The following is a 50,248-nucleotide window of genomic DNA, read 5'->3' on the forward strand; positions in this document are numbered from 1 at the left end:
CCCGCGGAGCGGGTAACCAGGCGCTGGCGCGCCTGGAAGTGAGGGAATTCGCTTCGCGAATTCTAAAGGCGCTTCGCGCCTTTGATAAACCGCTTCGCGGTTTATGGGTATTCACGCTTCGCGTGAATTGAATTCCCGCAAGCGGGAATTCTGTGCGCCTCTCCGCTGCGCTCCGTGGCGGGGCGTCCGCTGCGCTCCCGCCCTCCGGCTCCGCCGGGCTGGCTAGGGGTCAGGGTGGCGGTGTATCACAGGCCTGGCCTGTGTGGATGCTGGGGTTCGGGCTCACCCCCCTCCCCCGGCCGGGGGGTGACGGGCTGTCGGCCTGACCGGGTGTCGGCTCGTACTGCGGTAACGAGCCCTGGGGGCGCCACGGCCGACTGCATTCGTCTGATGCACATGTGCTGTTGGCGGAACTGGGTGACACCCTCTGGGGGGTCGTGTATCAACGTGATGCGCGGGTGGGATCACGAGCGGACGGCTACCCCCTCCCGGGCCCGGTGCATCAACTGATGCACGGGTAGCATCCCGAACGAACAGGCACCCCATCCCGAAGGTGCGGGGTGCCTGTCGCCGGTTCTTCGAATTCCAGGGTCGGGAATTCTTTCAGTAACCGAGATCGAGATAGTCAATCTCGCTAATGGCGACGTCTGAAATTCCCGTGGCGCGGCTTCCGCCGTCTTGGAAATAGACGTCCTTGAACCCTTCGGCAATGATGTTTTTCATTTGCTGCTCGCCTGCTCCGGCGTCGTGGGCGTCGAATAGCCGTCGCGCGTACGGGGCTGGGAGATTGACGGTGAGGCGGCGGAACCGTCCGTCGTCGGTGGTTCCCACGGGCGCGGTATATCCGAATCGGGCGCGGGTCTCGACGGTGATTCCGCCGGTGGTGGCGGCCTGGCGCTGCCGGCGCTTTCGTACCTGGGGCTGCCAGCGCTGCCGTACGGCGGCGTCGATCCGGGCGGCGACGTCGGGCCGGGGGTGCTTGCGGGCGCCGCGCCGGTAGCGGTTGACGGAGTCCGCGGTGACGCCGATTTCCGCCGCGACGGCTCGCGCGCTGCCGAGCTGGCGGATCAGGTAGTTGATGCGGCCCTGGAGGGTCTTGGGCGGCGGCCGGGTGAACGCCTCCTGGCCGGCGCGCTCGATGGCGTCCTCGATCTCTCCCACGACGGGGTCCTCTCAGGTGGTGATCGTCTGTACGGGCTGCTGAGAGCCGATCTCCGCCCCGGACCGGACCTGGGGGTCCGGGGCGGGAGATCGCGGCTTAGAACGGCGCGGAGGCGTGCTGCTGGGTTTCCTGGGCTTCCTGGGTGGATGCGGATACGGCTGCGAGGTCCGGGTACTGCGCGGCCAGCTCGGCGCGGATGCGGGCTGTTTCCTCGTCGGCGGCCTGCTTGCGGGCGGCACGGTCGAGATCCTGCCTGTGCTGCTCGGCGCGGTCGGCTGCCTCCTGGTAGGCGGCTTCCTCGTCCAGCTTGAGCGCGAGTGCCGCCGCCCTGTGCCGCTCGGTGAGGTCCTGGCCCTCCTGGTCCTCCTGCTCCTGGTGCTCCTGCTCCTGGTGCTCCTGGTGGACGGTGTGTCCCTCGTGTGCTGCGACGGCGGCGACGGCGGCGGTACGGGCGGCGTGCCACTCCGCCTCGATGCGGTCGCGGTCGGCCTGGGAGGCGACGCGGCAGCGGCGGCAGAGGCCGGACGCCACGACGGGTCGGCCGCAGGGTCCGGTGTGGCCGGGGCAGGTGCCGTCGTCGGTCTCGGTGACGGGCAGCTCGGCGTCGATGCGGGCGTAGAGGGAGTCGTGGGCGCAGATGGCGCACTGGTCGCCGGTGCGGGTGCGGGTGGTGCAGGTCTGCCCGTCGTGGCCAGGGCACAACGGCCAGTCGAGGTGGGCGGCGCACAGGGTCTCACCGACGACGGCCAGCTTGGGGCACAAGCCGTCGTCGCCCGCGCAGTCCGTCTGCGGTGCTGTCTGGGCCTGGCGGTCGGACCACTCCGGCGGGGTCGGGGTGGGGGCGTCCTCCCAGCGCGGCCGGGGCAAGGGCGCCTGCTGAGCGGGCATCGTCTGCTGAGGAGCACCCGGGCTCATCAGGGGCATGACGGCCGGGGGCATTCCGGCGAGCCTGCGCAGACGGCCGGAGATCACGGCGCTGCGGGAGGTGGTGATCGGGTCGGGCATCGGCAGGGCGATCACCTCATGGACCGTCCAGACGCTGTGCCCGGCCTCCAGCAGCCCGTCGACCATCAGGCCCTGGTCGCGCAGCGCGGTCCCCCGCACCCGCAAATCGTTCAGGGTCTCCCGGTCGGCCGCCTCCATCAGCAGCCGCACACCCCGGGAGTCGACCCGCACCACACCACCGGCCGGACCACCCCCCGCCCTTGCTGCGCCTTTTGCCTCCGGCCCGACGTCCGGAACGGGGGCACCGGCCGTGCCGTGGTCCGCCGTGCCGCCCACGGCCGGTACGGGCCCGTCCTCCTGGTCCTCCTCGATGCCGCCGCCCCGTCCGTCCGTCCGCGCATCGCGCGGGCTCTCTACCTGCACGGATGGACGGACGGAGGCAGGTGTCACGTCTGAGCGGAAGGACTGAGCGGGAGGACTGAGCGGGAGGACGCGATCTTCGAGGTCAGCGCCCAAGTGCGGGTCAGAAATCTGACCAGACGGGTTAGAAATCTGACCCAGCGGGTCAGAAATCTGACCCGCCCCCCCCGGGTTAGAAATCTGACCCGCACTTCGAGCCGCCTTCTCCGCCCGCTTTGCAGCGGCCAGCTCCAGCTCCCGGGCGCGTGCCCGCCGGGCTGAGGACTCGGCCGCTTCCCGGATCTCGTCGAGGACGTCGAACACGTTGCGCGGGCCCTGGTAGCTCTTGACCGGCATCAGGTTGATGCGGATGCGCAGACCGCGTCCGGCCGCCAGAGCGCGGGACGACGTGGTCAGACGGTGGCCCTCCGGGGTCGTCACCAGCCCGATCTTCGTGAGCTCGCGCAGCAGATTCCTGATGCGGGACACGCTCGACGGCTCGGGCCTCTCCCCCGGCCCGACTGGCTTCTTGGGCAAGAGGTGGCACAGCTCCCACAGTGTGAGCTTGCGCACCGGGCCGCGCTTCTCGATCACCAGGGCGCGCAAGATCATGTACAGGCGGATCGCGGAATCGCTCAGCTCAGGCGATACGGCGATCCAGTCGCGGACCTGCGACGCGTGCCACCCGTCGTCATCCACGGGCGGGTGCAGCTCAACCTGCTGTTCATCCTGCGTGCTCATCGAGTCACCGACTGAGAGCGGCGTTCGATGATCTGCCTACGAACCGCCGGGGGCCGGCGGCGAGGGTGGGGCGAGTGGTGCATGGCGGGTGGGTCTCCCCTGTTCGGGGAGTCGTGGCCGGCAGATGTGACCTGTTGGTGGTGGCGTCCCGCGTGGCGGGACCCGTATTGTGGGTAGAGGTGACCACGCGGACCCCTGATGGGGCCTCGGGCTTCACCCCCGGCGAGGTCACCTCACCGGACACGACTCAATTGCTTGGTGGCTTGCGGGTCGATTGCTTGGGAGCGGGTCCCGTTGTGGCGACGGGACCCGCTTCGCGTTTTCTAGGGCGGCATCATGGCGTCCATCCTGTCACTGACGGTGGTCAGATCACTGCGGGCGGGCAGAGTCGAGCCACTGCACTATCTGCCGCGTGCTGGCGCCGCTCAGCGGCCGGGCGACGCTGGCGACCTCCGCAGCGGCTGCGGTGATCCCCGCGCGGCCGAGGGCCGCTGAGAGCACCTGCATCCGCTGGTCGAATTCCCGCTGATCGCGTGCAGAGAAGGCCGGGTCGATTTCTTCGGTCACGGCCGAATTGGTCGTCCCGCCGAAAACCTTGGGGCCGTCGTACCGCCATTCTGCGGGCGAGCCATCCGAGGGGGCCCAGAGATCAGCCGTGAATTCCTTTCCATCGGCAGCAACGGTCTGTGCCATTGCGCCGAGGGCGAGGGTGATTGCGTCACGTGCGGGGGAATCCGCGATTACGGTCCTACTGCCGTCCGTGCTCATCGCGACGAATCGTGGTGCGCCGGGCGGGGGCGTCGGGGTGCTGGTCGTCATGTGCACTCCTTCTGCTGGATGCTGGTAGGGCCGAGAGTGGAGCAGATCTGACGGTGCGTCAACTCCGGTCGAGGAGAGCGGCGAGGGCATCGGCGCGGGCCTCGATGATGGACATGCGGGCCGCCCACTCGGCACCCTTGCTGTGATCGGGGTGGGCGGTGCTCTGCTCCGGGTGCTTTCGATACCGGAGCCCCGGCTCCGGGGTGAAATAGCCCTCGCTGAGCACGGAGAGAGCCGTCAGCAGTCCGGTGTCCTCGGAGGCCGGGAGCGCCATCCAGCCGCCCAGCAGCATCACCAGGTCCCGGCGCATGCACAGGGTGGCGGGGTGCACCTGGGCGCGGTGATGCTCACGCCAGTGGGCGAGCACCGCGCCCCGCGCCATCAGCCCCGCCGGGGGGTCGCCCTCGAATCCGAGCAGCGAGCCGTCCGGCATCAGGTCGAGGACGCGGCTTGTCGTCCATCCGATCTGCGGGTGAGCATTCAGCGCGCCGATGTCCCGCGCCAGTGCGCCGACTGTCAGCTCGTCGTCTGCGTCCAGCACCTTGACCAGCTCGCCCGAGGACCGAGCAAACGCCATGGTGCGGGCCACGGCCGGACCGCCCTTGCGAGACGCTCCGATGCGGATGCGCGGGTCGTCCGGGTTGGGCAGCGCCTCGCGCGCGGCGACGCCGGAGCCGTCCTCCTGGAGACACCACTCCCACTCCCAGCCGTCCGGCAGGGCCTGGGCATTGAGGGATGCGTACGCCGCACCGAGGTAGGGCAGGGCGCCGGGGTGTACGGCGGTCAGGATGGAGATCCTCATGGGGTCCACCTTTCGAGCTGGACGGTGTAGCGCAGAGTGGTGCGATCGCCGGGGAGGATCACCTGGCTGTACTCCACCACCACATCCTCGGTGGAGTACGAGAGCTTGTGGAGCTCCACCACCGGCCACCCGCTGGTGAGCTGAAGTGCGGCTTGTTCCTCCAGGGTGGGGGGCCGTGAGTGCGACTCGTCCACGATGCGGTCAATCTCAACGCCGACAGTCTTGAGCTGGTGCATCGTCCCGCCAGGCCACGGCTCCCGCCCCTCGTCCAGGAGATCCGGGTTCTTCGCTGCGAGGTCGTACGGGATGTACGACGTGATGAGCGAGAGCGGGGCCTTCTCCTCGCGGACTGTCGTCCGGTACAGCCGACGCAGCAGCTCGGTGCCGGAGGCGATTTCCATGCGCTTTGCGACGTCGGGCGAGGCGGCGACCTTTGAGAACTGCGCCGGGAAGTCGAGCTCGTCGCGCCGCCGTCCCGTGTCGTACTCGCCGGTGCCGGTCTCCTGGCGTTCCGCCAGCGGTAGCTGCGCTCGGTTCTTTTCCCACTGGTAGCGCTGCTGCGGCTCACGGAGGATCGCGGCGCGCGGCTCCGGCACGTAGACGCCGGCACCCTGCCGACTAACCACCTGGCCGCTCTCCTTCAGCAGTGCGACGGATCGGTAGATCGTTTTCGGATCTACCGAGTAGGCATCAGCGAGCTGCTTCGTACTCGGCAACCGGGTGCCAGGCATGAACTCACCGGCGGCGATACGTCGCCGCAGGTCATCGGCGATACGCCGGATCGGTGGGAGCGCCTGGGGCTCCGCGGAGGACTGAGACATGGCGCAGACCCTACCAACTTCGTGTCCGAAGTAACAGCACGGGTGCGTCTTCGCGCCTGGCGCGGCGTCAGGGGCCGCACGGGGCGGCCCACTTCGTGTCCGAGGTAGTTGACTTCACTTCGTGTCCGAGGTTACTGTCGTGCCCTCAACTTCGGACACGAAGTTGAGGGCGCCCGGAGTGTCCCCTGCGAAGGGGCCAAAGGAAGCGCTTGTTGCTTGAGAACTCCACAGTGGATCCACCACCGCAGTACCGGCCGTGATGACACCGGCCGGAGGTGAGTGGAGAACCGTCGCGAGGAGCCATCACCACGGGTGGTGGCAGTCCACACGTAGGCCCCCGGGCGCAGCGTCAGCTGCGACTGGTGCTGTAACGGCCGGTGCTCATCACCGGGGGCTAGTACGGAGGGTGGACACCCTGCGCGACGAAAAAGAACCGACGCCCCGCGCTCCAGGACTCTTCGGATGTGGTCCACCCGGAGGAGAGAGCCCGCGTCGGGACCGAGGGCACCCCGCCTCCCTCACAGCACGACAAGGCGGGCGCTCACGGCGGAAGAGGCCGCGAACCGTATGTACGTAGCCCTGTGCTACCCGTGGCCGCCGTACCGCATCTCTGGTACGGCGACTCGCGGGGGGCAGCAGGACCGCCCCGAACAGCGACGCACCCCCGGGGGCCTAAGCCCGGGGGTGCGTCTTCGCAACCACCCTCTCTCGAAGGGCAGTAGCGCATGACCAGCATCGCATCGACCCTCACCGCGCCCCGCGCCGGGCTCGCCGACGACATGACCGAGGGCGACAACCGCCGCGGATTCGAGCGCGACGAGACCGACACCTTCCACCGGCTCGTGCAGCAGCTGGTGGACGACGGCGACGACCGCGCCGCGAGTGCCGGCCGCCGGGCGCGGCGCACGCTCCAGGAGATGATCCCCGGCTACAAGCGTCAGCCGGTCCTGAACCTCCTCAGCCCGCCCGCGATGGAGCAGTGCCCGCTCTGCTTGCGGTTCAACTGCGGCGGGCATGACTGCCCGCCCGGCGTCACCGCGACCAGGCCGGAGTGCAAGGACCTCTCCGACCAGCAGGACCGCGAGGACCTGTCGAAGAAGGTCGGCGAGGCCAACAAGCGCAGCGAGAACCGCCCGAAGTAAGTGGCTATACGCGCCGCTCGGACCGCTCAGCATCTCGCGGTCCGAGCCCTCACCGTCCACGGCCTGGCGCACCCGCTCACCCTCGCGCTCCTGGCGGCCGCCTCGACAGCGGCCGCCAGGGCGTGGGACCGGGGCCACCCCGTGGACGCGATCCACCCCGCGCCCGCCGTACAGAGAGCCTGCCGTGCCCGCTGACCTCTACACCCGCTACATGGACGCCCACCGCGCCTGGGCCGACCACGCCGCCGACTGCGGCACCTGCACCACCACACAGCCCGCCTGCCCGGACGGCGCCCGCCTGTGGGAGAAGTTCGCCCGCCTCCAGGACGCGCACCTGAACCGCAACAAGCGGTAACGACCGGCCGCCCTCGCGGCCTGAAAGGACCACACCATGTCCAGCCAGATCACCGAGCTGCTCCTCACCGACGGCACGACCTACCGGCGTGGCGAGCACGCCCCGCACCGCACCATCTCGACCGCCCGCCAGGCCGACATCCCCGTCATCGTCCGGAGCATCGAGGACGCCGGGAGCCGGATCGAGGTCCAGCTCAGCAAGGGCTATCGCCTCGCCTTCCCCGCCGCCCGCATCGCCCGCCTGGTCCTGAGCACCGGCGCCTGACGATCCCCCCCCCGTCGGGGTCACGGTCCGCCGGCCCTCCGGTTCGGACACCTGGCCTCGGCCCCACCCACGCACCCAGAAGGACACACCATGACTCAGAACGCCTGGCCTGCGGGCGTCATCGCCCGCTACCTCACCGACGCGGGCAAGGCCCTGGCCGACCCGACCATCACCGTCGACCTCAGCGAGGACCCCGAGTGCAGCGGCGTCCTTGGCGGCGGCGTCTGCCGGGGGTGCGAGAGCACCTTCGACGCCAGCGGCTACGTCGGCCGCGACCTGCGCACCGGGCGCCACTGGGCGCAGGAGCACGCCGAGACCTGCCGCGCCCTCCCCAAGCCCGCGTGACCCGGAAGGAACGGCATGGAACCGCTTGACGAGATCCTCGCCCGCGCCGAACAGCGCCAGCAGGACCTGGACCAGATGAACGCCGACTTCGAGGCCATCGACGCCGCCGAGTACGCGCAGTTCAACGCCGAGCAGGACGTCCGAGACGCCGCCCGCAACACCATCACCTAGGGAGAGAACATGGAGAAGGTCAAGGAGACGACGGGCCGCGTCACCGCGCGGGGCCTGGTCCTGGCCGTGCTCGGGGTGGTCACGCTGGCCGTGGCGATCCTGTCCGTGGCCGTGTCCTACGACATCCTGGAGCCGCGCTTCGGCGGGTGGGCGGTACCCACCGTCGGCGCGCTGGACGCCTTGTGGGTGGTGTTCCAGGCGACGGAGATCCTGGCCCGGAACCACAAGCAGCGCGCCCGGCGAGTCCTGATCGCCGGGCTCGTCCTCACCGCCGTTAACGCCGCGATTCCCACCGCCGAACTGGTCCTCGCCGCGAACAGCGGCGGTGCCCAGCTCGACCTCGCGGTCGTCCTGACCCCGGTCGCGATCGTCGCGACCAAAACGGCGTGGTGGATCGCCCTCCCCTCCCTGGGGCGGGCGGTTTCCTCCGACACCCGTCAGGCCATCGCCACCCGCCGCCAGCACGTCGCGGACCGCCTGGAGGTCATGGAGGCCGACGCCGCGCACCGCGTCGAGCTGCTGGAGGTGGCCGCCGAGCTGGACGCCCGCGTCGCCAAGGCCGAAGCCCACTACCGCGAGACCGTACTCAAGGCCCAGCAGTCCACGACGGAGACGCTGCACGGCCAGGCCGCCACCACCGAGAAGACGCTCACGGACAAGCCGCTGCCGGCGTCCGTGGCCGCCATCTCGCTCCCGGACCTGGAGAGCTGGACACCTGCCGCGCCCGCGCTGACCGCCGCACTCGACCGCGTCACCGGCGCACCCGCCCTCGACCCGGCGCGCCCCGGCAACGGGGACGCAGCGCAGGTCAGCGGCGACACCGACGCATCCGGCGCGGACGGCGACGCACCGGACAAGAACGCGGCGATGGACGCGACCCTGGCGGACATGGCAGCCGTTGCGGGCGTCGACGCACCCCGGCGCGGGGTGACGCTCACCGACGCACAGCTCGACCTCGTGCTGCGCTACCTGCGCCACGACCAGGACCCCGCGCTTTCCTCCTGCCGCCAGGCCGACCGCGATCTCCGCAAGGCCGGTTTCAGGGCATCTCAGGAGCGGGTCCGGGGCACGTGGCGTGACCTCCTCAAGCGTGAGGGTGCCGAGGACCACGACGACGAGAGCGCCGACGACCCCGAGGACAGCGCGGTCTGACCGCACGTCACCAAATAGTGCAATACCTGACACCTCATCACGAAGGATGGTGGACCGCCCAGAACCAGCCATCCCGCTGAAAAAGCGGGTTGTGGCTGGTCAGCGACCCTCACACAGTGAGGGACCCAGCACGCTCCGGCACACACGACACAGCCCGGCCGCCCCGTGCGGCCGGGCTGTGTCGCGACTGCCGGAACACGCACGCAGTCGACCCGGTGCAGACCCGGCGAGTGACCCAGCGAGCGCACGACCGTTGCGCAGACCTGGAGAGCAGACCCGGCGAGCACCCTCACCAGCACATACAACGACACAACGATGGGAGGGGAACGTGAGCAAGAGGAAGTCCAAGGCCCAGGCCGAGGACGACATGTGGGGCCAGGCCGCCGGCGGAATCGGCGTCCTGGTCATGGTCACCGGAGGGCTGGCCGCGGTGAAGGACAAGCTCGGCCTGTCCTGGCCGGCCACCCTCGCACTGTGCGTCGGCACCCTGATCGCACTCGGCTACGCGGCCTGGCGGATCAAGAACAGCGTCAAGCGCCGGTGGGCCAGTGAGCCCGCCGCGAAGCCGTCCACGGCCGGGAAGGAGACGTCTGCGGCTGTCGAGCAGGCGTCCCCGTCCGAGGGCCTGGAGGAGGAGCAGGAATCCGTCCCTGCCCACCCGGAGCTGACCCGTGCGCTCGTGCGCACCGGGGCGATCGAGAAGGACCAGATCATCGCGCTGAGCGATGTCGAAACACGCCACCTGGACGTCGGCACCCAGTACAAATTCCTCCTGCCCAGGAGCAAAACGCACGAGAGGGTCGCCGACCGGCTCGGACCGATCGCCTCGATGCTCGATGTCACCCGCCTCCACCTCAAGCTGGAGACCTCGCGGACGAACGAACGCCACGTCACGCTCCTGGTCCTCAAGGAGCCGCCGTTCAGCCACCTTTTCGACCAGCCCAGCCGGGAGGACATCCGCGCGTTCAACGGAATTCCCTTCGGTCACGACGTCACCGGCGAACTCGCCGGAGTGCCGACGCTCGAAGGAACGGCCGTACTCATCTCGGGGATGTCGCAGACGGGAAAGACCACCCTCGCCTGCGGGATCATCACTTGCCTCCTCATCGCCTACGGCGACGAGTTCGACATGGTCCTCCTGGACGGAAAGTTCCTCGGACTCGCAGATTTCGCAAAGATCGCCCTGCGATACGAGTCGTCCAGTGATCCGGAAGTCCTGGAAGAGCTTCTTGACTTCCTCATCCCGATCGTGGACAAGCGGTACGAGGCAGGCAGGGAAGCGAAGTTCAAGCGCCAGCCTCCGCCGAAGTTCCGCCCTCTCCTCTTCATCATCGACGAGGCGGCCGACTTCTACGCCAACACCGGATCTCCCGAAGCCAAAAAGCTCTTCCACCGCGTCGAGGAAAAATCCCGGTACGTGACATCAAAGGGCCTGGAATGCGGCGTCGCGGTCATCATGATGACGCAGCGCCCCGACAAGGACGCCATTCCCACTCTGGTCAGGTCCCAGCTCCAACTCCGCATCTGCCTCTACGTCGACTCGGAAGGCACCGCAAAGGTATCGCTCGGCGACTCCTACTTCACCACCACGTCGCCGATCAAGCCCCAGCTCCTGAACCCGCAGATCAAGGGTCAAGCCGTTCTCTTCTCGCACGGCAAATCCACCCTGATCCGAGGATTCAACTTCCCGTCCAGCTTCGTATGGAAAGTCATCGACGAAGCGCACGCACGCCAGCAGAACCGAATTGTCGCCGCCCCGGAAACTCCCCTTACAAAGGCGATCAAGATCATGCAGGACAAGGGGCTCGACTTCATTCCGACCGTCGACCTCGCCCCACTTCTGGACGTCGAAGTCGATGAAGAGAAGCCATCAGTGGCGGGGCAAAAGCTCTCGAAAATGCTCGGGGTGAGGAGCGCGAAAAGGGACGGCAACACCGGGCCGCGCGGCTACAGGCTGGCCGACCTCACCGCCGCCCTGGGTGCCCGCCCGTGACCCCCGGAACACCCCCGCAGAGTCCGGCGGAACGTCCGGTACGGGTCCGGTGGCGGTCCGGCGGAGTCCGGCTGCGAACCGGCTTCACGCCAGAGCCCCACCGGACTCCTACCGGACTTCTACCGGACGATCAGCCGGACCCAAAAGTTCGTCTGAGCTGCACAAACGTCCACGACGGCGTGAGCCAGCACGAAGGAAGGAGAAAACCCCTGTGAGAGCCTCCACAGTCGTCCTGGCCGGGGTCGGGGCGACCACGGCCGTCGTGGTCGGCGCCCTGGCCCAGGCCGGCGGCGACAGCGGCCCCGTCGGCACCGCCGCACTCGGTGCGTCCGTGCCCGCCGAATACCGGGACCTGGTCGAGGAAGCAGGCAATGCCTGCCCCGAAGTCAGCCCCAATCTGCTGGCCGCGCTCCTCAAACAGGAATCCGGCTTCAACCCGAAAGCGAAGTCCCCGGTAGGAGCCCAGGGCATCGCCCAGTTCATGCCGTCCACGTGGGCATCCCACGGAATAGACGGCAACAACGACGGCAAACGCGATGTATGGGACCCGGAAGACGCGATTCCCTCATCCGCGAAATACCTCTGCACCATCGCCGAAGACGTCAAAGACGTCCCCGGCGACAAACGCAGCAACATGCTGGCCGCCTACAACGCGGGCAGCGGGGCCGTCAAAAAATACAACGGCGTCCCGCCGTACAAAGAGACACAGAACTACGTACAGACCATCAGCGCCGCCGCCGACTCAAACCCCGGCGGAGGCACGGCAACCACAACCGATCAGGCCGTAACCGTCATCAACGCAGCCGAAGAAAAGATCGGCAAGCCCTACTCATGGGGCGGCGGAAACGCCAACGGCGAAAGCACCGGAATCTGCTGCTCACCCAACGGCAAGACTGGCGTGGGCATCGTCGGATTCGACTGCTCCGGCCTCACCCTCTACGCCTATGCCAAAGCGGGGATTACCTTGCCCCGCACGGCAGCCGCACAGTACAAAGCATCCGAGCCGGTAAAGCCCGGCCGGATCCGACCCGGCGACCTCGTTTTCTACGGGAACAGTGCCGAGACCATTCACCACGTCGGGATCTACGTCGGAAACGGCTACATCCTCAACGCCCCCAAGCCGGGCACCCAAGTCCGGTACGACCCCATGGACATGATGTCCGACCTCTACGCAGTAACCCGCCCCACCCCGAACACCAACAAGGAGATCTGACATGCGAAACCTCTTCAACATCGCCGCCGGTACCGACATGAGTGGCGGCTTCAAGGACTTCTTCGACTCCATCGGAATGACCGGGGTCGGACTGATCACCAAGGCGATCGCCGCCGTTATCGCGGTTATCGCGGTCGGGATGATGCTCAAGCTCCAGAGCGACCCCAAGGGCGCGCTGCGCAAGGGCGGTCTGGCCATCGGCACGCTGTTCGTTGCGGTGGTCCTCGCGATGTACGGCGACACGCTCTTCTCGACCGTCACCAACGCCAAGGTCTGATCCCGATGGCAGACAACCCCTGCGATGAGATCAAGGGCACCGCCCGCGAGTACTGCGACTGGGACGGCGGCGAACGCCCCATCCCCGACGAGCACCAGGGCGGCGGAATGGTCGACAGCGCATCCCAGCTGGTCAAGGACCTCGCGAAGAACCTCAGCGAGAACATCACCGACCTCGTCGCCCCGGGCTCCCTGTCCGCCCCGGCGACCAAGGACAGTGAGCTGTACCAGCCGATGCTCTGGCTGGGCGAGCACATCACCATCGCGATCTTCATCTGCGTGGTGGTGATGTGCGGGCTCACCGCATGGCAGGGCATGCCCCGCCTCAAGCAGCTCGGACACACGACGGGCTACTCCATTGTGGCGATCGCCATCATGGGCGCCGTCCCCGTCGTCGTCGACCTCCTCAACGCAGCCGTCGCCAAGGCCATGAAGAAGGGCCTTGGCGACGGCTCCGGGACCCTGTTCGGCGCCATCCAGGCACATCTGGAATCAGGCGGTGATGCGGGAAATCCACTGGCGCAACTGCTGATCCTCAGCGCGCTCGTGGTCACCATGGCGTTCGCCGGGCTCGTCTACCTCGCACGGACCCCCGGCATCCTCGTGTTCGTGTGCATGAGCCCGCTCGTGCTGGCCTCGCTGGCACGGGAGGGAAACAACAGCGCGGTGCTGCTGTGGATGAACCGGCTCCTCGGCCTCATCTTCACCCCGTTCGTCCTGCTGCTCATCACGCCCTTCACCACGCTGACCAACAAGTCGCTGGTGCTGGACACAGTGCTGCTCCTGGTGGCCGACGCCCTGATGCTCCGCATGATCGTCCACGGCGTGCCGTGGGTGGGACCGCGGATCGCGCTGGCCGCACGCGGCGCGGTGGAGCGCCGCACCGACAACCCCTTCGCCCGCGCGGTCATGCGGGCCGGGGTGCCGGACATGTACGAGGAGGAGTCCAGCCCCCGGGGCCGGCGCACGGTGCCGACCCCGGGCCGGGCGGTCCACCAGGACCGCAACGTGCTCGCGGGCGCGTACGGGCTCAAGCGGCAGCACCGGCCGGGACGCCTGACGACCGCTTCGACGATTGCTCAGGTCGAGGAGAACGCAGAGCGCACGGCGCAGATCGCGGCGGCCCGCCGCCGGGCACGCGCTGCTGGCTCACCGTCTGGCGGGGCACCCCGACAGACGGGGCCGGCCGGACCGCCGCCGACGGGCACCCGCCCTCCGGCAGCACCGGCCGGGCCTCGACCCCAGGGCACCGCCCCCGCCGGAGCGGCCCCCGGGGCCGCAGCACCTCCGGCCCCGGGCCCCCAGCCCAACCCGTAGCAATCCACACCTGGGCCGGGCTCCGCCACCACGGCGGGGCCCGGCCCGCTCACCCTTCCCCCTGTTCCTCCTGGAGGTCTCCAGATGTACTCGCTCACCCCCGGCTTTCGTATCCCCGCACTGCAACGCGGCCTCTCCGCAACTGAAGTGGCGCTCACCAAGGCCAACGGCCTTGCTGCCGGCGGTGTCGTGCTGTCCGGCCTGGCCGTCTCCGCGCCCCCGCTCGGCGCGCTCGGCGCGGTCGGCGCCGCCGCCCTGGTCCTCAACTTCGCCCCCGGCCCCCGCTCGATCGCCCGGTGGGCGGCGGTCGGATACCGGCGCGTCCGCGAGCGCACCGCACCGGAGGCGATGACCCGGCAGCCGGGCACGACCCAGACCTGGACCCTGTACCCGCAGCACGGCACCATGCAGGACGCCTACCTGCGCGCCGGATGGCACGACGCCTTCAGCCGCGCGCTCGTGTTCGCGGGCAATCAGGCCCGCGCCGCCGGAATCCAGGTACACGTCACCCACCACGCCACCGTCCGCGAGGGCACCAGCCACCACCAGACGATCTCCGTGCACATCCCCCGGGGCCTCGCCCCCGCCCGTGTGCTGGACACCTTGGAGCACGAGCTGGCCATGCTGGGCGACCTGATCCCCCACACGCCCGATCCGCCGCCCGTCGTCATCGAGCGCGGTCCCGGCTGGGTCGCGATGGAGGACGGCCGCTACGCCTCCACGGCCCGGATCACCGGGTGGCCCTCGGAGGCGGGTGGCGACCTCATGCCCCTGCTTCTCCTGAACCAGGACCAGGACCGCTCCCTGGCTACTCTCTACCGGCCGCTTCCCGTGGCCGTTGCCCGCCGCTCCGCGAAGTGGCAGACCATGCTGGGACTGGCCGCGACGACCGACCAGGTCAAGACGGATGAACACGCCCGTACCTCTGGCACCACGCACGCGGTGCTGGTCGACGGCGGGACGCTCGTCGACCTCGACGCCTACCTCACGGTCTGGGGCACCTGCCCGGACACCGTCGCCGACGCGCAGCACCAGGCGGCGCTGGTCACCGACCGGCACCGTATCCGCCTGGACTGGCTCACCGGCCAGCAGCACCGCGCGCACGTCATGACCACCGCCCACGGCGTCAGCACCCGGAAGGGGGCCATCCTGTGATCCGTCTGCCCAGCACTCACGTGGCGATCACCGCGCCGCTTGTCGCCTCCAGTGCCCGGTTCCCCGGTATTCCGATCGGCGTCAGCCTCCTGGACGGGCGCCCGTTCAGCCTCTCCCCCGTCCTGGTTGACATGAAGAAGCTGCCCGCCACCAACAGTCTGGGGATGGGCGGGCTGGGCAGCGGCAAGAGCACCACCGGCAAGGTTCGGTCCCGCCGGGAGCACCTGCACCACGGTCACCAGTACGTCGTCATCGACTGCTTCGGCGAGCACGGCGTCGGTGAATGGGCGGCGACGACCCGCGACATGGACGGGCTCGTCATCGACGCCCGCACCTTCACCCTCAACCCTTGCTCCACCCAGCTCCCGGAGCCGGTCCGTGAGCAGCTGGTCCGCTCGCTGATCCTCGCTGTTGAACCCGACGTCCTCACACCGCAGGCCGGTCACGCGCTCCAGCACGCCATGAACAGCCCCAAGGCCACGTCGCTGGTCGGCCTGACCGACGCGCTCACCGAGCCGGAAGACGGGCGGTGGCCAGCGGACCGGCTGGCCGACTGGGGCGTCGGCGTCGCTATCGCCCTCTCCCGCTACACCGAGGGCAGCCTGCGCGGGCTTTTCGACGGCGAGGACGCGGGGCTGCCGCCGGCCGACCTGCCCATCATCAGCTTCGACTTCAACGGACTCGACCGCAACAGCCCGGCCATTCCGAGCCTGATGGCCGCGATCACGTGCTGGGTGGAGCACATCTGGCTCCCCCAGTCGACCGCCGTGCACCGGCACCTGGTCCTGGAGGAGGCGTGGCAGATCCTCCTGTCTCCCGCCACGGCCAGCCTGGTTCAGCGGCTGCTGAAGAACTCGCGGAAGAACTCGCTGTCGCTGGACGTCCTGATGCACACGGTCAGCGACACCGGCGACGGCGTGGCACGGGATCTGCTGAAGCTCTGCGAAGTCGTGCACATCGGACGGCTCGGCCCCGAAGAGGCCGCCGTCGTCGGCGCCCTCTTCGGACTGCCTCAGTGGGCCATTGACCGGATTCCGCGGCTCGGTCCCGGTGAGGCCGTCTGGCGGGTGCCCAACGGCGATGAGGTCTACATCGACATCGTGAAGACCACCCTGTCCGAAGACGAGGCGCGGCTGACGGACACCTCGTCCCGCCGCCGGGCGGCGCAGGAGGCGTACGCACAGGAGCAGGACTCCGCCCTGGCCGTGGAGGACCTGGTGGACGTGGTGGAGCTGGGAGTTGAGCAGGAGACCCTGCTGGGCGACCTGGACGACATCGAGGAAGAGGAGGAGTGGGGGTGGGAGATGCCCCCCAACATGCTCGACGTACGGCACGAGACGGCGCTCCGAGCCGCACAGGAAGGGCGGTGCTCCGAGGCCGCCGACATCGCCGCCCTCGGAGAGCGCGAGGACATCGCCCGCCACGGCGTCAACTCCTCCGAGGCGATGGCATGGGTCAGCACCCGTGCCCTGGTGGCTGATCTGTGCGGAACCCCGAGTCAGGCAGCGCGGCTACGCGCTACCGTCGCGCACATGGGCCACACCGCCACCCCGGCCGTACAGCCGCACCCGTCGTCGTCTCCGCACCCCGAAGAAGCGGCAGTGCTGGACGACGAGGACGACGAGGAGGGCCGGCCGCGGCCACGCCGCCGGGCGATGGCCACTGCGGCGGTTGCCGCTCTCGGCCTCACCGCTGGCCTGGTCTGGATCAACAGCGGCGGCGAGGACACACCGTCGCAGACCACGGACACCAAGACCGTTGTCAGCCAGCTGAAGGGCCGGGCGGGCACGCCTGTGACCATCGACGGCGTCACCGCCCGAGTCCACGCCGACTGGACCAGCGGCACCGTCGTCATTGGACTGGAGGGAGCGTCCGCGCAGTTCCTTCGCCTCGATGTCGGCGAAGCGAAAGCCAGCACCACACGGACCCCGGGCGAGGAGGTCGCCCGGACCCCCGAACTCAGCCTGCCTGTCGCCGATCCCGCCGCGCCGGTCACCGTCCGCGTGTCCGTTGGCGGGAAGACCTGGACAGAGGGCATGCGTGCATACGCACAGATGATCCGCCTCGACCCGGTCACCGGCACCGCCACCATGCTCAACGATCACTGATCACCGAACCCACGACGGAGGACTCCTCGCATGAGCCAACCCACCGACCGGCTCCCGCCCACGCCGCCCGGTGAACGGCGTGCGGCCGGGCCTGAACAGGAACACCGTCGCGTGTGGCCTGTCATCGCGACCGTCGCCGCGCTCGGCCTCGCTCTGGCCTTCGTCTGGTCCAACCCCCGAGACGGTGAGCAGCAGCGCGAAAAGCGAGCCGACGAGCGCAGAGCGGCGGCCGCGGACCGGAAGTCCTACATGACGTCGGAACTCACCTTCGGCAAGGCCAAAGCCGATCTCACAGCCGACTGGCAGTGGGAGGAGGACAAGATCGTCATCAGCCTGAATCCAACCCTCGCCGCTCCCTCCAAGTACGTACACATCAGCGCCGAGACGGAATCGGACAGCCAGGAGGCTTTGTCCCACATCCCATGGCCGGACCCCGCTGAGATCACACTGCCCATCGAGGACCCGCCAGCGGCGATCACGGTTCGGGTGGCGCTGGGAGACGAGGACTGGAGGAAGGGCGACACAGCGCCGTCACGTCTGCTGCGTGTCTCACCCGAGGGCACGCTCACGGATGCGAAGACCGGTGAGGAACTGCCCTCCCGGTTCAGCTGACCAACTCACCACCCGCAGTGAGCCCGGCCGAAGAAGTTCTTCGGCCGGGCTCACTGCTGTCCGGCCGCTCCGCCCAGCCCTCAACTCCCCGCCCGCAGGGGTCGGCTGAGGGCTGAGCAGGCCGACCGGCCTTTCCCCGACGTACATAGGAGTCCATTTCCGTGGCTGTCATAGGCGTGCTGACCAAGCCGACCCCGCCGTCCTGGTGGGCGATCAACAAGCACCGGGTCTGGGGCGTGCTCGGCCTGGTCCTCGGCTTCATGCTCTGCACCGAGGTCCACAGCGGTGCCTCGGAACACCAGCCGCAGCGTCCACGCCCCGGCCACACCGCCCCGGCCACCACCGCCCCGACACCCCGCTGAACCACACCCACCACCACCAGCTGCGCCCGGCCGGACGTCTCCGGCCGGGCGCAGCCGCTTTCCCCCTGGAGGACCCGTGCTCATTCCCCGCCCGCGCCGCCGGATCGGCCGGCCCCGCCCGACCCTGCCCGGCCCTCGCCGCCCGCTCCCGCCGCGCCGCCTGCCCGGCACCTGGTGGACCTGATGCCCCGGACTCGTACACGCCGCCGCCGTGACCCGTTACGCAAACCGCCACCCCGCAGCGCCGCCGGCCTGCCCGAGTTCGACCGCGCCGTTTGCCCGCCGCACCTCGTTACCCGCAGACAGCTCCGTGACAGAGGCCTGCGCCCCGGCGGGCACGACCCCGTCGCCGTCCTGCGCTGCCGCTACTGCGCCTACCGCCCCGGCCAGGCGTGCATCCACCCGACCCGCGCCTGGCTCTGGGACACCACCACCGCGCTCCCGAAGATCGTCATGACGCTGGCCAAGGAGCGTGCTCTCGACGCCGCGATGGCCGCCCGCAGCACCTGCCCGGTCTGCCGCCGCCGCTACCACTACTGCCTGAAGTGGGCGATATTGCATCGGATGCAACATTCGCCATGGACGACACGGGCGGCCGTTGCTGGGAGGGAGCCACGCTACACCTGCCACGGTGCCGCTTCGAGGGGCTGTGACCTGCGGTCCGTAACCGTCTCAACGTTGTTGCGTTAGAAGCAACGTGACCGAATCGACGGATCTGGCAGGCGCTGCCCATCTGGTGCTCGCTCGGGGGGTGGTGCACCTCGATCCGGAGCCGGCCGTGTTCGCCGCGATGCTCGAGGGCTGGGCCCGGCAGCAAAGGACGCGTTTCCTCGACTACGAGTCGACGATCAAGCCGCGTCTGTCGGCGGTGAGACGGCTGGCGGAGTTCTCGAACCAGTACCCCTGGCAGTGGCAGCCTGCCGAGGCTGAGGCCTTCTTCGACTTCCTGCGGGCGCGGCGGCCGAACTTCGCGGTGTCCACGGCTCGCAACTACCAGAACGCCATCCGCATGTTCTGCGAGTACGTCACCGACGAGCGCTACGAGTGGCCGAAGGTCTGTATCGACCGGTTCGGCCAACAGCCAGCACAGATCCTCCACGAGTGGAACTCGATCACCCACACCAGCATCTACGAGGGTTCGCCAGGGCGCCGTCCACTGTCCTACGACGAGGTCCAGCAACTTTTCGACGCAGCTGACGAGAGGGTGGAGTCGATCCGCGAGCGCGGACGTAAGGGAGCGCTGGCTGCACTGCGCGACGCGGTCATGCTCAAGGCCGTCTACGCGTACGGGCTCCGCCGCCAGGAAGCGTGCGGACTGGACCTGGTCGACCTGCGGCGAAATCCGAAGGTCCCGACATACGGGCGGTTCGGCGGAATCTTCGTACGGTTCGGCAAGGCGTCCAAGGGCGGTCCGCCCAAGCGCCGCACCGTGCTGACGGTTCCGGAAATGGACTGGATCGTCGGCATCCTCACTGACTACCTCGGCGAGGCCCGCATCGGGTTCTCCCCGGGAAAGCACCCGGCCTTGTGGGTCACCGAGCGTCGGGGCCGCGTCTCCCTACGGGGCCTGAACGGCGCCTTCACCGCGGCCCGTGAGCTTGCCGAACTGCCCGATGAACTCGACCTGCACAGCCTGCGGCACAGCTACGTGACTCACCTGATCGAGTTTGGCTATCCGGAGCGGTTCGTGCAGGAGCAGGTCGGTCACGCCTACGCCAGCACCACCGCGATCTACACCGGGGTCTCGGACGACTACCGCAACCGGCTGCTGGAGCGGGCCTTGAAGGAACGCCACGGCGATCTGTGGGAGGAGCCGGCGTGATCCGCAAAATGGGCGTGGTGTGGCACCTACGGCTGCGTATGGCGGAGAAGGGCATGTTCCAGACCTCCGCGCTGGTGCCGCTACTCGCGGAGCGGGGTGTTCACCTGTCCCGAGAGCAGGTGTTCCGGCTGGTGACGCAGCCGCCTCAGCGACTGTCGGTAGACACTCTCGCGGCACTGTGCGACATCCTCAACTGCCAGCCGAACGACCTATTGGAGGTCAAGGTCGTCAACGCGGAGATCCGCAAGACTTCGGGCGAGGCGGCGCCAGCTCAGCCACGAGCGCGTCGCACCACGATCCGACGCCCTGACCTGACGTGACCCGGCAGGGCAAAACCCATGGCGGCTTGGCCCGGATCAGGGAACGTCTGCGCGTGCTTCTACCGGGCCTGGACGGCAGGGTCCTGGAGGAGGTCTTGCAGGAGGCGGTCATTCGCGGCGCTGCAGTCGGCATCCTCGACCGGCACTTAGCTGAGCACCCCGACGCGCTGATCCGCCCGGGAACGGCGGCGCCGTTCGCGCTGGTCCGGCTCGCGCACGCGCTGCTCGACCACGGCATTCCCGGTGTCACTGCGCCGGTCTGCGCGGACTGCGGCAAACCTTCGCGAAAACTGGGCCGGCAGTACCAGGGGCGAAGCCTGTGCCCGAACTGCTTCAGCCGGGCTCACTACGCGACCTGCGTACGATGCGCGCGCCCAGCCCGCCGCACCACCGCGCTTGAGGACGGCCCGGTGTGCCCCAACTGCAAGCGCGCCGCGGCGATGCCCCACTGCACGACTTGCGGCCGGGAGGTACGCGGCGCCGCCCGCCTTCCCGACGGTCCGCTGCTGTGTCACCACTGCAGGCCCAGACCCGCCCGCGCCTGCATTTCGTGTGGAACCGAGGCGCCCGTTCAATCGATCACGGCCGAAGGCCCAGTCTGCCGGCGGTGCTATCGCTCCCCGACCCGGCAGTGTGGGCGGTGCGGGGAGGCGCGGTCCATCATGCAGCGTGCCCGCGGGGACGAACCCGACCTGTGTGCCCAGTGCTACCACGTGCCCGACCGCACGTGCTTTCAATGCGGCCGTACTCGCTGCGTGGCGGCGATCGTCCGCGGCAAGCCGCTGTGCCCGGGCTGCCACGAAAGCCGACCACGGTCGTGCGCGATCTGCCACCTGTCCCGCAAGGTGCAGGCTGAATGGCCCCTCGGCCCGGTCTGCAACACCTGCTACACCCGGGTCCGCCGCGCACCGGCCACGTGCAGCGAATGCAGCCAAAAGCGCCCACTGATCGGCCGCCGCCTGGACGGAACTGCCTGCTGCGGTCCGTGCTCCGGGGACGGCCCGGCCTACGAATGCCAAGGTTGCGGCAACAGCGGACTGCTCTACCGCCGCGGATTTTGCGCCCGCTGCGCCCTCGACCAGCGCTTAATCAGCCTGCTGGCCTCCGACGCACCCTGCGTCCCGGAGCAGCTTGCCCCTGTGCGAGCGGCGCTTCTGGCCGCAGGCCGACCCGTGACCGTGCACCACTGGCTCGACCTCGACGGCGTCGCCGACCTCTTCGCCGCCCTGGCAACAGGACGGACAACGATCACACACCGGGACCTGGATGCCCTGCCCGACAAGCTGATCACCGCATACGCCCGCGATCTCCTGTCGACCGCCGGTCTTCTGCCGATCCGCCATGAAGAGGTGGAACGTCTGCCTCGCTGGGCCGACCAGGCCCTCGCGCAGGCCCCAGCAGGGCACCGGCAGATCGTCAGCCCTTTCGCGCACTGGTATGTCATCCGCCGCCACCGCGACCGAAGCCGCCGCGGCCAAGGGCTGGGCGCTTCGTCCCTGGCCCGGACCCGCTCCCTCATCCAGCGTCCGCTGGAACTGCTGGCCTGGCTGGACGACCAAGGCATCGCCCTGGCCGACCTCAACCAGCCGGCCCTCGACCGCTGGCTGTCCCAGGGCAAGCGCCACCGCGGGGACATCCGCCAGTTCCTGCAGTGGACACACCGCCATAAAATGACCCGCGACCTGAACGTTCCCAAGCGCCGGGTAGAGCAGCCCAGCGTCTTCATCGAGGACAATGAGCGCCTGCAGCAGCTCCGACGCTGCGTGCACGACGAGACCATCCCGCTTCCGGCGCGAGTGGTCGGCAGCCTCGTCCTCCTCCTCGGCCTGCAGATCAGCAAGATCCTCCGGCTCACCACCGAGGATGTCTCGGTGGACGGAAGCACCATGCGCCTGCATCTGAACGGCCACTACGTGGAGTTGCCGCCCCGTATCTCAACTCTCGTCCGGCAGCGCCTGGAGAAGGCCGAAGCCGCTTGGGAGAACAACCGCTCCGCCAGCACCACCCCGTGGCTCTTCCCGGGCCACAACCCGGCTCGTCCGCTGTGCCTGCAGTCGATCCAGCTTCAACTCCGCAAGCACGACCTCAAAGGACTCGCCGGTCGCAACACCGCCCGCCTCGCCTTGGCCGCCAACGTTCCTGCGTCAATCCTCGCTGAAGTCACAGGCACCAGCGTGAACAATGCGACCCGGTGGACGACCCTGGCCAAGCGCGACTGGACCGGCTACATCAGCAGCCGGCGAATCGGCGGCCAAGAACTCGGTTTCTCTCGTGGGTGAGCCCCGACATCATGGTCTTCGGTAGGTTCATGCGAGAGGACGAGTGCAGCGGGTGCCTGGAGACTGGCAGACAGATCTGACGGAGTTGTGGCAGCAGCGTTGGCCCCATTGCTCTCCGGTCGGGTACAAGCTCCGCGACCCGTATCGGGATGTCTGGGTACGTTTTCACAGCCTGCCGGAGTCGAAGCGGTACCCGGAGGACGAGAGCGAGTATGCCGTCGTCCTGGAGCGTTACAACACCGTCCTCGACGAGTTGTTCGCTGGTGCGGACGTGTACGTCATCACTCCGCTCTGGACGACCGAAGCCGAGGCTCCGGCGGTGAAACCCTGGACGGGGTATTGGCAGAGCCTGCTGGTGGAGGACGATCCCGACCCTGAGTTCCGCACGTACTGCCACCTCTTCGCCACCCGCCGGCCCTGGCAGCGCGGCTGCATCGACGACTTGCTCCGAGATACCGCCGACGACAGGGTGGCGGGAATTCTCATCACCGACACCCGCGTGCAGCGCATCCACCACCCCTACGACGGTGGCGCCGATGTCTTCCTCACCACACCCGAAGAACGGGACCGGATACGCAATCGGCACGCCGACTGGCTTTCCAGTCATCCCTCGGGCCTCTGACCGGATCGGATCGCCACCCCGCTCAGAACTGTCTTCACCGCAAGTACCGGGTTGAGAGGCTCCACGAGTTCCCTGGTGGCGACGGCCACGAGGCGGGCGGGTGCATCACCCTCCAGCAGCGCGCTCACGTACTCAAGGGCCTTCGCGGGCGAGAACACAGGCAGCCTCTGGCGCAATGTCCGCACAGCACGTATCCGTCCGCCCGTAGCGGCGACTCCCCGGAGCGCATTGTGTAGATCGTCCACTGCAGTGCGCACCGTCAGGCCGCGTATCCGAGCCCGGTAGTCGGTCTCCCACTCCCCGGTCACCGCGGAGACGACACCGATCTGGTGCAGCCCCCCGTCGACGCGGTCGACCAGATACGGCCCATTGCCAACCAGCGCGTACTTCGAGTTCCGGGCGCGTACGAAGTCCTCGGACTGCCAGGAGACGATCCACACCAGCTCGTGCTCCTCGACACGGACCACAACCATCTTCACCGAGTCCGCGCTCACAGCCCGCCACTGCTGATAGTCGCGCTCCAGCTGGTCCTCGACTGCCCGAACGGCGGCTTCTCGCTCGATCACGCGTGCAGCATCCCGTACCGACCCGGTTTCGACCAGCGAATTGCCACAGCTCAGAGCTACGTAGAAGGGGCCAACGTGCCTTCTCACCAAGGAATACAGCAGCTGAAGAACAAATGCTCTGCGCCAGTACCGCTGCGCACCGTGGGCTGCTGCGACCCCTGTGCCAGGGGCTACGAGCCCAGCCCCGACACCTACTTCGTCTCCACGGCCCCGGTCATCCACCGGCTGGCCGCCTGATCAACGACCCCCTCGAAGGAGAGTCACCGTGGCTCTGTTCACCCGCACCGCCCCCACCCCCGCCCCTGCTCCCCTCCCTGCCCCCGAGACCTGGACGCCGGAGGGAACGCTCGTCCCCCAGCGCTACCGGGCGCTGGAGGGCGCGATCGTGCTCGTCTACACCGCCGACGCCGACCGGGGCACCGCGCACTACGCCGCCGCGTGCCTGGGCTGCACCTACCGCGCGGACGTGACCGCCGCCCACAACCTGATGTCAGAGGCGGAAGCTGCCAAGGCCGCCAACGCGCACGCCTCGGTCTACCGGGCGATGCCGCGCGGTGTTCCCGCCCGGCCCGAGGACCCCGAGGCCGTCGAACTGACCCGCACCCGGCTCGCGAGCCGTCTGCGGAACATCGGCCTCCCGTCCGAAGCCGGACGATGCGCCGCCCTGCTCGACCTTTGCACACAGATGCCGCCAGCTGTGCTGCAACGGCTGCTCGGTATCAGCCCTATGGCGGCCGAACGATGGTCTGCCGGCGCGGTCAGAATGGCCTACGCAGCCGAGGTGGCCCGTCGGTCGTGAGCTGCACGTCTCGGCCGCTATCAGGCTTCGATGCGAAGCCACGTGTCGCCAGCGCGAAGCCATAGAAGACCGTCGCGACCCTGACCGCAGCGCATGACTACCCGTCCGGGCACTCGAATCTTGCGCCGCTCGGTCACACTCCAGGTATCACCGTCCAACTCGGCTCGCACCACTTCGGTTGACCTCTGGTTGTGAACGCGCTTGGTCAGGACCGCTCGATGGTCGCGCACGGCGAAACCGTCCGGGTCACGTACGGGGCTGGGCCAACTGGTCACCTCACCGGTCGACGGGGTGATCCGCGTCAAGAACGTGCCTCCCCGCCGACTGCCGGAATACCAGATCAGCCAGACCTGGTCCCCCTCGGTGGCAGCGGTGCATCCCTCCAAAGGCACGTCAGGAAGGCGACCTCCCGGAGCCCAGGTTGCCCGACCATCGGCACTCCAGCCGGCAAGACCGGCTGCAGACTCCGGATGCCCTCCATAGATGCCTTCGTCTCCGTAAGCCGTCCAGATCGATCCCTCGCGATCGGTCACCAGAGCAGGGATGTCGTCGCCGATGCAGAAGGTGGCTTCTTGGTCACCACTTTCCAGAGAGAACACCACGGCGTTCGGGCTCCATGCTCCCGACTCCTCCTTGCCCGCTCGACCGCTTGCGATGAGAAGCCGGGCCTCCGGGAGAAGAGCGATGTGGCTCGGCCTGACCGGGACGTCCTTGATCAGTCGACGTTGAAGCGACCCGTCAGCCTGGCGAATCACGAGCACCGCATCGAAGGGGACCTGCGGGCCCCATCCCACCCAACCCTTCACGTAGCGGCTTCGGCGTAGGCACTGCCGATGGACGAGCAGAACAGCCAGCTCCCCCGCCGGGCCAACGGTCCACCACAGAGGGCGTCGTCCCGCCCAAAGGTCCGTTACGGACGGCTTCCAGACCCTCTGCACGTCGACCGTCGACATCACATCCCCCCTGCTTTCAAATGCAGCACCCGAACGTAAGTGCTGATGAGAGCAGTGTATTGATGCCAGAACCAGGAACCGCCCCCGCGTCGTTCGACTGCCCCGCGGTGGGCTCACAGACGCTATTCCGCACAGTCGAATATCCGAACCTGCCGATACTGGCGAAGAAGACCCGGAAGACCGGGTACATCGACCACTGCCAGGCGGTCCGCCTCGACGACGAAGGCACGGCCACCAAGGAGGTCACCGGGCCCGGCAGCGCGTGGATGGAGCTGGACGCCGCACTGCACCGCGCGATCGGTGTTGGCGCCGCCGCCGTCACTGTCTGGCTGACCACCCGCCCCGGTGCCCGCCGGTGACCCGCACCCGCCTGGACCGAGTGCGCGCTGCCGCCGGCATCGCCAAGCTCGCCCTCCAGCAGATCGAGGACGACCTCACCGGTGAGATCGGAGCCCAGGAGCTCGCGCAGGTCCTGCGCGAGCTTCACCACGAGGGCCACCGCCAGGACGGCGTCTTCGGCTCCCTCGCGCAGCTGCTCACCGTCGCGGCGCAGGCCGCCGGACGGATCGAGCCGGACGGCGACGGTGAGATGTCGTGCCCGCTGCACGAGGCCGCAGCCCTCATCACCGAGAACGCCAGCCTCCAGACCTACTACGCCACCCGTGCCCTTGACCCGCAGGGAGAATCCGCATGAAGACCTTCCGCCTGGACAACGCACTGCCCGTCGACACGACGATCCCGGAGCCCTCGCTGGTCTGCCTGATCGGCGCGGCCGGTTCGGGCAAGTCGACGTGGGCCGCCACCTGGCCCCACACGCAGGTCCTGGAGCTCGACAGGTTCAGGGCCCTGGTCAGTGACGACGCGGGATGCCAGGAGTCGACCGAGGACGCGGTGTTCGCGCTCCAGGCCGTCCTGGAGGCCCGACTCGCCCGCCGCAGGATGACGGTCGTAGACGCGACGAACAGCGAGAAATCCGTGCGGGCCGGCCTGATCGCGACCGTCCGCCGCCACGGCGTTCCCACGGTCGCCCTGGTCGTCCCGACTCCGCTCTCCGTGTGCGTCGCACGCCAGGAAGGCCGGCCCGCGAACCGGCGCGTGCCCGAGCCGGTCGTCCGCGCGCAACACACCGCGATGGTCGACGCGTTCCCCGGCCTGCCCGCCGAAGGGTTCGACCACGTCGTCGTCGCGGAGAACCTCTACCGCCTCCAAGCGCTGCTCCAACCGCTCAGCGACGCCCGGCGCGCGGAGCTCGGCTGGGACGACGGCGCGGGCCTGGGCGACCTGCTCCTGGTCCGCCGTATCTTCGGCCCCGAGATCCTGCGGATGTGGCGCTGGCGCGACAACTCACCGCTTGCCGGTGGTGACCGCGTCGCGAAGATCCGGCTCGGAGCCGACCGCATCGTTCTTGCCCTGCGGACCGACGTCGACGGGACGGGTGACGTGGGCTTCGAGGTCCTGGTGGGCTGCGCCTTCGATGACGAATGCGAGGGCCAGGCGTGGGCCCCGGCCTACAACGTCACCGACCTCCTGCGTGCCCTGACCGGCGAGCTGATGAACGACCCTGACGTGCGCTGCACCATCCACGGTCACCACGGCGACGACGACCAGGACGACGACCCCGAGGGCCGCGCCGACCTCGAAGAGTAGGCCATGGAAGCGATCCGCGAATGACGGCCCCGACCCCGGCGTGCGGCTGGGACCGGGCCGTCTTCCGGTGCGGCCGGTGCGGGGCGGAGCACACCGCCACCACCGAGGCCGACTACCTCAAGGCCGTCGGCGCCCACGCCGTGTGGGGCCGGCTCAACCCCACCGAGCGCGACGGCCTCGCCTCGACCCTGCGCACGATCCTGGCCGCACCCGAACTCGCCGCACAGCTCCTGGCCCTCGCCGACCGGCAGCAGGCGGACAGCCAGTGATCCGCACCGCACACCCTCCCCACAGCAACCGACACCTCTCCCTGGAGGACCGCATGGCACGCAAGCCCAAGCCCGTCACCTGGTACATCGCCACCCCCGCCGACGGCATCATCGAGAGGTCCCGCGCCGCGGGAACCCTGGTGAACCTCGCCGCGTCCGTCGGCGAGGTCATCGACCACCCCCAGCCCTGCATCAACCTGTGGTTCGACGAGAGCCCCTTCTCGTACTTCCGCATGGTCAAGCGCGTCGGCGAGGCACTGGAAGACACCGGTATCTGGCCCGTCACCTGGCCCGTGCGGCTGTGGATCGTCCAGCCGCTCGGAGAGACCGGCAACTGGAGCCAGCGCTACTACCCCTACCGGCTGCTCTCCCACCAGATCCGCGTGCTGGAGGAGACCGACGCCCACATCGCGCTCGGCCCCGCCGGCCGCGACGTCCTGAACGTCATCCAGCAGGAGATCCCCGAGCGGGCCGCACGCTGGGCCGCCGACTGGGACGCCGACCCCGAGGGCATGCGTGAGCGGAAGTGGGACTGGGAGCAGTGCGGCGGCCGCACCCGCGGCAGCGGCCGGTGGGCGGAATCTCTCGCCCTGGCTGTCTCGCGCAACCACCGCGAGTCGGCCGCCCAGACCTGGATCGAAAACCTTGCGCAGAACACCGTCGACCAGGCCCTCGCCGGCACCGACGCCAGCATGATGGCCCGCTGCTACGCCTACAGCCGCGCCACCGGCTGTGCGGTCGCCGCCCAGTACCAGGCCCGCTTCGAGCCGTACGTCCTGGACGCGCTGCGCGGCGTGGGCCTCGACTCCCCCGCCCCGGCCATGGCCGCCTGACCTGCACGAACAGAAAAAGGCATCCTCAAAAGATGCCAAGCCCTAGAAATGCATCCTTTGAGGATGCATTATGGATGTGCGGGGGCCGCCCGGCCCCCGCACTCTCCGACCAAGGAGCCTGCCTTGACCACCTCCCAGACCTTCACCGCCACCGCCGCCGGCGCCGTGTGGACCGACATCATCAGCCACGTCGGCACCGTCAACGTCAGCGTCGACCCGACCCTCAAGCACGCCGTCATCACGGTGAGCACGGACGACGACGACGGCCCGCTCGCCGACGCGGTCCGAGGCGCGACCAAAAGCGAGAGCCGCTACCAGAACCTCGACTGCGTCACCGTCCGCGTGCCGGAGGCCGAGGGAAACACGATGACGATGGGCAACTCCACCTACCGCTTCAGCGGCGGCAACATGGTGGTTCGTCAGAACTTCGGCGTCATCCGCGGCTCCGTGACCGGCATGGCCATCGCAGACGGCGACATCACCATCGGCGGCCACAAGGTCGTTTCGGACGGGATGGTCGTCGCCGAAGCGGGCACCGTCGTCTCCGGCGGCGGGATGGGCACCATCACCGTCGACGTGAAACTGCCCAGCGACCAGTCCTCGGTCCGGCTGGAGACCACCAGCGCCGACATCACCGTCCACGGCGACCTCCAGGTCCTGGACGTCCACTCCGTCTCCGGCGGCATCGAAGCGCGCGGCGTGCACACCCTGCGCGGCAACACCACTAGCGGCGACTTCGAGGTGGACCGGGTCGACGCCCGCGTCGACGTCAACTCCGTCTCCGGCGACATCGAGATCGGCGCCTACAGCGGCACCGAGTTCCGCGCCAACACCGTCTCCGGCCACGTCCACGTCAGCGCGACCCCGGCCGCCACCGGCTCGATCGACGCCAACACGGTCTCCGGCAACGTCACCACGCGCGGCACGGGCCACCTGCGCGAGCGCGTGGGCACCGTCTCCGGCAAGCACCGCCGCCGGTGACTCCGCCCCGGGGCGGCCGCCAGGTCGCCAAACTCACCGGCCGCCCCGGGCCTCCCATCCCACTCCAAACGGAGCGGGGGGCACAGACATCGTCCCTCGTATCCCACTTGGAGCAAGCCATGCCCCCCCGACCCGATGAGCAGGCCCGCACCGAACTGCGCGACCTGGTCGCCCAAGCAGCCCAGCATCGCGACACCGAACGCGAGCGGATCGAGACCGAGTTCTGGCAGGAGATCGACCGCCTGCAGGCCCGGTACCACGGTGCCCAGCAGGACATCGCCGACGAGCTCGGTATCAAGCGCAACCAGATCCTGCGGCAGACCAAGCGCTACCGGCCTACCGCCCAGGACACTGCCAACGACTGACGGAGAAACCCACATGAGCGAGACCACCGAGACCATCAGGGCCGTCCCCGCCGCCCTGCGCGGCTGGTCGGTGAGCTGGCCGCAGTACGTGCCGACCGATGTCACGCCTCCCGAACTGCTCCCCACGGCCCTGGCCCACCAGGTGCCCGACTGGGCCGAGGCCGCTCCCACCCCGGCCGACGTCCCGGACTGGGACCGGCGCCAGGCCGACGCGCTTGTCCCCTACCGGCTCGACGGGCAGGGACGGCCGCTGAACCCGCACGGACGCACCGGCCGCACCGGCCGGAACCTGGGCCGGTGGGGCGAGAACGCCGCCGCCGACCCGATCGTCGTCGCGGGCACCGGCCGGCACCGCCAGGTCCTCCTGATCACCCGCGACGACATCCTGGTGGAAGCCATCCCCGGCGGGATGGTCGATCCGGGCGAGACCGCCCCGGCCGCCCTGGTGCGTGAGCTTCGCGAAGAGACCGGTGTGGACCTGGCCGGCCACCGCCCCGTCATCCTCGGCCGGGACCTCGTGGACGACTGGCGCAACACGGATTACGCCTGGGTCGCACATCCACCAGCGCGCTCTACCAGCTGCCCGCCACCGTGACCGCTGTCGCGGGCGACGACGCGGCTGGGCTTGATCCGCTTTGACGGACATTCGAGATCAGGGGTTCGTCCCCGGGAGGATGTCCATCATGGAGAGCATGGGGAAGAAGAAGCCTCGGCGCCCTCGTCGATCGTTCACGCCGGAGTTCAAGGCCGAGATCGTCGGGCTGTGCCAGCGGGGTGACCGCTCGGTCGGCCAGGTCTCCAGAGACTTCGAACTGACCGAGACCGCGGTGCGGGACTGGGTGAAGCAGGCCGAGGTCGACGCGGGCGAGCGCAACGGGCTGACCAGCAGTGAGCGCGAGGAACTGGCCGCGTTGCGGCGGGAGAACCGCCGGCTGCGTGAGGATGTCGACGTCCTCAAGCGGGCCACAGCTTTCTTCGCGAAGGAGACCCGGTGACGGTGCACCCGTTCATCGAGGCGGAGAAGCAGGCAGGTCACAGCGTCAAACGGGCGTGTGAGCTGATGAAGGTCTCCCGGACCGCCTTCTATGCCCGCCGCTCCGGAATGCCCGGCCCCCGTGCGGTGCGGGATGCCGAGCTGACCGAACGGATCACCGAGGTCCATGCAAGATCACGCGGGACCTACGGCGCCCCGGGCGTGCATGCCGTGCTCAAGCGTGAGGGTGCCGGGTGCGGCCGTCGTCGTGTCGCACGACTGATGCGGGCCGCCGGGCTGCGGGGCCGGCACCGCAGACGACGGCACGTGACCACGATTACCGATCCCGGGGCTGCCTTCCGTCCTGACCTCATCGTCCGGGACTTCCGGCCCGACCGCACCGGGCTCGATGCCCGCTGGTGCGGCGACATCACGTATGTCCCGACGGAGGAGGGCTGGCTCTATCTGGCCACGGTCATCGACATCGCCTCCCGGCGCGTGGTCGGCTGGGCAACCGCCGATCACCTGCGGACCGAGCTGGTTGCCGAGGCGCTGACAGCCGCCTGCCGGCAGCGTCGCCCCACCCAACCCGTGATCTTCCATTCGGACCGCGGCTGTCAGTACACCAGCCAGCAATTCGCCGCCCTGGCAGCCCGGTTCGGGGTCCGGCTATCGGTCGGCCGCACCGGCCAGTGCTGGGACAACGCGCTCGCAGAGTCGTTCTTCTCAACCATCAAACGCGAACTGCTCGGCACCTCCGCCTGGCCCAGCCGGGCCGCCGCCCGCACCGCGATCTTCGATTTCATCGAAGGCTGGTACAACTTGCACCGACTGCACAGCAGCCTCGGCTACCTCAGCCCCGCCGAGTACGAGACCGCACTCGCAGCCTGATCACCACACCAATGGTGTCCGTCAAAGCGGAACAAGCTCACTCTCCATGTGGTCGAGAAGTACGAACACGGACGTCAGGGGCGTGATGTTGGCATCTCGGGCAGGCATGTCGCCCCATGCCCCGCCGAGGGAGTCCCGTTGGCACTCCGCACTCGCCGGCGATCCCGAAAGAAAGCCATCTTAGATTCAACCGGTCAGAGCAACAGTGCTGGTTGAGGACGGTATGCATGGCGAAAATGGGTCGGCCGGGGATGTCGGACGAGATGAAGGCCGACTTGTGGCGGCGGTGGAGGGCTGGGGAGTCGATCAGTGTCATCTCTCGGCAGCTCGGCAAGCCGCCTGGCTCGGTGTTCACGGTCCTCAAGCACCACGGGGGGATCGCTCCCGGCTCGCGCAAGGCCCGCGCGGGAAGCTTGACCTTGGGCGAGCGCGAGGAAATCTCACGCGGGCTGTGCGCCGGCCAGTCCTACCGATCTCTGGCCGCCCTCCTGGGACGTGCGGTGTCGACGATCAGTCGCGAGGTCGGCAACAACGGCGGACGTGACGCCTACCGGGCAATTGCCGCTCAGGAAAAGGCACTTGACCGTGCCCGTCGACCGAAACAGTGCCTCCTCGCCCGCGAGCCCGTACTGCGGCAGACGGTGCTGACCCTTCTCAAGGAGGAGTGGTCGCCCGAGCAGATCGTCGGACACCTTCGGCTGCACCACGGGGACGATCCGAACATGCAGATCACTCACGAGACGATCTACCGGTCGATCTACACCACCCGCTGGAAGGTGGTTCCGCGAGAGCTGTGCAAGCGGCTTCGTACAGGCCGCCCGATCCGGAAGAACAAGCGCCACACGGTGAAAGGTCAGTGGCGTTCGCAGATCATCGACGCCCGCCCGATCGACGAGCGGCCCCAGGCGGCGGAGGACCGCAGCGAGCCAGGACACCTGGGAGGCGATCTGGTCATCGGCTCGAACAACAGCCAGGTCGCCACGTTGGTCGACAGGCAAACGCGCTTCCTCACTGTGGTGAAGCTCGCCAGCCGTCATACTGCTGTGGTCATTCCCGCCCTGGCGGACACCTATGAACGCATGGACTCCCGTCTACGCGCCACGCTGACCTGGGACCGGGGCATGGAGTTGGCAGGTCACAAGGGCTTGACCGCCGCTACGGGTGTTGACGTGTTTTTCGCGGCTCCGCGGAGCCCCTGGCAGCGCGGCACCAACGAGAACACGAACAAACTCCTCCGGCAGTACCTGCCGAAGGGAACGAACCTGTCGACGTTCAGCCAGGACGATCTCGATGCCATCGTGACGAAGCTCAACAACCGCCCGCGCAAGTGCCTGGGGTTCCGCACGCCAGCCGAGAGTGTTGCCTTGACCGGTTGAATCTAAGATGACTTGCTTCATAACTTTCGTTGAACGCAGCGCGCAGCCCGTTCAACGAGCGGGCTAGTTCACCCCAGGCATCTTTTCCCATGCCGGATGACGATAGGGACAGTAGAAGAGTCCTGCTTGGAATATCGCGCAACCCGGCTCATAGAACGACACACCCGCCGAGCGGCAGGATGGGTGAATGGCGATGAGCGAGACGGAACTGCTGGCCCTTCTGCGTGAACTCGATGACCCCGGGCGGCTGGAGTGGCCGCTGAACTACGACCGCGCCGCGGCCAGCCTCGCGTTCGGCGGGTTGGTGCGCCGGCTCGAGACGGACTTCGGGGTCCAGTGCGAGTTCGAGCAGGACACGCAGGGCTCCAGCGAGTACGGGCGTGTTCGCGTGCCGGCGAAGGCGACAATCTGCGGGACGCGGATCGTGGTCTGCGTGAGCAAGTTCGGTTCCCTCGCCGAGGTCTGTGCCGACAACCCGGGGGCCTACTTCGGCACGGATGACGCCCGAGAGGAAGGTGCGCTGGACCTGGCCGACCTCGCCATCGTGGAGCGGGCGCTAGCCGAACTTGGCTACGTGAGCGTCCCCGAGGGGCTGCTGGAAAGCGACTATGAGGGCCCCACCGCCCTGGAGCACTTCGAAGCGCGGCCCACTTGGTGGACGCGGTTCTTCGGCTATATGTGATCTGTATGACGGTGTCCCCTCCAGAGCTGGAGGGGACACCGTCATATGATCGTGGAGGCGCAGGTGCGTGATTACGGGTTTTCTCCAGCTCAGCAGAACGAGACCTGGAGACGCTGGCACGAGGGGCAGTCGTTCAGCTTGATCGGCCGGGAGGGGCCAGGCCGGACCGGCGAGGAGTGTTCGCCGGTCCGGCACCGCACATCATGCCTCGCCGCTGTTCCGGCCGGTGTGGTCGGGGCAGTCGCTCTCACGGGTGAGAACGACCTACCCTCGTTGCCTCGCGGGGGTGAGGTCCGTTGGGCACGTCATGCGAAAGATCATGTGTGCTGCGGTCTCCGTGATGGCTCTGGGATGTCTGGGGCAGGCCCCCGCGAACGCCAGTGGGACCGCTGATGACGGGCCGGTCGGTATCGGGGTCATCGGGGAAGGGCTCCGGGTGCGGGAGGTCCGGGCGACCTTGGACGGTTGGGAGGCCGGCGCGCGGGCGCGGGTCAGTCTCTGGAAGGGCGGTAGCTACGTCCGGATGGTGCGGGCGTGGAAGTACACCTCCTCCAAGGAGGCGCGCGGCTACCGGCACGAGTACGCGGCATGGAAGATCAACCAGAACTTCCCGCACCGTTCCCAGCTCTGCGTGGAATTCAGGGGCCACGACCGGAGGCCCTGCGTCACCATCAAGCGCTGAGCGCTCCACCTGCAACGGCGTTGCCCGCCCCGGGGCCCTCCGGGGCGGGCAACGCCGTTATAGCGCCCAGCAGGTCAGCCGGAGGCGGGCAGGACCGGCTCGCCGATGTGGTGGTACTCGGCCTCTACACCGCTCTCGCCGCCCCACGCGGTCCAGACGCGTTCGTACGTCGAATGCCCCGCACCTGAAGGTGCGGGGCATTCGGGGGTCCTGCCGTTCATGGGGGCGGAGCGGGCAGGTGCCTGCCTGGGTAACGACCGGCTGCGGGGCCGGTCACGGGCGAGGCCCGGCCTCCGCGACCTGGGAACTGAAATCTCCCGTGCGGTGGCCCAGAGCGCGGTTGGCGCACGGAACACTTCAGTTTCGCCAGCTTCCCGCCGATCGGCGGGAAGCTGCGGCTTGCTGACCTGCCCTGATGCTGCCTCAGGAATGCGTACGGTGCGCGCTCCTTCCGGGCGGGGTGGTCAGAGGTGTGTCCAGGGCGTCTAGGTGGGCCAGGAGGAGGCGGGCCAGGTTGCGGGCGTGGTCGCAGCCGGCTGGTTGCCGGGGTGTGCTTTCGTCGCCCGGGTCGCCGGGGTGCGCGAGGTGCCAGGAGTGGACGACGGTCCGGTAGAAGAAGTCGCTCAGCACCGCGTACAGGTCAGCAGTTTCGGGTGCGGGTTCGTACGCGTCGGCCACGGCAGCCGCAGCCTGTCCGATCTCGGCGGCTGCCTGTGAGCGCGCGTCCTGCATGTGCCGTGCGGAGGTCGCCGGGGTGTCCTCGAAGACCTCCATGATCCGGTACAGGCCCGGCGGCCCTTAGAGATTGCCCTCCTTCGCGCGGCGGACCTCCTCCGCGGCTTCCTCGACCGAGCGGGCGGCGGTCAGGCTGATCACCTCGGAGGCTCCGGGGTGCTCCGGGCGGGTGCACCGGGCCAGAACCTGGTAGAATCCCCGCCGCTCGGGCGGCCGTACCCAGCCGGACGCAGGGTGGCCCTGCTCGCGCTCCTCCGGGTCTCCGGCCGGGGTGTACCCGTCGTCGTAGGTGAAGGGCTGCTGAACCACCAGGTTCCGGATACGCCGTAGCTCCGTCATTCGTACCGCTGTCCGGTGTCCGCCGCGACCCGCCGGTGTCTCGTTCTCCTCGGTAGCGATCAGCTCGCCCAACTGCTCGTAGGCCAGACCGGTGACCTCCCGGCGCACCTCCACTCGGATCTCGGCATCGCTGGGCTCTTCATCATGTCGTTCCTCTGCTCGGTGTCGTTGGTGGTCACGTGGTTTTTCCCTGGTCAGTGCGACTGGTGACCCAGTCGGGGTCGCGTACGGGGGTGGGCTCCCGCAGGCCGGCCGGGGGCGTGCGCATGATGCGCCAGCTGGTGCGCGGCGCGGTGAGGACGACGACGGCCTGCCGGCCTCGCCCGCCCCGCGCCCAGCTGCCGGTGTAGCGGACTTGGTCCTCAGCCCAGTAGCCGAGGCGCTGCCAGGGACGTAAGCGGCCCAGGAGGTAGCCCCCGGTGAGGGTGGACGCGATGACGAGGGCAGCGGGCAAGTGATGGGTGCCCATCAGGCGTGGTCCGGGAATTCTCGGCGGGCGATCTCGTCCAGGGTCGCCGCGACGGTCTGCGGGGTGATCTCTCCCGGTGGCGGGGCAAGGGCCGTGAGGTAGGCGGGCGGTCCGTCGACAGGGTCGACGTAGTCGGGCCCCCACATGCTGAGCTGCCAGATCCGGATGGCGTCGAACAGGGCTCCGGTGTACCGGTCGACGAGGTCCTGTGCGGTGCCCTGGGCCAGGGCTGCGGCCAGCGCGGCTCGGGCGTCCGCGAGTTCCCGCCCAGCGGTGGCGAGGTACTCAGCGGCCTTGGGGTGGTCGTGCATGATCAGTTCTCCGAATCGTGGGGTGTGGCGAGCTGCTCGTGCTGCTGGGCGGTGAGGCGATCGCGCCGCTGCTCACCAGTCGTCAGGTGCGCTGCCCACCCACGCGATCGGCAGGCCCTCGCTGTTGCGGCCCCAGTGGGGTTCTTCCATCGAGGTCTCGTGCCCGTCGGGCAGGACGCAGATCCGTCCCCAGCGGCCGTGCTTGCCCGCGCAGACCTCGGTGAGCCGGGCCCGCGTCGCCTTCCGCCACGGGCCTGGTCGTAGCGGTCCTGGAACGGCTGGAGGCGGGCGCGCAGCTCCATGCCGAGCTCTGTCTCCGCCGCCTCTACCTGTGCCCGCGCCTCCTGCACCCCGGGGTCGGACAGCACGAACGAGATGACCTTCTTCGCCTCCGCGAAGGCGCTGGTGCGGGCGTGGTCATGACGCCGCTCCTTCCGCGGCCGCCCATTCCAGCCCGAGGCCGGCCAACGCGGCGAGTTTGTCGGCGGTGAGCTTGGCCCGGCGGGTCTTGGAATTCGCGAGGAATACCCCCAGCTTCACGGGGTGTTCCTCGCCGTCGACGACCACGGTTTCGATGTGGGCTCGGGGTACGGTCACACTTCCGGTCCGGGCCCGGTACTGCTCCAGCGCGAGGACACCCCGCTCGAACGCCCCGGCCGCCACCGCCGTCTTCCTCTTGGCGGCCGGCGCGGGCAGCGGTGTCAGCCCCAGCGCTTCGAGCCGCTGCCGCTGCTCGGGCAGCAGCGCCTTCCACACGGTGTGTTCGCGCTGCCGGTTGATCCAGGCGCCGACGTCGCAGCCGTGGACGACGACACCGGGCAGGACCTCGGTCAGCCCGGCCTCCTCTGTCAGGAGGGCGCGGGCGGTGGCGTAGTGGCGCTGCCACTCCACCGACCATCCCGGGTTCCACTCCGGGTCAATGGCTTCCAGCGCCGCCCGCCGTTCCCCGGCCCTCTCCTCGTCCTTGCCGAGCCCGCCGGCCTTGCGCAAATTGGCGAGCCACTGACCGACCGCCACCCCCTGGACCACGGCGTCCTTCGGAGCGGCGAGACTGCCGTGCGTGGCGTGGTAGGCGCGAGCCGCGGTGAGGTTCTTCCAGAATCCGGCGTCCGCGACCGACCACACCATGCCCAGCTCGTTCAGGAGATCGGCCCGCCAGGCTTTCAGCGTGCCGAGCCGGAAGGCGCGGCGCTGCTCGCTGACCCATGCGCCCAGCGCATACGTGATGCCGTCCTCGCCCCGCTCCACGGACACGTCGAGCGGTACCTGGGCGTCGCCGTGCTCGCTCACCCAGTGGCGCAGGGCGTTGTATCCGGTGAGCCAGACCTCGGAGTCGGGATGCAGGACCCGGGTCCGCAGGAACAGGGCGACGTCCCCGGGATCGCGGGGGAGGAGGAACCGCAGCAACGGCACCCCGGCGCCCGCGTGTTCCCCCTCGGCCGCGTCGTCGTCCGTACCGGCCTCTGCGGCTTCCTCTGCCGTCTCCTCGCCCGTGGGGCCCTTGGTGCCGGCCGCCGCCTCGATGTCGTGGTCGGCGTCTTCCTCCTGGACGTCGTCGCTGTCGGCGCCTTCCTCGCGGACCGGATCGAGTGCGACCACGGACGTGGCCCGGCCCCGGGCGGTCGTGGTGCTCAGCGCCATGCGCTCGATGGCTCGCTCGTCATGTGCCCTGAGCCCCTGGAGAACAGTGACCAGGCTGCGGTAGCTGGGGGACGCCATCATGTCGGAGGGGTCCTCGCCCGGCTCCAGGAAGACGGGGACGATGATCCGGCTGACCTTGCCCTCGCCGGGGTCCTGGCGCAGGCCCCGCCCGATGATCTGGACGATCTCCACGGGCGAGCTGCGGGTGTCGGCGAAAACGACCGCGCCGACACCTCGCTTGCCCCGGATGTCGACGCCCTCACCGAGCACCCGGCAGCTGGACAGGAACGACAGGTCGGTCACCCACCCATCCGCGTCCAGACCGTCCGCGTACCGGCCCAGGACCTGTCGGCGGTGCGCGGCGGGGTGCTCGCCGCACAGCCAGTCAGCACCGACCCGCCCCGGGTAGGCGACGGGGTCTGTCGCGTGGAGCTCGGCCGCTGTCTCCGGCAGTGCGCAGGCAAATGCCATCGCATCCAGGGTCCGGGAGTGGAACGTCATGTATGACCTGCCGCCCGACTCGTCCGCGTGCTTGAGCAGGGCTTCTTGCAGCGCGGCGAGACGCCGGCCCCGCCGCTCCTCCACGGTGGCGTCCGGTCCGGGTGCCTGCGGGTCCCGGATCTCCAGGACGTCGATCTCGAACCGCGCCAGGACGCCGCGCTCGACGCTCTCCATCAGCCCGAACTCGAACAGCACCGGGCCATACAGATCGACGTCGTCCATCGACGCCACCAAGCGCCCGCCGGTCTCGTCCGCGCCGGCACTGCTGGGCGCGGCCTCCCACAACCGGGGGGTGGCCGTCATGTACAGCCGTCGCTCCGCAGGGATGCGCGCCTGGTCGTGGACGGACGCCCACGCCTTCGCGGCATCTCCGGAAGTTCTGTGGGCTTCGTCGATAACCAGCAGGTCGAAGGGGCGCATCCGCTGCCCGTACGAGCCGCGCAGCGCGCGTTCCAGCACGCCCGGTGCCGCGCTGTCCTCCTCGTCGTCCTGGTCGTCGTCCAGGCCCTGCGGGGACAGGCTCGCATACGTCGCGAACACCAGCGCCGACCCGTCCTGCGCCCCGGTCCACAGGGCGAGCTGGGTGGGGTTGGTCGTGCACCGTACGTCGAGTGCGTCCAGCAGCGGATCGGCGCCGAGGCTGCACACCGCGACGGCCGGGGCGGTGTGTCCGACCGCCCGCCACGCCTCGACGGTCTGCGTCAGCAGGTCCAGCGTCGGGACGAGCACGCCGACCATGCCGTGAGGAACCATCCGCAGCGCGGCCACTGCCGCTGTGATCGTCTTGCCCGAGCCGGTGGACATGTGGACCTGCCCGCGCTGCCCCTGGGTGGGCACGGAGCCGTCCACGGGGAGGGCCAGGCCCTCGATGATCGAGTCCACGGCCTCGACCTGATGCGGCCGAAGCGAGATCGCGCCCTGCATATCCACCACTCCCCGAGATCAACGGCATCCGAAGCACCGGACGCCGTTGCTTGCCGCATCGCCGTTTCGTTGTGCTGATAACGACCGTAGCGCGCTCGCATAAAACTTGGTCACTGGACGTCCAATCTGATGCCGGAAGTCGTCCAAATGCGCTAGGGTCGCGGCATGAGCCAAGAGAACAGCGTCGAAGCGCTCCTCGAAGAAGCACGGCTGAACGCCTCTATCCCGCCCCCCGCCGAACGCCAGCGCCTGCGAGAGGCCGCGAACCTGTCCCGCGCCCAGGTCGCCGCAGCCGTCGGTGTCGGGCGCACCACGGTCGCCAACTGGGAGACCGGACACTCCGAGCCGACCCCGCCCGGACGACTGGAGTACCTGCGCCTACTGAAGGGCCTCGCGGAGATCTACCCGGCCGCCCCCGCACCCGCAGCCATCCCGGAACCCACTGCGGATCCCGCCCCCGTCCCACCCGCGTTCGTCGCGGCCCCGGAGACGCTGCGCGGCCCGGACGGGCGCGCCATCGAGGGAGACCCCGGCCCGTGTATCCGGTGCGGCATCGAGACGACCTATCAGTCGACGGACGGCCGCCCCCTGCACTCCGGAGCGATGTGCCAGCCCGCCGGCCCCGCTGCCACCGCTCCGGCCGCCCCTGCGCCCCCGCCCGTCTCACCGACTCCGGCGCCCGTGCCCAACAGGCCGCAGCGCCGCGCCCGCAGTGCCGCCCGCGCCCAGGCCGACACCACCCTGCTCATCAGCCGCGCCGTCCAGGAGGAGGCCGAGCGAGCCGGTGGGGACGAGGAAGCCGCGCTCAAGGCGCTGATCAAGCGGGCGATTCCCGATGTAATGCACCTGTTCAACGAGACCCGGGCCACGGGCCGTTACGACTACACCGCCTACCCGGCCCTCCCCGACATCCTCAAGAAGCGCTCCAAGAAGGGCCCCGACCAGATCTGGGAAGCCCGCCCCCGCTTCCACCACCCCGGCTACTCCCTGCGCGCCCCGGGCGACATCAAGGTCACCGCCCTGGACGTGAACGCCGCCTACCTGTCCGCCCTCAAGTGCTGGCTGCCGATCGGAAAACTCGAGCACAGCACCGGCTCGGACGGTGTCGAGCCGAAGCGCTCCGGGGTCCACCTGGTCACCCCGGGCGAGTGGTCGCACCCGCATCTGCCGGACCCGATCGGTGACCGCGATGAGCCCGGCGCCCTGTGGGTCACCAACAGCACCCTGCGGCTGCTCCAGCGCCTGTCGGGTCCGAAGTACGGCCTGACGGAGGCTCCGGTCATCCACGAGTCGTGGACCTCCGGTGCGACGGAGAACTTCCTGGACGCGCTGCGCAAGCTGCTGTCGGCCGCCCGGGACGAGGCGATCGAGAACCGGGACACGCTGACCCTGGAGTACGTCAAGGCGATGTACAGCAAGTTCATCTCGACGATGGGAGAGTCCATCCACAACCGGGAGATGGTGCGCCCTGACTGGATGCACATCATTCACTCGCAGGCCTACGCCAACCTGTGGGGCAAGGCCTACAAGGCCCACCAGGCCGGGCTCGATGTCATCGCGATGATGGGCACCGACGAGCTCCACGTCACGGGCGACTGGCGGAAGGTGTTCCCCGAGGGCCGGGGCGTGGCCCAGATGAAGGTCAAGCACAGTGACGCCAAAGCCTCCGGTGAGTACACCGTCGGCACGGTGGCCCGCTGATGGCCGGCCGCTGGATGGACCTGGGCATGTTCAACGCCCGGGGCATCCCGGGCGCGGACGCCCTCGGCATCGCCATCGAGCAGATGGTCACCGGCATCGCCTCACCCGTCGACAGCGAACGCGGCCTCGCCGCCCGCCTGTCCTACCTCACCAAGACGGATGCCGGATACGAGGCGATGGACCGCGCCGGCATCCACGTCTCACCCCGCACCCTCATGGCCTGGCTCGCCGAAGAACGCATTCCGAACAAGGCGAACCGGTCCCGGCTGGATGCCGCGTACTGGGACCTGCGCCGCCGCAACGTGGCCGCCGATCTGAAGAAGCGTCTCAACAACAACGGTCGCGGCACCCGCATCGAAATCAACCCGGTGGACCAGTCCCGCGTAGAGGGCAGGCACCAGCGGGACCTCTCCAACCGCAGCATCAACGTGCGCGGCAGCGGCATCTGGGACCGCGCCGTCGACGCCTGGATGAACGACGACGTCCAGGAGCTCGACGCCATCTGGGACGACATCATCCAAGACCTCGGATCCGAGTACGACGCGTACGCCAACGTCTCCTCCATCGGCTGGGCCGCCTGAGCAGAGACACAAGCGCCCCTGTCCCTGGCATTGGAGCTGCCAGGGACAGGGGCGCTTCGCATAGTAGTCGGAGCCATGAAGCAGCCTTATTGCTGAGCTGCGCAGACACATGAAGCGGCCCCGCCAATCGGCAGAGACCGTCTCGTTCAAGAGCGACGGTCCAGCGCCTTCCCCTCGAAGAACAAGAAGCCCTCTTTCCCTCGAAGACCGGGAAGACGTGGGCCGTGGCGCCGCTACCTCAAGTATCCCCCGACACCGCGCCCCGCCCAGAGCTACGCCACCGCGTACGTGCATTATCTCGGGTGCGGATTAACTGTCAGGCAAGTAGGTCAAGTACCGAATTCAGGGCTTGTCTGGCAGGTATCCAAGGGCTTGTCAGGCAAGTTGGTCATGTGAGAGAGACAGCGAAGGTGTCTGGGGAGATCCCGGCGGACTTGGCGGCGTTCTCCCGGTTCTTGCCTGTCTTCACGGCGCGGGCGAGAGCGTCGATCAGGTCCGGCGTCAGCTTGGAGGGGCGGCCGCCGTTCGAGGAAGCGCAGAGGTGTTCGTCACGCGGCGGCGGAACGTAGACGCCATCGCGGCCCTGGGCCCGCCTGCAAGGCACCACAATCTGCTCATGCCTGACTGGATGCCTTCATGGGGCACGACCGCGCTGATCGCCATCGCGACGTCCCTTCTCACCCTGATCGTCTCGGGGCGCTACGTCTCGCCCCTACTCGAAGTCCGCAACCGACGTTTTCAGGCGAAAATGCAGGCGCGAGAGAGATTCCAGGCCGACATGCTCACCGGGCGCTGTCACGTTGTTGACTGCGTGAGTCTCTGACGGCGCGTCGGGATGTGGTGGGGGCCGGGTTTCGGGCTGGTGCTCAGGCTTCGGCGGGTCGGCCGGCGACGCCGGTGGCCTGCTCCCAGATGGCGAAGCGGGTGGTCATCTCGGTGCGGTAGTGGGCGGCGGTCATCAGGTGGCGGCGGGGTCGGAAGTGGGGTGAGATGCCGCTGAACGCGGACAGGAATTGCTGGGCTCCGCCGACGCTGCGGAAGCCTTTCATCGCGCGTTCGCGCTGCCTCGTCGGCTGGTGACTGTTCTCGGCCCGGTTGTTCAGGCCCTTGTGGGCACGGTGCTCGGCCGAGGGCATCACCTCGCGGTGGGCCGCGCCGTAGGAGCGCAGCTTGTCCGTGACGATCACCCGCGGCACCGTACGGGTTTTCTTGAGCAGTGTTCGGAAGAACCGCCTGGCCGCAGCGGTGTCCCGCCGGTTCTGCACGAGGATGTCGAGCACGTTTCCGTCGGCGTCGACGGCCCGCCACAGGTACTTCCGCTCTCCGTTGATCTTGATGAAGATCTCGTCCAGGTGCCACTTGTCACCGGGCCGGGGCTGTCGGCGGCGCAGCGCGCCGGCATAGGCCAGCCCGAACTTGGCGCACCAGCGGCGGACCGTCTCGTAGGAGACGAGCACGCCGCGCTCGAGCATCAGCTCCTCGACCTCACGGAAGCTGAGCGGGAACCGGAAGTACAGCCACACGCAGTGCGCGATGACCTCGACCGGGTACCGGTGCCCCTTGTACGACGGCGGCGTGCTGTCCACGGACGCCCCCTCCCCGGCATGACCAACTCGAAGATCATCCCACCCGGTCGGTCAACGTGACAGTGCCCGCCGCCGTCCTCATCCGCGCAGCGACCACCTGCGCGATCCCGACAGGCCACTCAGCGCGGCCCGAGGCCCGAGTTCAGCCATGGTGGCCGTCGGGCCCCCTGCTGCCGTGCCTGTGGGTTTCGCTGTGGTGGGGTGGTGGCCGGTGCTGTGGCGTGTTGTCGTCATCGGGGAGGCCGATCAGTTCCTCGACGTCGAAGATCCGTGCGATCGGTACGTCGGTACTGCTGTGGGCGATGATCGAGAAGGCGATGGTGACGGCGATCAGGGTGAATGCCTTCTCGCCTTGTGGGATGTCGGCCTGGAGTACCAGCAGTCCGTAGACCACCGAGGCGAAGCCCTTGGGGCCGAACCAGGCCGCGGTGAGTTTCTCCTTGCGGTTGAAGTCGGTGCCTGCCAGGGACAGCAGCAGGGAGGCCGGGCGGATGAGGACGATGGACAGGATCGCCACCGCGTAGCCGCCGATCGGCAGGTCGCCGAAGAGGTGCGGGGTGAGCAGGGCGCCGAAGACCAGCAGTGCCGCGAACTTGGCCAGCTCAGCCAGGGCTCCCCCCAGCGGCTCGAAGGCGTCCTTGGCCTCGGGTGCGAGCGCGGCGATCACCGCGCCGGCCGAGAACGCGGCCAGATAGGGATTGGCGTGGGTGAGATGGCAGGCCGCGTACAGGATGACTCCGACCGCCAACGGCAGCAGGGGCTGCAGCCGGGGTTCCGCGCCCAGCAGCCGGAAGCGGACCAGCCAGTGCACCAGCGACGGCAGGGCCACGCCGAATAGCAGCCCGAGCAGGAGCTCACCGGCGATCGGGGCGAAACCGACGTCCTCGGCGTGGCCGGCGGGAGCGGCGGCCGCGATGAAGACCAGGACGAACGGCAGCGCGAGACCGTCGTTGACGCCGCTTTCGATGTTGAGCAGCTGCCGCAGCCGTGCGGGGACCTCCTTTCGGCCCACGATGGCTGAGGCGAACACCGGGTCGGTGGGCGCCAGCACCGCGCCGACCAGGAAGGACGTCGTCCAGTCCAACCCGACGAGGAAGTGCGTCAGCAGGGCGACACCGAGGAAGGCCAGTGGCATGCCCAGCCCGAGCGCGCGGGCCGGGTTGCGCCAGGCCCGGCGCAGGGCCGGCAAGGAGACGTGCATGCCGTCGGTGAACAGCACCGCGAAGAGCGCCAGGTCGGCGGTGACCCGGACGATGTCGCTGTCGGGGGTGATGTGGATCAGGCCGAGGAAGCCGTCGCTGACGAGCGCGCCGCCCGCCAGGAACAGCAGCGAGGTGGACAGCACAGACCGGGCGGCCAGCCCGGACAGCAGCACCGCCACCAGCAGCGCCACACCGAAGACAAAGACGAGTACCACCTGGCATGCTCCCGCTGTCGATCAAACACTCCCGGCCTCGGCCCCTTGAGAGTCTGAGCCTGTCACGTACCCGCCGACGCCCTGGGGCACCGCACGAGCCATCGTTCCTCGTTTTCTCAACCTTTTAGGCACGTGCCCTTTCTGCTTGCTCGTCCGGTCGAACATCCCAGGGGCTGGGGCTGTGCGGCGGTCATGCTTCTGAAAGAGACGGCCGGCGCGGCATGGATCCGAGTGGTCAGGGTCAGGTGCTGTTTTCGGGCTTCTTCGTCTGTAGGCCCGCTTTGCGGTAGGCCGTCAGTCCGGGTGTGGTGGTGACGCCGTGCACCAGGGTGCTGGCGGCGACGACCAGCGTCCCGGCGACCAGTACCTGCGGATCGGCACCGAGCCGGTGGGCCTCCAGCGTCAGATAGAACAGGGCCGAGACGCCGATGGGCCCGAACCAGCCCAGGAAGAGCGCGTCGCGCCAGGTGAGGGACAGGGGGCGCTTCAGGGCGAGCACGACCGGCAGACGACGCAGCAACAGTGCTCCCAGGACCAGCAGCAGACCGCGCCACCAGCCCAGCTCCCCCCATTCCCGCCAGGGAATCATGGCGCCGAACACGACGAACAGCGGCAGGACGGCGAACCGGTTGATTGCCTCATCGATCTTGTTTTCGCCCGTTCGTTCGTCGACCGAACTGGTCGCGTTGAAAACGAGTCCGGCGACGAAGACGGCCAGGACACCGTCGACGCGCAGCAGCCCTGACACGCCGAGCACCAGCAGGGCGAGCATCAGGGTGTAGAGGAGCAGCGGGCCCGGCTGCATGGTGCGGTGTTTTTCGGCGGCCTGCAGTACTTTGCCGCCCAGCCAGCCGATCGCCGCGCCGAGCAGGGTTGCGCCCGCGACCTGCCAGAGGGACTCCAGCACTGCTCCGCCGCCGCTCAGGGGCCCGGTGATCGCGATCGCGGCGAGCACCAGGGGCAGGGCAAGGCCGTCGTTGGCGCCCGACTCAAGGGAGAGCAGTTGCCGGGTACGCGCCGCGACGGTCTTCTCGGCGGGCTCGCCGGTGACGACGCTCGAGGCCAGCACCGGGTCGGTGGGGCACAGGGCCGCACCCAGCAACGCCGCCGTGCCCAGCCCGACCCCGAGAGCGGCGGCCGACACCGCCGTGGTCACCAGCGCCATCCCGGCCATGGCAACGATCAGCAGGATCATCACGGGTTTGGCCTGCGCCCGCACGTTACGGAACCGGTAACGCAAGGCCACCGCCATCACCGACACGGCCAGGAGCAGGCGGCATGTCTCGTGCAAGTCCTCGTGCCCTTCCACCACGGTGGGCAGGTCAATGACACCGAGTCCTGCCGGGCCGAAGGCAACGCCGGTCAGCAGGGCCAGCAGCGGGGCGGTCAGCGGAGCCCGCTGGATGAGCTTCGAAAGAGCGGCCACCACCAGGGCCAGGACACCAACCGTGGTCAGCAGAATATCCAGCATGTAGCTGCGAGTGCCCCGCCGCGATCACGACGTATCGTGTTGATCGCCCCGGCACCCGAACGGTCGTAGCGCGGAACGTTCCACCTTCGGGCAGAGAAGGCGGAGCCACGTCCCGCCTCCTGGGTGCTCCTCTGCTGCCGACGTCGCACCGCGGAACGCCACCTGAGCGTTTGGCGGCCTTTCGGAGCGGCCTTTGCCCGAGAGTCGGCCAGGTCGGCGCTGCTCTTGGCAGTCGATGCACATTACTTCCCGCGTTTCACTCTCGCTTCACCTGCCCGGCTGCTCTTGCAACGGCCTGCGGATGTCCTGAAGAGAGCTGCCGGAGCCGGTCTGGGACCGGCTGAGGACGCTGAAGCTGCCGTCGGTCTCCAGGACCACCGCGGTGACATCCTCGAGGGCACCGATCCCCTGCGAGCGGACCGCCTGGCGCACCTCGCTCTCGGTGACCCGCTGCCGGGCCATCTCATCGGTAAGCATGCGTCCGTCGCACAGCAGCAACGTCGGCTCCGCCTTGATCAGCCGCCGGAATCCGCGGAAATGAACGGCAGTCTTGGCATTGACGAACTGCAGGACCACCAGCAGCGCCAGACCGAGGATTCCCTCGGCCAGGGACACGCTGCGGTTGAGGAGGATGGTGGCCAGTGTCGAGCCCAAAGCCACGGTGACCACCAGGTCGAAGGCGTTCATCTTCGCCAGGGTCCGCTTGCCCGACAGCCGCACCACCACGATCAGTGCCGCATAGGCACACACAGTCACGACCGCCACGCGAAGCATGTCGTACCAGGAGTCGAAGAACATTCCCTACACCTACCCCAGAAGGCGAGGGGCGGCAGGTCGCGCCGGCCCGCGAGCGGTCACGCGGAGGGCTACCGGCAGGACAGCGCATGACGCGAGCGCAGTTCACGGGCGCCACCGAGGACGGCGGCGGTGACCGGCACCGCGAGGAGCACTCCAACGTGTCACCCCGGGCATACGCCGGTCACCGCCGCACCGGCCTACTTCCCCGCCAGACAGGTATGCATAGGACTGGACGGACCACTCGGCGTCCACCCCGTTACGGATACATCCTGGAAAGGGCTACGCCTCTCATGCATGCACTGACCGTACAGCCCGGCCGACGTGGTTCATTGAATGTGCGGCGGCTGCCGGATCCGTCGCCGACCGACCGCGAGCTGCTGGTGCGGGGTCTGGCTGTAGGCGTCTGCGGGACGGATCGCGAAATCGTCGACGGCGCGTACGGGTGGGCGCCTCCCGGCCGTGACTGGCTCGTTCTCGGACACGAGTCACTGGGCCGGGTCGAGCACGCCCCAGCAGGCAGCGGCTTCTCGGTCGGCGACCTGGTGGCCGGAGTGGTACGCCGCCCCGATCCCGTGCCCTGCGGGGCGTGCGCCCACGGCGAGTTCGACATGTGCCGCAACGGCCGCTACTCCGAACGCGGCATCAAGGAGCTCGACGGCTACGGCGCCCAGCTGTGGTGTGTCGAGCCCGAGTACGCGGTCAGGCTGCAGCCGCACCTGGAGACCGTCGGTGTGCTGATGGAACCGGCCTCGGTCGTGGCGAAGGCGTGGGAACAGGTGGAGCGGGTGGGCGGACGCTCCTGGTTCGAACCACAGCGGGTTCTGGTCACCGGTGCTGGGCCGATCGGCCTGCTGGCCGCCCTCCTCGGCACTCAGCGCGGACTGGACGTACACGTTCTGGACCGCGTGGACAGCGGCCCCAAACCCGCGCTGGTCCAGGACCTCGGTGCCACCTACCACACCGACGACGCCGAGAAGGTGATTGAGGAGGTGTGCCCGGACATCATCATCGAGGCCACCGGAGCCGACGCCCTGGTCCTCGCCTCCCTGACGGGCACGGCCTCGTACGGAGTGGTGTGTCTGACCGGTGTCTCCCCCGCCGGCCGCCGCATCGGAGTGGACGCCGGAAGCATCAACCGGGAGATCGTGCTGCAGAACGACGCCGTGGTCGGCTCCGTCAACGCCAACCAGCAGCACTTCCGGCAGGCCGCCGACGCCCTGGCCACGGCGGACAGGAACTGGCTGGAACGTCTGATCACCAGGCGCGTTCCGCTCACACACGCCACCGAGGCGTTCGAGGACCAGCCGGACGACGTCAAGGTGGTCATCGACATGCAGAACTGATCACTGTCGTCCCTGCGGCGTCAGCCGCCACCCTGTGTCCAGGAGCTACACCACGACGGCACGGCTACGCCCGGCGGCGGCAAGGGCGATCGGTGCCGTTCACGCCGGCCCGCGCGCTCACGGCAGCCTCCCGCCCGGGCGTCTGGTTGACCAGTCACCCATGTCGGGTTCGCTCCCCTCGATCTTCCGCGCAAGTCTCCAGTACGTGCGGCGTGGTCCGGCAGGTGTACCCGGGCGGCGGGGCGTGCCGGGTCAGACGCCGTCGGGTTCCGGGTCGGCCTGCGTGCGGGGGTGGGAGGCGGCCCTGGTATGGATGAACAGGTCCTGCCGAGCGGGCGGAGTGACACCGTGCTGGGGCAGGGGCAGTTCGTATCGCACGGGCTTGTGGTGGTCCGCCAGCTGGCGCTGCACGTTGTAGACGCTGCCGAACTTCCACAGCATGCGCGCGAAGTTGGTCTGGCCGCGCACGAGATTGCGGCCGAGCACGCTCATGGCCCCGATAGCGCTGCGCAGCCCCAGGTGCTTGCGGTTCAGTACGGCCTGTGTGCGGACGAGTTCCCGGTAGAACTCCTCCAGGGGCAGTGTGGTGGGTACGACGGCGTGCTGGATGTCGAACAGGCGGTAGTCGCGGGTTGTCAGTTGGCGGGCCTCGGTGTGCCAGATCTCCGTGCCCGGGTAGGGCGTCATCACCGTCAGGTGGACGATCTCGGGAACGGACAGGGCGAACTCGCGTACGAGACGGAAGCGTTCCGCATCCCAGGCGGGGTCGACGATCAGGTTGATGGCCACCATGATCCCCAGCCGGCGGGCCGTCTCCAGGGCCTTGAAGTTGTCGTCCGGGCTTACCCGCTTGCGGTAGAGGTCCAGCCCCTCGGCGTCCAGGGCCTCCATGCCCAGGAACATGTACCGCAGGCCGAGCCGGGTCCAGCGGGCGAAGACCTCCTCGTTGCGCAGCAGGACGTCGCTGCGCGTCTCCAGGTAGTACTGCTTGCGGATGCGCCGCCGCTCCAGCTCGGCGGCGATGCCGTGTCCGTGCTCGGGGCGGATGAAGGCCACGTCGTCGACGATGAAGACGTTGGGCTCCCGGATCGACGCCAGTTCCTCCGCGGCCGCCTCGGGGGACGCCTTGCGGTAGCTGCGCCCGTAGAAGGTCCACGCGGAGCAGAAGGAGCAGTCCCAGGGGCAGCCGCGGGTGAACTCGATCGACGCGCACGGGTCCAGTTCCCCGATGAAGTACCGGTTGCGCTTGCGCATCAGGTCGCGGGCGGGCCGGGGGGTGTCCAGGCTGTCCAGCAGCTTCGGGGCCGGCCCCCGGCCCTGCGCGCAGACGACACCCGGGACGTCCACCAGCCCGCCGTCGCGCGCCGCCGCCAGCAGCGGCTCGACGGTCGGCTCCCCTTCGCCGCGTACGATCGCGTCGACCGCGCCCTCGGCCTGTTCCAGCACATGCTCGGCGATGAACGAGACGCTGTGGCCGCCCAGGAAGACGAAACAGCCGAGGGAGGCGGCCTTGGCGTGGCGGGCGATCCCGATGGCCTCGGGGATGTTGGCCAGGTAGTTCAGCGAGATGCCCACGGCCTCGGGCGCGAACGACTCCAGTTCGCGATCGAGCAGGTCGCGGGAGAGCACCTGGAGGTCCACGACGCGTACCTCGTGGCCGGCGTCACGCGCTGCCGCGGCCACCCGTTCCAAACCCAGTGGCTCCAGCCGCAGGAAAATCTCCGAGTACATCAGGGCACTCGGATGAACCAGCATCACGCGCATCTCAGTCTCCAGCCGGCGGCGAGGGCAGCTACGTGAACCATTTCTTCACCTTTGCCGGTATCTGCCGCCGGAGCCACGCCGGGAGGCCAGGGATACGGAACGCCTGGCGACACGTCTACCGCTCCGCCCGCACGCTCCTGCTCGACGAGGTCGCCGCAGCCACGCCAGGCACCCAACAGCGAGCTGCGCCGCTCATGGGAAGACCCGGTCCCTGCCGAAGCCTCCCGCGTCCGCTGAGGTTCCGCGTCTTACGTCACCAGTACGGCGCAGGAGAAGGCTCGGGTCCTGGGCGACCCGCAACGAGGCATGCGGCCTTCTCCGCTAATGGCGCTGTCACGTTGTTGGGGACATGGGTGTTTGACGGGGTGTCAGGGTGTGGCTGGCCCAGGCGTCAGCCTAGGCTCAAGCTGTGGTGGGCTGGCCGGCGGCGCCTGTGATCTGGTCCCAGATCGC

57 protein-coding genes are annotated in these 50,248 nt (G+C 68.8%); 38 read left to right on the forward strand and 19 right to left on the reverse strand.

Annotation, left to right across the window (positions count from 1 at the left end; genetic code table 11):
• Positions 1-603 precede the first annotated feature (603 nt).
• The 5 genes from tpg to ACF1FZ_RS32445 form a co-directional block, all read right to left on the reverse strand.
• Entirely contained in the window at positions 604-1,161 is a 558-nt protein-coding gene (gene tpg, locus ACF1FZ_RS32425; RefSeq protein ID WP_391776962.1) for a telomere-protecting terminal protein Tpg, read from the reverse strand.
• A gap of 97 nt (positions 1,162-1,258) precedes the next feature.
• Positions 1,259-3,247: a hypothetical protein gene (locus tag ACF1FZ_RS32430; RefSeq protein ID WP_391776963.1), complete on the reverse strand. Its 1,989-nt coding sequence runs from the start codon at positions 3,245-3,247 to the stop codon at positions 1,259-1,261.
• A 369-nt stretch (positions 3,248-3,616) separates the two neighbouring features.
• Positions 3,617-4,066 carry a hypothetical protein gene (locus ACF1FZ_RS32435; protein ID WP_391776964.1) on the reverse strand — a complete coding sequence of 150 codons (450 nt, stop codon included), beginning with the start codon at positions 4,064-4,066 and terminating at the stop codon, positions 3,617-3,619.
• 58 nt (positions 4,067-4,124) lie between these two features.
• Positions 4,125-4,868 (reverse strand): glycosyltransferase, encoded by a 744-nt coding sequence (locus tag ACF1FZ_RS32440; protein ID WP_391776965.1) that lies wholly within the window; start codon positions 4,866-4,868, stop codon positions 4,125-4,127.
• The gene (locus ACF1FZ_RS32445) at positions 4,865-5,689 is read right to left on the reverse strand and encodes a GntR family transcriptional regulator (RefSeq protein ID WP_391776966.1); all 825 of its coding nucleotides are present in this window, start codon (positions 5,687-5,689) and stop codon (positions 4,865-4,867) included. Before ACF1FZ_RS32445 ends, ACF1FZ_RS32440 begins: the two co-directional genes overlap by 4 nt.
• 725 nt (positions 5,690-6,414) lie before the next feature.
• Here ACF1FZ_RS32445 and ACF1FZ_RS32450 point away from each other — a divergent pair.
• The 19 genes from ACF1FZ_RS32450 to ACF1FZ_RS32540 all read left to right on the forward strand — a co-directional run bounded on the left by ACF1FZ_RS32450 (position 6,415) and on the right by ACF1FZ_RS32540 (position 23,197).
• Positions 6,415-6,831 carry a hypothetical protein gene (locus tag ACF1FZ_RS32450; RefSeq protein WP_391776967.1) on the forward strand — a complete coding sequence of 139 codons (417 nt, stop codon included), beginning with the start codon at positions 6,415-6,417 and terminating at the stop codon, positions 6,829-6,831.
• A gap of 184 nt (positions 6,832-7,015) precedes the next feature.
• Complete coding sequence (locus ACF1FZ_RS32455; protein ID WP_391776968.1) at positions 7,016-7,186, forward strand: hypothetical protein; 171 nt, start codon at positions 7,016-7,018, stop codon at positions 7,184-7,186.
• Between the two features lie 36 nt (positions 7,187-7,222).
• Entirely contained in the window at positions 7,223-7,450 is a 228-nt protein-coding gene (locus ACF1FZ_RS32460; RefSeq protein WP_391776969.1) for a hypothetical protein, read from the forward strand.
• A 90-nt stretch (positions 7,451-7,540) separates the two neighbouring features.
• The gene (locus ACF1FZ_RS32465) at positions 7,541-7,795 is read left to right on the forward strand and encodes a hypothetical protein (RefSeq protein ID WP_391776970.1); all 255 of its coding nucleotides are present in this window, start codon (positions 7,541-7,543) and stop codon (positions 7,793-7,795) included.
• Positions 7,796-7,810: 15 nt separating this feature from the next.
• Positions 7,811-7,966, forward strand: a complete 156-nt coding sequence (locus ACF1FZ_RS32470) for a hypothetical protein (RefSeq protein WP_391776971.1) — start codon at positions 7,811-7,813, stop codon at positions 7,964-7,966.
• Positions 7,967-7,975: 9 nt separating this feature from the next.
• Complete coding sequence (locus ACF1FZ_RS32475) at positions 7,976-9,118, forward strand: hypothetical protein (RefSeq protein ID WP_391776972.1); 1,143 nt, start codon at positions 7,976-7,978, stop codon at positions 9,116-9,118.
• A 328-nt stretch (positions 9,119-9,446) separates the two neighbouring features.
• Positions 9,447-11,111, forward strand: coding sequence for an FtsK/SpoIIIE domain-containing protein (locus ACF1FZ_RS32480; RefSeq protein ID WP_391776973.1), 1,665 nt, complete (start codon positions 9,447-9,449; stop codon positions 11,109-11,111).
• Positions 11,112-11,322: 211 nt separating this feature from the next.
• Entirely contained in the window at positions 11,323-12,324 is a 1,002-nt protein-coding gene (locus tag ACF1FZ_RS32485; protein WP_391776974.1) for an NlpC/P60 family protein, read from the forward strand.
• A 1-nt stretch (position 12,325) separates the two neighbouring features.
• Positions 12,326-12,601 carry a hypothetical protein gene (locus ACF1FZ_RS32490; protein WP_360791233.1) on the forward strand — a complete coding sequence of 92 codons (276 nt, stop codon included), beginning with the start codon at positions 12,326-12,328 and terminating at the stop codon, positions 12,599-12,601.
• A gap of 5 nt (positions 12,602-12,606) precedes the next feature.
• Entirely contained in the window at positions 12,607-13,917 is a 1,311-nt protein-coding gene (locus tag ACF1FZ_RS32495) for a hypothetical protein (RefSeq protein WP_391776975.1), read from the forward strand.
• 84 nt (positions 13,918-14,001) lie between these two features.
• On the forward strand, positions 14,002-15,072 hold the full coding sequence (locus ACF1FZ_RS32500) for a hypothetical protein (protein WP_391776976.1): 1,071 nt from the start codon (positions 14,002-14,004) through the stop codon (positions 15,070-15,072).
• Positions 15,069-17,180: a hypothetical protein gene (locus ACF1FZ_RS32505; protein WP_391776977.1), complete on the forward strand. Its 2,112-nt coding sequence runs from the start codon at positions 15,069-15,071 to the stop codon at positions 17,178-17,180. The genes ACF1FZ_RS32500 and ACF1FZ_RS32505 overlap by 4 nt, the downstream gene beginning before the upstream one ends.
• Positions 17,181-17,210: 30 nt before the next feature.
• Entirely contained in the window at positions 17,211-17,792 is a 582-nt protein-coding gene (locus tag ACF1FZ_RS32510; RefSeq protein ID WP_391776978.1) for a hypothetical protein, read from the forward strand.
• A gap of 161 nt (positions 17,793-17,953) precedes the next feature.
• A complete protein-coding gene (locus ACF1FZ_RS32515; RefSeq protein ID WP_391776979.1) occupies positions 17,954-18,154 on the forward strand; it encodes a hypothetical protein in 201 nt (66 codons plus the stop codon).
• Between the two features lie 183 nt (positions 18,155-18,337).
• Complete coding sequence (locus tag ACF1FZ_RS32520) at positions 18,338-18,844, forward strand: RRQRL motif-containing zinc-binding protein (RefSeq protein ID WP_391776980.1); 507 nt, start codon at positions 18,338-18,340, stop codon at positions 18,842-18,844.
• 7 nt (positions 18,845-18,851) lie between these two features.
• Complete coding sequence (locus ACF1FZ_RS32525; protein ID WP_391776981.1) at positions 18,852-19,976, forward strand: tyrosine-type recombinase/integrase; 1,125 nt, start codon at positions 18,852-18,854, stop codon at positions 19,974-19,976.
• Positions 19,973-20,296, forward strand: coding sequence for a helix-turn-helix domain-containing protein (locus tag ACF1FZ_RS32530; RefSeq protein WP_391776982.1), 324 nt, complete (start codon positions 19,973-19,975; stop codon positions 20,294-20,296). Before ACF1FZ_RS32525 ends, ACF1FZ_RS32530 begins: the two co-directional genes overlap by 4 nt.
• Positions 20,297-21,051: 755 nt before the next feature.
• Entirely contained in the window at positions 21,052-22,575 is a 1,524-nt protein-coding gene (locus ACF1FZ_RS32535; RefSeq protein ID WP_391776983.1) for a hypothetical protein, read from the forward strand.
• Between the two features lie 52 nt (positions 22,576-22,627).
• Entirely contained in the window at positions 22,628-23,197 is a 570-nt protein-coding gene (locus tag ACF1FZ_RS32540; protein ID WP_391776984.1) for a hypothetical protein, read from the forward strand.
• On the opposite strand, the gene ACF1FZ_RS32545 is transcribed toward ACF1FZ_RS32540, so the two are convergent.
• Positions 23,179-23,763, reverse strand: a complete 585-nt coding sequence (locus ACF1FZ_RS32545) for a YrhB domain-containing protein (RefSeq protein WP_391776985.1) — start codon at positions 23,761-23,763, stop codon at positions 23,179-23,181. The genes ACF1FZ_RS32540 and ACF1FZ_RS32545 overlap by 19 nt on opposite strands.
• Before the next feature lie 75 nt (positions 23,764-23,838).
• On the opposite strand from ACF1FZ_RS32545, the gene ACF1FZ_RS32550 reads away from it, so the two are divergent.
• Both ACF1FZ_RS32550 and ACF1FZ_RS32555 read left to right on the forward strand, forming a co-directional pair.
• Positions 23,839-24,000: a hypothetical protein gene (locus ACF1FZ_RS32550; protein ID WP_391776986.1), complete on the forward strand. Its 162-nt coding sequence runs from the start codon at positions 23,839-23,841 to the stop codon at positions 23,998-24,000.
• A gap of 28 nt (positions 24,001-24,028) precedes the next feature.
• Positions 24,029-24,562, forward strand: coding sequence for a hypothetical protein (locus ACF1FZ_RS32555; RefSeq protein ID WP_391776987.1), 534 nt, complete (start codon positions 24,029-24,031; stop codon positions 24,560-24,562).
• Between the two features lie 20 nt (positions 24,563-24,582).
• On the opposite strand, the gene ACF1FZ_RS32560 is transcribed toward ACF1FZ_RS32555, so the two are convergent.
• On the reverse strand, positions 24,583-25,164 hold the full coding sequence (locus tag ACF1FZ_RS32560) for a hypothetical protein (protein ID WP_391776988.1): 582 nt from the start codon (positions 25,162-25,164) through the stop codon (positions 24,583-24,585).
• 413 nt (positions 25,165-25,577) lie between these two features.
• On the opposite strand from ACF1FZ_RS32560, the gene ACF1FZ_RS32565 reads away from it, so the two are divergent.
• From ACF1FZ_RS32565 to ACF1FZ_RS32625, 13 genes are all read left to right on the forward strand, one after another.
• Positions 25,578-25,874, forward strand: a complete 297-nt coding sequence (locus ACF1FZ_RS32565; RefSeq protein ID WP_391776989.1) for a hypothetical protein — start codon at positions 25,578-25,580, stop codon at positions 25,872-25,874.
• Entirely contained in the window at positions 25,871-26,209 is a 339-nt protein-coding gene (locus ACF1FZ_RS32570; protein WP_391776990.1) for a hypothetical protein, read from the forward strand. Before ACF1FZ_RS32565 ends, ACF1FZ_RS32570 begins: the two co-directional genes overlap by 4 nt.
• A complete protein-coding gene (locus ACF1FZ_RS32575; protein WP_391776991.1) occupies positions 26,206-27,162 on the forward strand; it encodes an AAA family ATPase in 957 nt (318 codons plus the stop codon). Before ACF1FZ_RS32570 ends, ACF1FZ_RS32575 begins: the two co-directional genes overlap by 4 nt.
• 20 nt (positions 27,163-27,182) lie before the next feature.
• The gene (locus ACF1FZ_RS32580) at positions 27,183-27,431 is read left to right on the forward strand and encodes a hypothetical protein (RefSeq protein WP_391776992.1); all 249 of its coding nucleotides are present in this window, start codon (positions 27,183-27,185) and stop codon (positions 27,429-27,431) included.
• A 53-nt stretch (positions 27,432-27,484) separates the two neighbouring features.
• Positions 27,485-28,264, forward strand: a complete 780-nt coding sequence (locus tag ACF1FZ_RS32585) for a hypothetical protein (protein ID WP_391776993.1) — start codon at positions 27,485-27,487, stop codon at positions 28,262-28,264.
• A gap of 123 nt (positions 28,265-28,387) precedes the next feature.
• Positions 28,388-29,245 (forward strand): DUF4097 family beta strand repeat-containing protein, encoded by an 858-nt coding sequence (locus ACF1FZ_RS32590; protein WP_391776994.1) that lies wholly within the window; start codon positions 28,388-28,390, stop codon positions 29,243-29,245.
• A 119-nt stretch (positions 29,246-29,364) separates the two neighbouring features.
• Positions 29,365-29,610, forward strand: a complete 246-nt coding sequence (locus ACF1FZ_RS32595; protein WP_391776995.1) for a hypothetical protein — start codon at positions 29,365-29,367, stop codon at positions 29,608-29,610.
• A gap of 13 nt (positions 29,611-29,623) precedes the next feature.
• Positions 29,624-30,205, forward strand: a complete 582-nt coding sequence (locus tag ACF1FZ_RS32600; RefSeq protein ID WP_391776996.1) for an NUDIX domain-containing protein — start codon at positions 29,624-29,626, stop codon at positions 30,203-30,205.
• 88 nt (positions 30,206-30,293) lie between these two features.
• The gene (locus tag ACF1FZ_RS32605) at positions 30,294-30,605 is read left to right on the forward strand and encodes a transposase (protein ID WP_391776997.1); all 312 of its coding nucleotides are present in this window, start codon (positions 30,294-30,296) and stop codon (positions 30,603-30,605) included.
• Entirely contained in the window at positions 30,602-31,474 is an 873-nt protein-coding gene (locus ACF1FZ_RS32610) for an IS3 family transposase (protein ID WP_391776998.1), read from the forward strand. The genes ACF1FZ_RS32605 and ACF1FZ_RS32610 overlap by 4 nt, the downstream gene beginning before the upstream one ends.
• 227 nt (positions 31,475-31,701) lie before the next feature.
• Positions 31,702-32,850: an IS30 family transposase gene (locus ACF1FZ_RS32615; protein ID WP_391776999.1), complete on the forward strand. Its 1,149-nt coding sequence runs from the start codon at positions 31,702-31,704 to the stop codon at positions 32,848-32,850.
• A 187-nt stretch (positions 32,851-33,037) separates the two neighbouring features.
• Positions 33,038-33,532: a hypothetical protein gene (locus ACF1FZ_RS32620; RefSeq protein ID WP_391777000.1), complete on the forward strand. Its 495-nt coding sequence runs from the start codon at positions 33,038-33,040 to the stop codon at positions 33,530-33,532.
• 307 nt (positions 33,533-33,839) lie between these two features.
• Complete coding sequence (locus ACF1FZ_RS32625) at positions 33,840-34,214, forward strand: hypothetical protein (protein WP_391777001.1); 375 nt, start codon at positions 33,840-33,842, stop codon at positions 34,212-34,214.
• 74 nt (positions 34,215-34,288) lie between these two features.
• Here the strand turns inward: ACF1FZ_RS32625 and ACF1FZ_RS32630 are convergent, their stop codons facing one another.
• From ACF1FZ_RS32630 to ACF1FZ_RS32655, 6 genes are all read right to left on the reverse strand, one after another.
• On the reverse strand, positions 34,289-34,435 hold the full coding sequence (locus ACF1FZ_RS32630; protein ID WP_391777002.1) for a hypothetical protein: 147 nt from the start codon (positions 34,433-34,435) through the stop codon (positions 34,289-34,291).
• Positions 34,436-34,637: 202 nt separating this feature from the next.
• The gene (locus tag ACF1FZ_RS32635) at positions 34,638-34,988 is read right to left on the reverse strand and encodes a hypothetical protein (protein ID WP_391777003.1); all 351 of its coding nucleotides are present in this window, start codon (positions 34,986-34,988) and stop codon (positions 34,638-34,640) included.
• 24 nt (positions 34,989-35,012) lie between these two features.
• Positions 35,013-35,402, reverse strand: a complete 390-nt coding sequence (locus tag ACF1FZ_RS32640) for a hypothetical protein (RefSeq protein WP_391777004.1) — start codon at positions 35,400-35,402, stop codon at positions 35,013-35,015.
• Between the two features lie 61 nt (positions 35,403-35,463).
• Positions 35,464-35,757: a hypothetical protein gene (locus ACF1FZ_RS32645; protein WP_391777005.1), complete on the reverse strand. Its 294-nt coding sequence runs from the start codon at positions 35,755-35,757 to the stop codon at positions 35,464-35,466.
• The gene (locus tag ACF1FZ_RS32650; protein ID WP_391777006.1) at positions 35,757-36,068 is read right to left on the reverse strand and encodes a hypothetical protein; all 312 of its coding nucleotides are present in this window, start codon (positions 36,066-36,068) and stop codon (positions 35,757-35,759) included. The genes ACF1FZ_RS32645 and ACF1FZ_RS32650 overlap by 1 nt, the downstream gene beginning before the upstream one ends.
• A gap of 417 nt (positions 36,069-36,485) precedes the next feature.
• Entirely contained in the window at positions 36,486-39,134 is a 2,649-nt protein-coding gene (locus tag ACF1FZ_RS32655; protein WP_391777007.1) for a Helicase associated domain protein, read from the reverse strand.
• A 165-nt stretch (positions 39,135-39,299) separates the two neighbouring features.
• Here ACF1FZ_RS32655 and ACF1FZ_RS32660 point away from each other — a divergent pair, with 165 nt between their 5' ends.
• On the forward strand, positions 39,300-40,835 hold the full coding sequence (locus ACF1FZ_RS32660) for a helix-turn-helix domain-containing protein (protein ID WP_391777008.1): 1,536 nt from the start codon (positions 39,300-39,302) through the stop codon (positions 40,833-40,835).
• On the forward strand, positions 40,835-41,416 hold the full coding sequence (locus ACF1FZ_RS32665; protein WP_391777009.1) for a transcriptional regulator: 582 nt from the start codon (positions 40,835-40,837) through the stop codon (positions 41,414-41,416). The genes ACF1FZ_RS32660 and ACF1FZ_RS32665 overlap by 1 nt, the downstream gene beginning before the upstream one ends.
• 388 nt (positions 41,417-41,804) lie before the next feature.
• Here ACF1FZ_RS32665 and ACF1FZ_RS32670 read toward each other — a convergent pair whose 3' ends face one another.
• Positions 41,805-42,023, reverse strand: coding sequence for a hypothetical protein (locus tag ACF1FZ_RS32670; RefSeq protein WP_391777010.1), 219 nt, complete (start codon positions 42,021-42,023; stop codon positions 41,805-41,807).
• Positions 42,024-42,032: 9 nt separating this feature from the next.
• Between ACF1FZ_RS32670 and ACF1FZ_RS32675 the strand changes: the two genes are divergently transcribed.
• Complete coding sequence (locus ACF1FZ_RS32675) at positions 42,033-42,239, forward strand: hypothetical protein (RefSeq protein ID WP_391777011.1); 207 nt, start codon at positions 42,033-42,035, stop codon at positions 42,237-42,239.
• 43 nt (positions 42,240-42,282) lie between these two features.
• Here ACF1FZ_RS32675 and ACF1FZ_RS32680 read toward each other — a convergent pair whose 3' ends face one another.
• The 4 genes from ACF1FZ_RS32680 to ACF1FZ_RS32695 form a co-directional block, all read right to left on the reverse strand.
• Entirely contained in the window at positions 42,283-43,002 is a 720-nt protein-coding gene (locus tag ACF1FZ_RS32680) for an IS6 family transposase (protein ID WP_391777012.1), read from the reverse strand.
• Positions 43,003-43,144: 142 nt separating this feature from the next.
• Positions 43,145-44,419: a cation:proton antiporter gene (locus ACF1FZ_RS32685; protein ID WP_391777013.1), complete on the reverse strand. Its 1,275-nt coding sequence runs from the start codon at positions 44,417-44,419 to the stop codon at positions 43,145-43,147.
• Positions 44,420-44,660: 241 nt separating this feature from the next.
• A complete protein-coding gene (locus tag ACF1FZ_RS32690) occupies positions 44,661-45,890 on the reverse strand; it encodes a cation:proton antiporter (protein WP_391777014.1) in 1,230 nt (409 codons plus the stop codon).
• A gap of 267 nt (positions 45,891-46,157) precedes the next feature.
• Positions 46,158-46,688, reverse strand: a complete 531-nt coding sequence (locus ACF1FZ_RS32695) for a DUF421 domain-containing protein (RefSeq protein WP_391777015.1) — start codon at positions 46,686-46,688, stop codon at positions 46,158-46,160.
• A 290-nt stretch (positions 46,689-46,978) separates the two neighbouring features.
• Here ACF1FZ_RS32695 and ACF1FZ_RS32700 point away from each other — a divergent pair, with 290 nt between their 5' ends.
• A complete protein-coding gene (locus tag ACF1FZ_RS32700; protein WP_391777016.1) occupies positions 46,979-48,031 on the forward strand; it encodes a glucose 1-dehydrogenase in 1,053 nt (350 codons plus the stop codon).
• Between the two features lie 252 nt (positions 48,032-48,283).
• Here ACF1FZ_RS32700 and hpnR read toward each other — a convergent pair whose 3' ends face one another.
• Positions 48,284-49,795, reverse strand: coding sequence for a hopanoid C-3 methylase HpnR (gene hpnR / locus ACF1FZ_RS32705; RefSeq protein WP_391777017.1), 1,512 nt, complete (start codon positions 49,793-49,795; stop codon positions 48,284-48,286).
• Positions 49,796-50,248: the final 453 nt, after the last annotated feature.

Source organism: Streptomyces sp. NPDC014623, from assembly GCF_043088245.1.
Classification (GTDB): Bacteria; Actinomycetota; Actinomycetes; order Streptomycetales; family Streptomycetaceae; genus Streptomyces.

What these genes read in the sequence shown, in the direction of transcription:
- ACF1FZ_RS32430 (WP_391776963.1), bottom strand. Translation starts at nt 3,247, where the DNA reads ATGAGCACGCAGGATGAACAGCAGGTTGAGCTGCACCCGCCCGTGGAT.
- ACF1FZ_RS32435 (WP_391776964.1), bottom strand. Translation starts at nt 4,066, where the DNA reads ATGACGACCAGCACCCCGACGCCCCCGCCCGGCGCACCACGATTCGTC.
- ACF1FZ_RS32440 (WP_391776965.1), bottom strand. Translation starts at nt 4,868, where the DNA reads ATGAGGATCTCCATCCTGACCGCCGTACACCCCGGCGCCCTGCCCTAC.
- ACF1FZ_RS32445 (WP_391776966.1), bottom strand. Translation starts at nt 5,689, where the DNA reads ATGTCTCAGTCCTCCGCGGAGCCCCAGGCGCTCCCACCGATCCGGCGT.
- ACF1FZ_RS32450 (WP_391776967.1), top strand. Translation starts at nt 6,415, where the DNA reads ATGACCAGCATCGCATCGACCCTCACCGCGCCCCGCGCCGGGCTCGCC.
- ACF1FZ_RS32460 (WP_391776969.1), top strand. Translation starts at nt 7,223, where the DNA reads ATGTCCAGCCAGATCACCGAGCTGCTCCTCACCGACGGCACGACCTAC.
- ACF1FZ_RS32465 (WP_391776970.1), top strand. Translation starts at nt 7,541, where the DNA reads ATGACTCAGAACGCCTGGCCTGCGGGCGTCATCGCCCGCTACCTCACC.
- ACF1FZ_RS32470 (WP_391776971.1), top strand. Translation starts at nt 7,811, where the DNA reads ATGGAACCGCTTGACGAGATCCTCGCCCGCGCCGAACAGCGCCAGCAG.
- ACF1FZ_RS32475 (WP_391776972.1), top strand. Translation starts at nt 7,976, where the DNA reads ATGGAGAAGGTCAAGGAGACGACGGGCCGCGTCACCGCGCGGGGCCTG.
- ACF1FZ_RS32490 (WP_360791233.1), top strand. Translation starts at nt 12,326, where the DNA reads ATGCGAAACCTCTTCAACATCGCCGCCGGTACCGACATGAGTGGCGGC.
- ACF1FZ_RS32495 (WP_391776975.1), top strand. Translation starts at nt 12,607, where the DNA reads ATGGCAGACAACCCCTGCGATGAGATCAAGGGCACCGCCCGCGAGTAC.
- ACF1FZ_RS32500 (WP_391776976.1), top strand. Translation starts at nt 14,002, where the DNA reads ATGTACTCGCTCACCCCCGGCTTTCGTATCCCCGCACTGCAACGCGGC.
- ACF1FZ_RS32510 (WP_391776978.1), top strand. Translation starts at nt 17,211, where the DNA reads ATGAGCCAACCCACCGACCGGCTCCCGCCCACGCCGCCCGGTGAACGG.
- ACF1FZ_RS32520 (WP_391776980.1), top strand. Translation starts at nt 18,338, where the DNA reads ATGCCCCGGACTCGTACACGCCGCCGCCGTGACCCGTTACGCAAACCG.
- ACF1FZ_RS32565 (WP_391776989.1), top strand. Translation starts at nt 25,578, where the DNA reads ATGCCAGAACCAGGAACCGCCCCCGCGTCGTTCGACTGCCCCGCGGTG.
- ACF1FZ_RS32575 (WP_391776991.1), top strand. Translation starts at nt 26,206, where the DNA reads ATGAAGACCTTCCGCCTGGACAACGCACTGCCCGTCGACACGACGATC.
- ACF1FZ_RS32580 (WP_391776992.1), top strand. Translation starts at nt 27,183, where the DNA reads ATGACGGCCCCGACCCCGGCGTGCGGCTGGGACCGGGCCGTCTTCCGG.
- ACF1FZ_RS32585 (WP_391776993.1), top strand. Translation starts at nt 27,485, where the DNA reads ATGGCACGCAAGCCCAAGCCCGTCACCTGGTACATCGCCACCCCCGCC.
- ACF1FZ_RS32595 (WP_391776995.1), top strand. Translation starts at nt 29,365, where the DNA reads ATGCCCCCCCGACCCGATGAGCAGGCCCGCACCGAACTGCGCGACCTG.
- ACF1FZ_RS32600 (WP_391776996.1), top strand. Translation starts at nt 29,624, where the DNA reads ATGAGCGAGACCACCGAGACCATCAGGGCCGTCCCCGCCGCCCTGCGC.
- ACF1FZ_RS32605 (WP_391776997.1), top strand. Translation starts at nt 30,294, where the DNA reads ATGGAGAGCATGGGGAAGAAGAAGCCTCGGCGCCCTCGTCGATCGTTC.
- ACF1FZ_RS32615 (WP_391776999.1), top strand. Translation starts at nt 31,702, where the DNA reads ATGGCGAAAATGGGTCGGCCGGGGATGTCGGACGAGATGAAGGCCGAC.
- ACF1FZ_RS32620 (WP_391777000.1), top strand. Translation starts at nt 33,038, where the DNA reads ATGGCGATGAGCGAGACGGAACTGCTGGCCCTTCTGCGTGAACTCGAT.
- ACF1FZ_RS32625 (WP_391777001.1), top strand. Translation starts at nt 33,840, where the DNA reads ATGCGAAAGATCATGTGTGCTGCGGTCTCCGTGATGGCTCTGGGATGT.
- ACF1FZ_RS32630 (WP_391777002.1), bottom strand. Translation starts at nt 34,435, where the DNA reads ATGAACGGCAGGACCCCCGAATGCCCCGCACCTTCAGGTGCGGGGCAT.
- ACF1FZ_RS32635 (WP_391777003.1), bottom strand. Translation starts at nt 34,988, where the DNA reads ATGGAGGTCTTCGAGGACACCCCGGCGACCTCCGCACGGCACATGCAG.
- ACF1FZ_RS32645 (WP_391777005.1), bottom strand. Translation starts at nt 35,757, where the DNA reads ATGGGCACCCATCACTTGCCCGCTGCCCTCGTCATCGCGTCCACCCTC.
- ACF1FZ_RS32650 (WP_391777006.1), bottom strand. Translation starts at nt 36,068, where the DNA reads ATGCACGACCACCCCAAGGCCGCTGAGTACCTCGCCACCGCTGGGCGG.
- ACF1FZ_RS32655 (WP_391777007.1), bottom strand. Translation starts at nt 39,134, where the DNA reads ATGCAGGGCGCGATCTCGCTTCGGCCGCATCAGGTCGAGGCCGTGGAC.
- ACF1FZ_RS32660 (WP_391777008.1), top strand. Translation starts at nt 39,300, where the DNA reads ATGAGCCAAGAGAACAGCGTCGAAGCGCTCCTCGAAGAAGCACGGCTG.
- ACF1FZ_RS32665 (WP_391777009.1), top strand. Translation starts at nt 40,835, where the DNA reads ATGGCCGGCCGCTGGATGGACCTGGGCATGTTCAACGCCCGGGGCATC.
- ACF1FZ_RS32675 (WP_391777011.1), top strand. Translation starts at nt 42,033, where the DNA reads ATGCCTGACTGGATGCCTTCATGGGGCACGACCGCGCTGATCGCCATC.
- ACF1FZ_RS32690 (WP_391777014.1), bottom strand. Translation starts at nt 45,890, where the DNA reads ATGCTGGATATTCTGCTGACCACGGTTGGTGTCCTGGCCCTGGTGGTG.
- ACF1FZ_RS32695 (WP_391777015.1), bottom strand. Translation starts at nt 46,688, where the DNA reads ATGTTCTTCGACTCCTGGTACGACATGCTTCGCGTGGCGGTCGTGACT.
- ACF1FZ_RS32700 (WP_391777016.1), top strand. Translation starts at nt 46,979, where the DNA reads ATGCATGCACTGACCGTACAGCCCGGCCGACGTGGTTCATTGAATGTG.
- hpnR (WP_391777017.1), bottom strand. Translation starts at nt 49,795, where the DNA reads ATGCGCGTGATGCTGGTTCATCCGAGTGCCCTGATGTACTCGGAGATT.